The 44,594-nt window shown below is 72.0% G+C and carries 30 protein-coding genes and 7 pseudogenes (1 of these 37 running past the window's edge); 14 read left to right on the top strand and 23 right to left on the bottom strand.

Annotated elements, in window-relative coordinates; genetic code table 11:
• The 4 genes and pseudogenes from BM536_RS44175 to BM536_RS00415 all read right to left on the bottom strand — a co-directional run.
• Window positions 1-555 (bottom strand): annotated as a pseudogene (locus BM536_RS44175) (alpha-L-rhamnosidase N-terminal domain-containing protein) (its annotated part extends 294 nt beyond the left edge of the window); the annotation flags it as partial.
• A 79-nt stretch (window positions 556-634) separates the two neighbouring features.
• Entirely contained in the window at window positions 635-1,534 is a 900-nt protein-coding gene (locus BM536_RS00405) for a carbohydrate ABC transporter permease (protein WP_073491497.1), read from the bottom strand.
• 5 nt (window positions 1,535-1,539) lie between these two features.
• Window positions 1,540-2,424, bottom strand: coding sequence for a carbohydrate ABC transporter permease (locus BM536_RS00410; RefSeq protein WP_073491498.1), 885 nt, complete (start codon window positions 2,422-2,424; stop codon window positions 1,540-1,542).
• Between the two features lie 101 nt (window positions 2,425-2,525).
• Window positions 2,526-3,842 (bottom strand): ABC transporter substrate-binding protein, encoded by a 1,317-nt coding sequence (locus tag BM536_RS00415; protein ID WP_245873188.1) that lies wholly within the window; start codon window positions 3,840-3,842, stop codon window positions 2,526-2,528.
• Between the two features lie 257 nt (window positions 3,843-4,099).
• Here BM536_RS00415 and BM536_RS00420 point away from each other — a divergent pair, with 257 nt between their 5' ends.
• Window positions 4,100-5,167: a LacI family DNA-binding transcriptional regulator gene (locus tag BM536_RS00420; protein WP_245873189.1), complete on the top strand. Its 1,068-nt coding sequence runs from the start codon at window positions 4,100-4,102 to the stop codon at window positions 5,165-5,167.
• A gap of 285 nt (window positions 5,168-5,452) precedes the next feature.
• On the opposite strand, the gene BM536_RS44620 is transcribed toward BM536_RS00420, so the two are convergent.
• The 3 genes from BM536_RS44620 to BM536_RS00430 all read right to left on the bottom strand — a co-directional run bounded on the left by BM536_RS44620 (window position 5,453) and on the right by BM536_RS00430 (window position 7,849).
• On the bottom strand, window positions 5,453-6,193 hold the full coding sequence (locus tag BM536_RS44620; RefSeq protein ID WP_425444583.1) for an MFS transporter: 741 nt from the start codon (window positions 6,191-6,193) through the stop codon (window positions 5,453-5,455).
• Window positions 6,112-6,690 (bottom strand): MFS transporter, encoded by a 579-nt coding sequence (locus BM536_RS44625; protein ID WP_425444584.1) that lies wholly within the window; start codon window positions 6,688-6,690, stop codon window positions 6,112-6,114. Before BM536_RS44625 ends, BM536_RS44620 begins: the two co-directional genes overlap by 82 nt.
• Before the next feature lie 232 nt (window positions 6,691-6,922).
• On the bottom strand, window positions 6,923-7,849 hold the full coding sequence (locus BM536_RS00430; protein WP_094102342.1) for a LysR family transcriptional regulator: 927 nt from the start codon (window positions 7,847-7,849) through the stop codon (window positions 6,923-6,925).
• 127 nt (window positions 7,850-7,976) lie between these two features.
• Here BM536_RS00430 and BM536_RS00435 point away from each other — a divergent pair, with 127 nt between their 5' ends.
• From BM536_RS00435 to BM536_RS00465, 7 genes and pseudogenes are all read left to right on the top strand, one after another.
• Complete coding sequence (locus BM536_RS00435) at window positions 7,977-8,978, top strand: fumarylacetoacetate hydrolase family protein (RefSeq protein WP_073493918.1); 1,002 nt, start codon at window positions 7,977-7,979, stop codon at window positions 8,976-8,978.
• Window positions 8,975-9,936: pseudogene (locus BM536_RS00440) on the top strand (cyclase family protein). The gene BM536_RS00435 and the pseudogene BM536_RS00440 overlap by 4 nt, the downstream one beginning before the upstream one ends.
• 23 nt (window positions 9,937-9,959) lie before the next feature.
• Complete coding sequence (locus BM536_RS00445; protein ID WP_073493920.1) at window positions 9,960-11,090, top strand: FAD-dependent oxidoreductase; 1,131 nt, start codon at window positions 9,960-9,962, stop codon at window positions 11,088-11,090.
• A pseudogene (locus BM536_RS00450) lies at window positions 11,087-12,084 on the top strand (amidohydrolase family protein). The gene BM536_RS00445 and the pseudogene BM536_RS00450 overlap by 4 nt, the downstream one beginning before the upstream one ends.
• 5 nt (window positions 12,085-12,089) lie before the next feature.
• A complete protein-coding gene (locus BM536_RS00455) occupies window positions 12,090-13,025 on the top strand; it encodes a VOC family protein (RefSeq protein ID WP_073493922.1) in 936 nt (311 codons plus the stop codon).
• A gap of 352 nt (window positions 13,026-13,377) precedes the next feature.
• On the top strand, window positions 13,378-14,349 hold the full coding sequence (locus BM536_RS00460) for a fumarylacetoacetate hydrolase family protein (protein WP_073493924.1): 972 nt from the start codon (window positions 13,378-13,380) through the stop codon (window positions 14,347-14,349).
• Window positions 14,346-15,104: an SDR family NAD(P)-dependent oxidoreductase gene (locus BM536_RS00465; protein ID WP_094102343.1), complete on the top strand. Its 759-nt coding sequence runs from the start codon at window positions 14,346-14,348 to the stop codon at window positions 15,102-15,104. Before BM536_RS00460 ends, BM536_RS00465 begins: the two co-directional genes overlap by 4 nt.
• A gap of 417 nt (window positions 15,105-15,521) precedes the next feature.
• Here the strand turns inward: BM536_RS00465 and BM536_RS00470 are convergent, their stop codons facing one another.
• The 8 genes and pseudogenes from BM536_RS00470 to BM536_RS00500 all read right to left on the bottom strand — a co-directional run bounded on the left by BM536_RS00470 (window position 15,522) and on the right by BM536_RS00500 (window position 24,668).
• Window positions 15,522-17,588, bottom strand: a complete 2,067-nt coding sequence (locus BM536_RS00470; protein ID WP_094102344.1) for an iron ABC transporter permease — start codon at window positions 17,586-17,588, stop codon at window positions 15,522-15,524.
• A 7-nt stretch (window positions 17,589-17,595) separates the two neighbouring features.
• Window positions 17,596-18,575 (bottom strand): annotated as a pseudogene (locus BM536_RS00475) (ABC transporter substrate-binding protein).
• Window positions 18,572-19,441 (bottom strand): ABC transporter ATP-binding protein, encoded by an 870-nt coding sequence (locus tag BM536_RS00480; protein WP_073493927.1) that lies wholly within the window; start codon window positions 19,439-19,441, stop codon window positions 18,572-18,574. The pseudogene BM536_RS00475 and the gene BM536_RS00480 overlap by 4 nt, the downstream one beginning before the upstream one ends.
• A 56-nt stretch (window positions 19,442-19,497) precedes the next feature.
• Window positions 19,498-20,061 (bottom strand): MSMEG_1061 family FMN-dependent PPOX-type flavoprotein, encoded by a 564-nt coding sequence (locus BM536_RS00485; protein WP_425444585.1) that lies wholly within the window; start codon window positions 20,059-20,061, stop codon window positions 19,498-19,500.
• Window positions 20,062-20,210: 149 nt separating this feature from the next.
• Window positions 20,211-20,921, bottom strand: coding sequence for a family 1 glycosylhydrolase (locus tag BM536_RS41565; RefSeq protein WP_245873190.1), 711 nt, complete (start codon window positions 20,919-20,921; stop codon window positions 20,211-20,213).
• 32 nt (window positions 20,922-20,953) lie between these two features.
• Window positions 20,954-21,466, bottom strand: a pseudogene (locus tag BM536_RS44630) (family 1 glycosylhydrolase); the annotation flags it as partial.
• 67 nt (window positions 21,467-21,533) lie between these two features.
• Window positions 21,534-23,831 (bottom strand): glycoside hydrolase family 78 protein, encoded by a 2,298-nt coding sequence (locus tag BM536_RS00495; protein WP_094102345.1) that lies wholly within the window; start codon window positions 23,829-23,831, stop codon window positions 21,534-21,536.
• 213 nt (window positions 23,832-24,044) lie between these two features.
• A complete protein-coding gene (locus BM536_RS00500; protein WP_073493930.1) occupies window positions 24,045-24,668 on the bottom strand; it encodes a TetR/AcrR family transcriptional regulator in 624 nt (207 codons plus the stop codon).
• A gap of 247 nt (window positions 24,669-24,915) precedes the next feature.
• Here BM536_RS00500 and BM536_RS00505 point away from each other — a divergent pair, with 247 nt between their 5' ends.
• The gene (locus BM536_RS00505; RefSeq protein ID WP_073493932.1) at window positions 24,916-26,385 is read left to right on the top strand and encodes an MFS transporter; all 1,470 of its coding nucleotides are present in this window, start codon (window positions 24,916-24,918) and stop codon (window positions 26,383-26,385) included.
• A gap of 176 nt (window positions 26,386-26,561) precedes the next feature.
• Here the strand turns inward: BM536_RS00505 and BM536_RS00510 are convergent, their stop codons facing one another.
• On the bottom strand, window positions 26,562-28,124 hold the full coding sequence (locus BM536_RS00510; RefSeq protein WP_094102346.1) for a pectate lyase family protein: 1,563 nt from the start codon (window positions 28,122-28,124) through the stop codon (window positions 26,562-26,564).
• 817 nt (window positions 28,125-28,941) lie between these two features.
• On the opposite strand from BM536_RS00510, the gene BM536_RS00515 reads away from it, so the two are divergent.
• On the top strand, window positions 28,942-29,400 hold the full coding sequence (locus BM536_RS00515) for an SRPBCC family protein (RefSeq protein ID WP_073493936.1): 459 nt from the start codon (window positions 28,942-28,944) through the stop codon (window positions 29,398-29,400).
• Window positions 29,401-29,562: 162 nt separating this feature from the next.
• Here the strand turns inward: BM536_RS00515 and BM536_RS00520 are convergent.
• Both BM536_RS00520 and BM536_RS00525 read right to left on the bottom strand, forming a co-directional pair.
• Window positions 29,563-29,756, bottom strand: a pseudogene (locus BM536_RS00520) (MerR family transcriptional regulator); the annotation flags it as partial.
• A gap of 301 nt (window positions 29,757-30,057) precedes the next feature.
• Window positions 30,058-30,630 carry a DM13 domain-containing protein gene (locus tag BM536_RS00525; RefSeq protein WP_073493937.1) on the bottom strand — a complete coding sequence of 191 codons (573 nt, stop codon included), beginning with the start codon at window positions 30,628-30,630 and terminating at the stop codon, window positions 30,058-30,060.
• A gap of 255 nt (window positions 30,631-30,885) precedes the next feature.
• Here BM536_RS00525 and BM536_RS00530 point away from each other — a divergent pair, with 255 nt between their 5' ends.
• Window positions 30,886-31,620 carry a hypothetical protein gene (locus BM536_RS00530; RefSeq protein WP_073493939.1) on the top strand — a complete coding sequence of 245 codons (735 nt, stop codon included), beginning with the start codon at window positions 30,886-30,888 and terminating at the stop codon, window positions 31,618-31,620.
• Between the two features lie 234 nt (window positions 31,621-31,854).
• Entirely contained in the window at window positions 31,855-32,763 is a 909-nt protein-coding gene (gene argB / locus BM536_RS00535) for an acetylglutamate kinase (protein WP_079275032.1), read from the top strand.
• Window positions 32,764-32,969: 206 nt separating this feature from the next.
• Here the strand turns inward: argB and BM536_RS44180 are convergent, their stop codons facing one another.
• On the bottom strand, window positions 32,970-33,281 hold the full coding sequence (locus tag BM536_RS44180) for a hypothetical protein (protein ID WP_342748763.1): 312 nt from the start codon (window positions 33,279-33,281) through the stop codon (window positions 32,970-32,972).
• A gap of 61 nt (window positions 33,282-33,342) precedes the next feature.
• Window positions 33,343-33,555 (bottom strand): MbtH family protein, encoded by a 213-nt coding sequence (locus tag BM536_RS00545; RefSeq protein WP_073493940.1) that lies wholly within the window; start codon window positions 33,553-33,555, stop codon window positions 33,343-33,345.
• A 164-nt stretch (window positions 33,556-33,719) separates the two neighbouring features.
• Between BM536_RS00545 and BM536_RS00550 the strand changes: the two genes are divergently transcribed.
• Entirely contained in the window at window positions 33,720-34,823 is a 1,104-nt protein-coding gene (locus tag BM536_RS00550; protein WP_073493942.1) for an alpha/beta hydrolase-fold protein, read from the top strand.
• A 33-nt stretch (window positions 34,824-34,856) separates the two neighbouring features.
• Here the strand turns inward: BM536_RS00550 and BM536_RS00555 are convergent, their stop codons facing one another.
• From BM536_RS00555 to bdeA, 3 genes and pseudogenes are all read right to left on the bottom strand, one after another.
• Entirely contained in the window at window positions 34,857-36,557 is a 1,701-nt protein-coding gene (locus tag BM536_RS00555) for an ABC transporter ATP-binding protein (RefSeq protein WP_073493944.1), read from the bottom strand.
• Window positions 36,544-40,793: pseudogene (locus tag BM536_RS00560) on the bottom strand (amino acid adenylation domain-containing protein); the annotation flags it as partial. The pseudogene BM536_RS00560 and the gene BM536_RS00555, both read right to left, overlap by 14 nt.
• 2,192 nt (window positions 40,794-42,985) lie before the next feature.
• Window positions 42,986-43,918 (bottom strand): bis(hydroxyethyl) terephthalate hydrolase, encoded by a 933-nt coding sequence (bdeA, locus tag BM536_RS00565; RefSeq protein WP_073500024.1) that lies wholly within the window; start codon window positions 43,916-43,918, stop codon window positions 42,986-42,988.
• A gap of 354 nt (window positions 43,919-44,272) precedes the next feature.
• Between bdeA and BM536_RS00570 the strand changes: the two genes are divergently transcribed.
• On the top strand, window positions 44,273-44,536 hold the full coding sequence (locus tag BM536_RS00570) for a hypothetical protein (RefSeq protein ID WP_094102347.1): 264 nt from the start codon (window positions 44,273-44,275) through the stop codon (window positions 44,534-44,536).
• The last annotated feature ends 58 nt before the right edge of the window (window positions 44,537-44,594 follow it).

The following is a 44,594-nucleotide window of genomic DNA, read 5'->3' on the forward strand; positions in this document are numbered from 1 at the left end:
GCCGAGGTGGGCGGTGACGTCGTGGGTGCGGTAGCGCAGGCGGTGCGGGTAGACCGTCCAGCCGGGTGCGAGGGTCTCGTCGCCGACGCGGCGACCGTTGATCTCCACCTCGTACAGGCCGTGCGCCGTGACATAGAGGCGGGCGCGTTCGACGGGCCGGTCGAGGCGGAAGTCCTTGCGGACGCGGGCCGGTCGGCGGTCCGCCGACGGGTCCTCGTCCCAGGCGGCGCCCACCGGTACCGCCCGCCAGTCGCCGGGTTCCAGGAGTGCGGCCTCGACGGCGCGCGGCTCGCTCCACGCCGTCGGATCACCGGCGGCCGGTGTCCAGACGCGGACCCGTACCGTGGCGCGTTCGCGCGAGGACAGCGGCGGTCCGGGCCAGGCCACGAGCACCTGGTCGCGGCTCGCGACGCGGCCGGTGCGCTCGACGCGGCCTGCGCGGGCGACTTCCAGTTCGTACGCCTCCTGGGGACCGGCGCCCGATGGCAGGGTCCAGGTCAGGCGGGGGGCGGGGGCGCCGATGCCGAGGCCGTCCGTGAGGTGTTCGAAGGACACCGGGGAGGGCTGAGGGGGGAGCAAAGGGAACCTTTCTGCACGTGCGGGCGGTGCGGGCCGGTCGTGTGGTGGGCGGGGATCAGCCCTTGACCGCTCCCGAGGTGAGGCCCTTCATGACCTTCTGGTTGAGGAAGAGGTAGATCAGGAGGGTGCCGAAGATGTTGATGCAGATGGCGGCGAAGAGTGGGCCGTACTGGGTGGCGCCGAAGTCGCCGGTGAAGTTGAGCAGTCCGACCTGGACGGTGCGCAGGTCCTGGTTGTTGGTGAAGGTCAGCGCGATGAGCAGGTCGTTCCAGATGAAGAAGAACTGCACCAGCCCGACGGTGAGCAGGGCGTTGCGGACCAGCGGCACGCTGATGGTCCAGAACGCGCGCAGGATGCCGGCGCCGTCGATGGTGGCGGCCTCGAACAGTTCCCGGGGGACGCTCCGGTAGTAGGTGGCCATCATGAAGACGGTCAGCGGCAGGCCGGTTCCGGTGTAGGTGAGGATCAGCGGCCACAGGGTGCCGGACAGGCCGGTCCGGAAGTACACGGTGAACAGCGGCAGCAGGATCATCTGCGGCGGCACCATCATCCCGGCTAGGAAGACCAGCAGGGTGAGGCTGCGGCCCTTCCACACCATGATCTGCAGCGCGAACCCGGCGGCGGTGCCGAGGAGCAGCATCAGCGCGAGGGCCGGGACGACCGCGAGGAGGCTGTTCTGGACGTACAGGCCGATGTTGCCGGTGGTCCAGGCCTCGGTGTAGTTGGCCCACTGCCAGGTGGTGGGAAGGCTCCAGGTGGAGTTGTTCAGGTAGGCGTCGTTGGACTTCAGCGACGTCAGGAACATCCAGACCAGCGGGTAGATCTCGACGACCAGCAGCAGCGCGACGACGGCCTTCACCCACAGCCGGCGTCCGCGGCGGCGCGGGACGGCTCCGGACGGGCCCCGCCGTCGTCGAAGGTTCGCGGAGGTCTTCACAGGTGTGTCGACGGCCATGGTTCTCAGCCCTCCGTGAGGTCGCGCCGCGAGACGCGGTAGACGACCAGGCTCACCAGCAGGCACACCACGGTCAGCAGCAGGGCGATGGTGCTGCCGTAGCCGTACTCGCTGTAGGTGAACGACGTCTGGAACATGTACAGGGTCAGCGGTGTGGTGCCGTTGCCGGGGCCGCCGTTGGTGAGGGCGACGATGGAGTCGAAGACCTTCAGCGTGCCGTTGACGCTGAAGATCAGGGACGACATCAGCACGGGCAGGGACAGCGGCAGCACGATGTGGCGCACCAGCCTGAGTCCTGTCGCGCCGTCGAGGCGTGCCGACTCCAGGACCTCGTCGGGGATGTCGACGAGACCGGCGAAGAGCAGGACGGCGTAGAAGCCCATGGAGCGCCAGATGTCCATGCCCACGAGGACCCAGAAGGCGCTGCCGGCGCTGCCGAAGAAGTCGACCGAGTCGATGCCGACCGCGTTGAGCAGGGCGTTGACCGGGCCGGTCTGCGGGGCCACCTGGAAGAGCTTCTGGAACAGCAGGCCGACGGCGACGGTCGGCAGGACGACGGGGAAGAACACCAGCGTGCGGATCAGCGCGGAGGCGCGCCGGAGGAAGAAGACGTACAGCAGGGCCAGCAGGTAGCCGGCGACGACCTGGCCGACGGTGACGACGACGGCGTACTTGAGGGTGAACCAGAGGGAGTCGCGGACGGCGGGGTCGTCGAGGAGGCGGGTGAAGTTGGCGACGCCGTTTCCGGTGAAGCCGTCGATGGAGTTGCCCTCGGTGAAGGAGTACCCGAGTGACCACACCATCGGGATCAGCATGATCAGGGAGTAGACGAGGAGGGCGGGACCGAGCAGGATCGCGATCGCCCTGCGGTCACCGAGTACGCGGTGCATGGGTGGTGTCCACTTCGATTCCGTTGAAGAGACCTGCCGGACGGGGCCGGGGGCGGCTCACGCGGGGTGCGCGAGGAGGCCGGTGGGCCGCCCCGGGCGGATCACCGGGCGGCGAGCGCGTCCTGGACGGTCCGCATGAACTGCTGCGGGCTCATGCTTCCGGCGACCAGGCTCGCCGCGTTGGTCTGGCTGACGGTGGTGGCCTTGGTGCTGAACAGGGCCTCGAACCACAGCACGTTCTGCTTCGAGGTGCTGATGGTGTCGCGGACCTGGGTGGTGACCGCGTTGGCGTCCTTCACCTCGGTGTTGACCTTGAAGCCGGAGATGGAGCCGTGGTCCTTCAGCGCGGTGGTGCCGTAGTTCTTGGCGATGCAGGAGACCCAGTCGCCGGTCCTGTCGTCGAAGGAACCGGCGCCGAGGGTGATGCCGAGGCCGACGTTGGAGGGGTACTGGTCGATGGCGCCCTTGCCGCCGGAGACGGCCGGGAAGGGCATGAAGCCGACGTTCTCGGCGCCGACCTTGTTCTGCTTGTCGTCGGCGATGTTCGCCAGTGCCCAGCTGCCCATGTAGAACATGGCGGCCTTGCCGGTGAGGAACTGGTTCATGGCGGTGTCGTAGTCGATCGAGCCGACGCCCTTGCCGAAGTAGCCCTTCTCGCCGAGGGCGGCGATCTCCTCCGCGGCCTTGACGTACTCCGGGTCGGTCAGCTTCGCCTTGCCGTCGGCGACGTCCTGCAAGGCGTACGGCCCCAGGCTGCGATACAGGTAGCCGCTGATCATCCGGGTCAGTGGCCAGCCCTGCTGACCGGAGGCGGAGAACGGCTGAATGCCCTTCGCCTCCAGCTTCGCCGCGGCCGACTCCAGTTCCGCCCAGGTGCCGGGGACCGTCAGCCCGTTGTCCTGGAACAGCTTCTTGTTGTAGAAGATCCCCTCGATGTTGTACTCGTACGGCAGCACCTCCAGCTTGCCGCCGTACAGGGCCTTGATCGTGGAAACCGCGGCCGGCTCGAGCTGGAGGTAGACGCCGAGGTCCTTCAGCTCCTTCTCCAGATCGGCGACCTTGCCCGACTTCGCCAACTGCTGGGTCAGCGCGGGGGCGTTGCCCGCCGCGAACTGGACCGGCAGCGCGTTCTGGCCGGCCAGCAGCTGGAGCTTCTGGTCCAGGCTCGCCTGGGGAACGGTCTCCACCTTCAGCGGCAGGGCGTCGTTCGCGGCCTTGCAGGCGCCTTTGGACAGGGTGCCCAGCGCCGTCTTGACGGTGGTGTTCTCGGTGACGCTCAGGTAGCTGAAGTCCTTCGGAGCGGCCGAGGAGCCACCACCACTGCCGCCGCAGGCGGTGGCGAGCAGCGCCAGCGAGGCGGCGCCGGCGGTGAACAGGGGCAGACGCGCACGGCGGGCACGGGGCATGCGAGGGGACACGGAGGACTCCCGGAGGTCTTTGAGAGGAGAGCGAGGAGTTGGGGAGCGGCGCAGAGGGCGAGGAACGAGGCCCGGCACGCTACCTGGAGAGCGTTTTGTAAAACGTTCTCTACGGCGAGTGGGCAACACCCTGCACCGCTCCCCCGCTCCCGTCAAGACACGGCCCGGTAACACCACGGTCACCCGCCGGAAGACTTGACGGGCCCCAGGGAGTAACGTGTAGACCGTTATACCTACGGACACCTACGTCGACGCCTATGACAACCGGAGCGCTGCCGATGGACCGGGCCGGGACGCCGAAGAACAGACGCACGACCATCACCGATGTCGCCCGGCACGCCGGCGTGTCCACCGCCGCGGTCTCCAAGGTGATGCGCAACGCCTACGGCGTGAGTCCGGCCATGCAGGAGAAGGTCAGGGCCGCCATCGCCGAACTCGGCTACCGCCCGCACGCGGCGGCACGCGGCATGCGCGGGCGGACCTACACGATCGGCGTGCTGCTGGACAACGTCCGCAACGCCTTCTTCGCGGACATCCTCGACGGCATCCGGGACGAACTCCGCCAGACGGAGTACACCGTGCTGATCGGCGCGGCCGGGTTCGAGCCGGAGGAGCAGGCGAAGACCATCCGTGCCATGGAGGACCGCCAGATGGACGGGCTGATCCTCATCGCACCGGGAACCCCGCGGGACGAAGTGCTGACCACGGCCGCGTCGATCCCGACCGTCGTGATCGGTCACCACGACGCAGCCGACACCCACGACTCGGTCGTCGACGCCGACGACATCGGCGCCGGCCTGGTCGTCGACCACCTGGTCGCGCTCGGCCACCGTGACATCGCCCTGGTCTCGGCGCCGGGCACCAGGACCAACCGGTGGAAGCGCACCCCCGAGATCGTGCTGAGCGACGGCTACCTGCGGGCCATGGAGCGGCACGGTCTCGCGGAGCGGGCGCGCGTGCAGCACGCCGCGTACTCCGACGACGGCGGATTCGAGGCGGGCATGACCCTGCTGACCGCCGACCGCCCGCCGACCGCCGTGATGACCGGCGCCGACGTCGCCGCCCTGGGCATCTACCGCGCCGCCCACGAACTCGGCCTGCGCATCCCGGACGACCTCTCGCTCGTCGGCTACAACAACACCGCCCTCGCCGCCCTGGCCCCCGTCCAGCTGACCAGCGTCGACCAGGCCGGCCACACCATGGGCTCCTCCGCAGCCCGCATGCTCGTCGAACGCGTCGAAAGCCGACGCGACAGGGCCATGCGGACGACGATGACGCCCCGACTGGTGGTGCGCGGCAGCACCGCGGCGCCACGGGTGCGCTAGACGGTGGACCGGTGCCTGCCCAACCGTGGCCGGCGTGCGCCGGGTGCCAGGGGCCGGCGCCAGATGCCAGGTGTCACGCACCAGGGGCCAGGTGCCAGGTGCCAGGTGCCAGGTGCCATGGAACGGACGGCCACTCGCGCGGGTGACGGGCCTCCGCGGGAACGGCCGGGCCTGCGGACGGCGGACGCCCCTCGCGGGAACGGCCGGGCCTGCGGACGGCGGACGCCCCTCGCGGGAACGGCGGGCGCGCGCCGCGGGAACGGCGGGCGCCCGCCCCGCGGTCGGTCAAGGCTGCTCCGGAGCCCGCCGGGGCAGCGGGATCCGTGTGCGGCGGACGAGCGGCAGGAGCACGGCCGAGACCACCAGGGTGGCCAGGCCGAGCAGCCCGACGGCGGAGGCGAGGCTGCCGAGCACGTCCTTGCCGCCGAGGAGCACCAGTGGGCAGACGAACTCGCCGAGGAAGAACGCCGCCGTCCACAGTCCGATGCCGCGCCCCCGGTCGGCGTAGTCCAGCCGCGACATCGCCAGCGTCAGCAGCGACGGCAGGAGCAGACCCGTACCGACGCAGTTGAGCACGGCGCCCGCGATCAGCAGGGGCAGGTCGTCCGCCACCCCCATGACGAGGAAGCCGGCGCCGCACAGCAGGAGGAGAACGGGCAGCCGGCGGCGCGGATCACCGGTGAGGCGGGTGAAGACGACGGAGCCGAGGACGGTGGCGGCACTGGCCAGGGCCGTGACCGCGCCGATCGCTCCGGTGGAGCCCACGTCCAGGTCGTCGAGGAGGTAGGACATCTCGACGGGCACGGTGTAGAAGACGACGGCGCCGAAGACCGTGAGGAGGCAGAGCCCCGCCATGCGGCGCACCGGGAAGGGCCGGGGCCCGGCCACCGGTTCCGTGGTCGCCGGGAGCCGGGTCGGGGTCGGGGCCGGGAGCGCGCGGGCCATCACGGGGGCGAGGAGCAGGCCGACCGCGTAGAGCCAGAAGGGCGCCCGCCAGCCCGCCGTCCCCAGGGCGCCACCCAGCACGAAGAAGACGGTGGCGGACGCGGACGCGCACATGGTCTGCAGGGCGAGGTAGCGGTCGCGGACCGGCCGGAGTAGTAGTCGCCGATGAGCGTGGTGCAGGCGGTCATGATCACCGCCTCGGCGACGCCCACCAGGACGCGGCTGAGCAGGATGCCGTGCAGCGAGTCGAGCCAGAGCGGGAGCGTGCCGAACAGCGCGTACAGGACGGTGGCCGCCACGAGCAGCCGCTTGCGGCCCAGTCGGTCGACCACGACCCCCGCGAACGGCGCGAGCAGGGCCAGTGACAGGGCCGGGACGGTCAGCACGAGAGGCACCAGGGCCGCACTGCCGGTGACGCCCTCGAAGTGGTCCTGCATCCGGGGCAGCACCGGAGCGAGGAGCACCGCGCCGAGAACGGGCAGACAACTGCCGGTCATCAGCAGAACGGCGGGCAGTCTCCCCCGTACGGCCGGGAGTCCGGCGTGGTCGCGGGCGGGTGGGGCAGCGGGTGCGGGCATGGCGGCACTCCAGGGCGCGGGGCGGGAAGGGGGCGCCGCGTGACGGACGGTCCGGATGCGGGGTCCGGCCGAGCTGATGTCGGCGCACGGGCGCGGGATGTGCCACGACTATGCGTTCCGGGCGTCGGCCTGCCCACCCCCCGCGCGATCCAAGTTGCCGATGCCGTCGATCCACGGCGTGGATAGGCCATGGGGCGAACCAGGCCCGCGGCAGTCGCGGTGCCGCCGTGCGTCATCCCGCCCCGGGTGCCGGCGCGTCTCCGAGGCGTCTGCCGACGCGTGCGGCCGTCTCACGCAGCCAGATGTGGGCCGCGTCATGGGTGTGGACGGGGTGCCACCACAGGGCCTCGCGCAGCGGCACCGCCTCGTAGGGCGGCTCCACCACGCGTACGGCGGAGAGCGGCGCGAGGAGCCGGGCGAGGCGGGCCTGGACGAGGGCGATGCGGCGGGTGCCGGCCACCATGAGCGGCAGGAGCTGGAAGCTGTCCACGGACACCTCGACGCGTGGCTCGATGCCGAGCATGCCCAGCTGGCGTACGGCGGGGGCGTCGTAGGTGCGCTGGTAGGTGACCCAGGGCAGCCGGGCCAGGTCCTGGCGGGTGAGCCGGCCGTCGACACCGGGGTGGTCGTCGGCGACGACGAAGACCCAGCGGTCGTCGTAGAGGTCGGTGGCGGGGAAGTCGCTGATGACACCGTGCGGCATGAGCAGGCCGTCGGTGGCGCTCAGCAGGGTGGCCGTGTCGTCGACGACGGTGGTGGGGGTCTGCGCGAACCGCAGCCGGATGCCGGGGGCCTCCTCGTGCACCACGCGGGCCAGTTCGGCGCCGAAGACGCAGACGGCGTAGTCGGACGCGATCAGCTTGAACTCGCGGCTCTCCCGGGCCGGGTCGAAGTCGGCCTGGCTGGCGAAGAGGCGTTCCAGCACGTCGTAGGCGGTGGAGGTGCGGTCCAGGAGTACCTGGCCGAGGGCGGTCAGCTCGTAGTGGCCGCCGACCCGGGCCAGCAGGTCGTCGTCGAAGTGACGGCGCAGCCGGGACAGCGCAGCACTCATCGCGGGCTGGCTGAGCCCGACGCGCTGCCCGGCGCGGGTGACGTTGCGTTCCTCCAGCAGAGCACGCAGGGCGACGACGAGATTGAGGTCGAGACGGGCCAGATTCACGGGCTTTCCCTCTGCGGTGTGGCGCTGACCAGGGGGTAATTCACCGGGCGATGCCTGTCATCCACACAATCTATTTCCCTGATCACGGGTGGCGGGTCCAGATTAGTCGCACCGCAATCAGGAGGACATGTCCGTGAAACCTGAAGCCGCGTCCGCACTCTTCGCCGGACCCTTCGCCCTCGCCACCCTCTCCACCCCGGACGGGCCGGCCTTTCCCGCCCTCGTCACGGCGGACGCCCGGGTCCTCGATCTCCAGGTCGCCCTGGATGACGCCTGGTTGACGACCCGTCGCCTCCTGGAGGGCTGGGACTCGGCGGTGTCGCGACTGACCGCGCTGGCCGCCGACAGCGGCTGGGCGGGAAGGCCCCTGTCGGACTTCCGGGTGCACGCGCCGGTCGAACCGCGCCAGGTGTTCCAGTCCGGCGCCAACTACCGGCAGCACGTCATCGACCTCCATGTCGCACACCGGGACCCGGCCGACGACCGGCCGGAGGAGGAGCGCCGCGCCGAGGCCGCGGACATCATGGACCGGCGGGCCGCGGAGGACCTGCCGTACGTCTTCATCGGTCTGCCGAGCGCGATCACGGGCCCCTACGACGATGTGGTGCTGCCCTCCTGGGCGGACCGGCCGGACTGGGAGCTGGAGCTGGCGGCCGTGATCGGCCGGCCCGCCCACCGCGTCTCGGTCGAGGAGGCCCTGGAGCATGTCGCCGGTTACACGATCGCCAACGACCTGACGGACCGGGCCACCGTGTTCCGCCGGGACATGCCGCAGATCGGCACGGACTGGCTGCGCAGCAAGAACGCGCCCGGTTTCACACCGCTCGGCCCCTGGATCGTGCCCGCGGGATCGGTCGCGGACCCCGGTGACCTGCGGCTGACGCTGAAGCTCAACGGTGAGACCATGCAGGACGAGTCCACCAAGGACATGATCTTCGGTGTCGCCCGCATGGTGTCCTACGCCTCGCAGACCGTGCGGCTGCTGCCGGGCGACCTGGTGCTGACCGGCAGCCCGGCCGGCAACGGCATGCACTGGGGCCGGCTGCTGCGTGACGGCGACGTGATGGACGCCTCGATCACCGGGCTCGGCGCGCAGCGCACCCGTTGTCTGGCGGAGGCGGCGCGGTGAGCCTGGACCGCACCGATCCGGAGGGCTCGATCGCGCGGGCCGCGAAGGCGTACTCGAACTGGGGGCGCTGGGGCGAGGACGACGTGCTCGGCACGCTGAACTTCCTCGACGAGGCCAAGCGCCGGGAGGCCGCCGGGCTGGTCCGGCGGGGCGTCAGCTTCTCCCTCGCCCAGTCCTTCGACATGAACGGCCCGCAGAAGGGCTGGCGGCGCCGCACCAATCCGGTGCACACCATGCTCGACACCGGCAGCGACGCCGCCCTCGGCAACCAGGGCTTCCCGCACGGCATCGGCGGCGCCGACGACGTGATCACCATGCCCTTGCAGTGCTCCACGCAGTGGACGGCCTCGGGCACATCTTCGACCACGGCAGGGCCTGGAACGGCAGGCCCGCCGAGAAGGTCGTCACCTCCGACGGCGACCTGGTCACCGGCATCGAGCACATGGCCGCGCACGTGACCGGGCGCGGTGTCCTCCTGGACATCGGCCGCACGGTCGGCGACGCCGGGGAGCTGCCCGACGGCTTCGCGATCACCGAGGAGCACCTGACGGCGACCGCCGACGCCCAGGGGGTGACCGTCGGCCGCGGCGACATCGTGCTGGTGCGCACCGGGCAGCTGGCCCGGGTCCGCCGCGACGGCTGGGGCGACTACGCCGGCGGTCCCGCGCCCGGCCTGTCGTTCACCACGGCAGGCTGGCTGCACGGCAGCGAGATCTCCGCGATCGCCACCGACACCTGGGGCTTCGAGGTGCGGCCCAACGAGTTCGAGCACGCCTTCCAGCCGCTGCACCAGGTGGCCATCCCGCACATCGGCCTCCTCATCGGCGAGATGTGGGACCTGGACGCCCTGGCCGAGGACTGCGCCGCCGACGGCGTGTACGCGTTCTCGCTCACCGCCGCGCCCCTGCCCATCACCGGCGCGGTCGGCTCCCCCGTCAACCCCGTCGCCGTCAAGTAGCCCGAGGAACAAGGGAGTTCCCCATGAGCAAAGCCCGCACGATCCTGGTGATCGGCGGCGGCGCGGCAGGCAACGCCATGACGATCCTGCTGCGCCGCGCCGGTCTCGCCGTCGACCTGATCGAGGCCAGGGCCGACTGGAACGCCACCGCCGGATCCGGCATCACCCTCCAGGGCAACGCCCTGCGCGTGCTGCGCGAAATCGGCGTGTGGGACCGGGTCGAGGCGTCCGGCTTTGGATTCGGCTCCGTCGGCATCACCACACCCGACGGCACCGTCCTCCATGTGCACGACGATCTGCGCACCGGCGGCGACGACCTGCCCGCCACCGTCGGCATGCAGCGCCCGCAGCTCCAGCGGATCCTCATCGACACCGTGCGCGCCAGTGGCGCCACGGTGCGGCTCGGGACCACCGCGGAGATCCTGGACCAGGACGCCGACGGCGTCGCCGTCCGCCTCAGCGACGGCACCGAGGGCCGCTACGACCTCGTGATCGCCGCCGACGGCCTCGGTTCCACCACCCGCGCCGCGATCGGCATCACCGCCAAGCCCGAGCCCACCGGCATGGCCATCTGGCGCATCGCCGCCCCGCGCCCGGCCGGCGTGACCCGCACCGACCTCGCCTACGGCGGCCCCGCCTACATCGCCGGCTACTGCCCCACCAGCGACACGACGCTGTACGCCTACGTCGTCGAGGCCAACCGCGACCGCGCGTCGATCCCCGTCGCCTCGTACGCGGAGGAGATGCGCCGGCTCACCCGGCACTACGGCGGGTTCTGGCCGGAGATCACCGCGCACATCACCGACCCGGCGAAGGTCAACTACACCTGGTTCGACCGGATGCTGGTCGAGGGCTCCTGGCACCGCGGCCGGGTCGTCCTCGTCGGCGACGCCGCACACTGCTGCCCGCCCACCCTCGCGCAGGGCGCGGCGCTGTCGCTGGAGGACGCCTGGGTGCTCGCGCAGTTGCTGACCGGCTCCGACACCTGGGACGACGCGCTGTTCCAGGCGTACCACGAGCGCCGGATCCAGCGCGTACGCCCGGTCGTGGAGGCGTCCGTGCAGATCGGGCAGTGGCAGCTCGACGGGGTACGCGACGCCGATGTCCCCGGCCTGATGGGCCGCACCATGACCCTGCTCCGGGAGCTGCCGTGACCGCGCCGACCATCGACGTTCACGCCCACATCCTGCTGCCCGAGGTCGAGGCCCTGGTCGACGGGCGGCCGGGACACGCCGACGCGCGCGCCCTCGACGCCCGGCGCAACGGCCCCGCCGCGCTCGCGGTCAACGGCCCGATGGTGCGCGAGCGCATCCGTGTCATGACCGACGTGTCCGCCCGCCTCTCCGCGATGGACGCCCAGGGCGTGGACGTCCAGCTCGTCAGCCCGTCCCCCTCGCACTACCACTACTGGGCGGACGAGGAGACGGCCGAGAAGGTGTACCGGCTGACCAACGAGGCGACAGCCGCGCACTGTTCGGCGGCGCCCGACCGGCTCCGCGGCCTCGGCCTCGTACCGCTCCAGCACCCCGACGCCGCCGTAGGCGCGCTCGAACACGCTCTGGAACAGGGGCTGTCGGGGATCGAGATCTCCAGCCACGCGCCGGGCCGCGAGCTGTCCGACCCGGCGTACGAACCGCTGTGGACGCGGGCCGAGGAGACGGGCGCCCTCGTCTTCCTGCACCCCTTCGGCTGCACGCTCGACGAGCGGCTCGACCGGTGGTACCTGTCCAACAGTGTCGGACAGCCCACCGAGAACGCGGTCGCCCTCTCGCACCTGATCTTCTCCGGCGTCCTCGACCGCCATCCGGCGCTCAACCTGATCGCGGCGCACGGCGGCGGCTATCTGCCGACCCACATCGGCCGCTCCGACCACGCGTGGTCGGCCGCTCCGACGCGGGGGCCGGCTGCGCGCATCCGCCAAGCAGCTACCTCAAGCGGCTGTACTTCGACTCGCTGGTCCACGACCCGCAGGTGCTGCGGGAGTTGGTGCGGGTGGCGGGCGCCGACCGCGTCCTGCTCGGCTCCGACTTCCCCTTCGACATGGGCACCGACGACCCGGTCGGCGCCCTGCGCGCCGCCCGGCTCCCGGACGCCGACTTCCACGCCGTACGGGGCGGCAACGCGGCCGCCCTCCTGAGGAAGGACTGACCACCATGACGCGACTGCTCACCCACCTCCGGCACGTCGACCTCGCCGTGCCCGACTACGACAAGCAGCTCGACTTCTACTCCGGCGTCTGGGGCCTGACCAAGGTCGCCGAGGACTCCGGCATCTCCTTCCTTGCCGCCGAAGGCTCCCCCGAGCAGTACGTCGTCCGCCTGCGCCGGGCCGACGAGAAGCGCCTCGACCTCGTCTCGTACGGTGCGGCATCCCCGGCGGACGTGGACACCCTCGCCGAACAACTCCTGGCCGGTGGGGTGCAGTTGATTTCGCAACCGGGGAAGGTCGACACCCCCGGCGGCGGCTACGGCTTCCGCTTCTTCGACGTCGACGGGCGCACCATCGAGGTCTCCGCCGACGTCGAGGTGAGGCAGCACCGCAGGATCGAGGAGAAGGAGGCGATCCCGGTCAAGCTGTCCCACGTCGTCCTCAACTCCGCCGATCTCAACAGGACTCGCGCCTGGTACGAGCGCCACCTCGGCTTCCGCCTCTCCGACACGCTCAGCTCCCCGCACATGGGCGAGGTCATGCACTTCATGCGGATCAGCAACCAGCACCACTCGATGGCCATCGCCCAGGGTCCGCACACCGCCCTGCACCACATCTCCTTCGAGATGCGGGGCCTCGACGAGTACATGCGCGGTTCCGGCCGCGTGATCCGCGCCGGGTTCCGCAAGATCTGGGGTCCGGGACGGCACATGGCGGGCGACAACACCTTCACGTACTTCCTGGACCCGCACGGCAACACCGTCGAGTACACCACCGAGCTGGAGTGCCTCGACGAGGACACCTGGCACCCGCACGTCTACGACTTCTCCCGTCCCGAGGTCACCGACCAGTGGGGCACGGCCAACCCGATGAACGAACTCATCGCCAAGGAGTCCTTCAACGACCCCGACCGGGGCGTCTTCATCGCCCCACCGGTCTGACCGGTCCCCCGCACCGGGGACGCGCCGACACCGTCCACGCCCTGGCTCGCGTCGTCGCGTCCCCGGCCCTTTCCCGCCACCACCGCCCACGCCACCGAGCCGTTCGACACCGACCCCGGTCCCCGCGACGTGGCCGCGCTGTCGCGCGGCCCGGCACGGGGGAGGGCTGACCTCTCCGGAGACCGCCCCGGCCCGGGGAGCGATCTCTCCCGAGACCGCCGACGCCACACAGCTCGGAGGGGCAGGGCATGGCCGCCCGCCGCGCCGGGCGCATGCGCGAGGTCCGCACCGACACGGGGCCACGACCCGCCGCGCCTCCCTCGACCGATCCCCCTCCCCCAGGAGCCGCACCATGCGTTTCGCCGCGTACGAGCACCGTCAGCGCCACCGCGTGGCCGTCGTGGAGGACGACGGCACCCTCTACCCGCTGCCCGGCGTCACCTCCCTCACCGCGCTGCTCGCGGAGACCGGCGGCCTGCCCGGACTGCTCGCCGCGGGCGCCGCCGCCCTCGACGTGCCGCCCGGCCCGCAGGTCTCCGAGGTGCGGCTGCTGCCGCCGCTCCAGCCCGCGTCGGTACGGGACTTCGTCACCTTCGAGGAGCACGTCGAAGGCGTACGCCGCTCCGTCGACGGCGTGTCCGGGGTCCCCGAGCAGTGGTACGCGGCGCCGACCTTCTACTTCACCAACCCCCACGCGGTCCACGGCCCGCACGACGACGTCCCCGTGCCGCCCGGGTCGTCCGTCCTGGACTTCGAGCTGGAGGTCGGTGCGGTGATCGGCCGGGAGGGCCGCGACCTGACTCCCGAGCGGGCCCGCGACCACATCGTCGGCTACACCGTGTTCAACGACTGGTCCGCGCGCGATCTGCAGGGCGCCGAGATGAAAGTGGGACTCGGCCCCTGCAAGGGCAAGGACACCGCCACCACCCTCGGCCCGTACCTGGTCACCGCCGACGAGCTGGAACCGCACCGGGACGCCGACGGCTTCCTGCGCCTGGCCCTGCGGGCCGAGGTCAACGGTGAGACGGTCGGTGAGGACCTGCTGTCCAACATGAGCTGGACCTTCGAGGAGATGGCCGCCTACGCCTCCCGCGGCACCCGCGTGATGCCGGGTGACGTCCTCGGCTCGGGCACCTGCGGCAACGGGGGCTGCCTCGCCGAACTGTGGGGCCTGCGCGGCGAGCGGAACCCGCCGCCGCTGAAGCCGGGCGACACCGTCTCCCTGACCGTCGAGGGCCTCGGCACGCTCACGACCACCGTCGCACCCGGCGCGGAGCCCGTGCCCCTGCCGGCCGGCCGCCGCCGCACCAGGGAGCGGCCGTGAGCGGTCCGCACCCCGAGCGGCTCCTGGGCAAGGTCGTCGTCGTCACGGGCGCGGCCCGCGGCCAGGGCGCGGCGGAGGCGGAGGCCCTCGCCCGGGAGGGCGCCCGCGTCGTCGCCACCGACGTCGATCCCGCGCCCGGCTGCCGCCACCTGGACGTCACCAGCGAGAAGGAGTGGGCCGCACTCGCCGCCGAACTGCGCGAGGCGTACGGGCAGGTGCACGGTCTGGTGAACAACGCGGGCGTCACCTGGCGCGCCCGGATCGGCGAGGTCCGTCCCGAGGACATGGCACGCGTCCACGCGGTCAACGTCACCGGCCCGCTCCTCGGCATCCAGCACCTCGCGCCGCTGATGCCGGCCGGCTCGTCGGTCGTCAACGTCGGCTCCTCGGCCGCCCTGACCGCCCACTACCCGGTCGCCTACACGACCAGCAAGTGGGCGCTGCGCGGGTTGTCGAAGACGGCCGCCCTGGAGCTGGGCCCGCGCGGCATCCGCGTCAACACGATCCACCCGGGCTACATCGAGACGGAGATGACCGCGTGCGCCGCGCCGGCCTTCCGCGAGGCCAACATCCGGGAGACGCCGCTCGGCCGCACCGGGACCGTCGGCGAGGTGGCCCCGCTGGTCGTCTTCCTGCTGTCGGACGAGTCGTCGTTCATCACCGGCGCCGAGATTCCCGTGGACGGCGGTCTGACCGCGCACGGCGGCGTCAAGTCCGTCTCCGACGCCCTGCTCGGCCCGGAGGCCGGCGGTTGAACCGGCTTCGAGGGGAAGGTGGCCCTGATCCCCGGCACCGCCCGGGGTCAGGGCCGGGACCCTGACCGGCACGGCATACTTGCCCACTCCCTGGTCACCGCGGCCCCCGGCGTCCTGGTCGACGGCATCGGGTTGTGGCGGCTCGGCACTGGCCTGCCTCGGCCCTCTCGCCCCCCGGGACGCGGCGAACTGCCCGTCATGGCCCTCGTGTTCACCTCCGCGTCCTTCAGCGTGCCCGCGGTCATCGACGGAACGGCGGCCATCCACGGCGGTCTGCACGATGCGTTCGGCGCCCACTCCGAAACGGTCGCCTTCCTCCGCGCTCTCGCCCCGCTCGCCCGGTGGCTGCGCGCTCACCGCACCCCGCAAGGAAGGTCCACCAGCAGGCGTGACCTCCCTGACCACCCGGTCCGTCCACTAGCGACGGCTGCGCACGAGCAGATACAGGAAGTACGGCGTTCCGATCACCGCCGTCATGAGGCCGGCGCCGAGTTGGGCGGGGGCGATGACCGTGCGGCCGAGCAGGTCGGCCGTGCAGACGAGCGCTGCGCCGAGGAGAACGGCGACCGGCACCACGCGCACGTGCCGTCGGCCCACGAGGGCCCGTGCCGCGTGCGGCGCGACGAGGCCCACGAAGCCGATGGTGCCGGCCGAGGCGACGGCGGTCGCGCTGAGCAGGACGCTCACCACGAGGAAGCCGAGGCGGACCCGGGACAGCCGCAGGCCGAGCAGTCGCGGGGTGTCCCCGTCCAGGGAGACCAGGTCCAGCTCGGTGCGACGGGCCACGGCAAGGCCCAGGCCCAGGGCCAGCACCAGCGCGACGGGCAGGACGTCCGCCATGGTCCGCCCGTACGTCGAACCGGACAGCCAGGTCAGCGCCTTGGTGGCGTTGAAGGGGTCGGTCAGCACGATGAGCAGGCTGATCAGGGCCGTCGTGGCGGCGGCCACGCCGACGCCGACGAGGACCAGCCGGTTCTGCTGGTAGCCGCCGCGGGCGGCGAGTCCGAAGACGACGAAGGAGGCCGTCGCGGCCCCGGCGAACGCGGCTCCCGCCACCGCCCAGGTGCCGGCGACGGGCGCGGTGGTGACGAGGAGTACGGCGCCCAGGGCCGCTCCGCCGGAGACGCCCAGGACGCCGGGTTCGGCCAGCGGGTTGCGGGTCACGGCCTGTACCAGCGTGCCGGCCAGGGCGAGCGCGGCGCCCGCGCACAGGGCTGCGAGCACGCGCGGCACCCGGGTGTCGAGGACGAAGGAGACCGCGCGGCCGGCCCGTCCCTGGGCCCAGTTGACGACGTCGCCGAGCAGGAGTCCGGTGTCGCCCAGCAGCACGCCGGCGACGGTGACCCCGACGACCACGGCGACGAGGACGGCCGTCGTGACCAGGAACACCGTCCGGCTGGGGGTGCGCAGCCGGTCCGGCACACCGGATTCGGCGGTGTCCTTCAGCCGCAGGGCCATCACCACCAGGAACACGGCACCGACGAGGCTGGTGACGACACCGGTGGGGACGGCGACCGCGGTGTCCGCGGGCACGAGGGCCCGCAGCAGCACGTCCGACCCGAGGACCAGTCCGGCACCGGCCAGGCCGGCCGCGGGCCAGGTGGCACGGGCGCGGGCGAAGGCCGGGAACAGGCGGGCGAGGGGGCGTACCAGGGCGGGTGCGCACAGGCCGACGAAGCCGATGGGGCCCGCCAGGGTGACCGCCGTGGCGGACAGCAGTGCCGCCAGGACGACCACCGTGACGCGGGTGGCGCGGACCGGGACGCCGAGCCCGCGCGCTGCGTCGTCGCCGAGCGCGAGCGCGTCGACCCGGCGGGCGGTGAGCAGCAGTCCGACGACGCCGATCAGGGCCAGGGGCAGCATCTGCAGGACACCGTCGAAGCCGTTCTGGCCGATGCTCCCCTGGTTCCACTGGTACAGGCCCTCGGTCTGCTCGGGGAACAGCAGGAGCAGGCCCTCCGTCACGGAGTTGAGGCCGAGCGCCAGTGCGGTGCCGGCGAGGACCAGCCGTACGGTGCCCGTGCCGAGACCGGACAGGGCGAGGACGACACCCGCGGCCAGGAGCCCGCCGGCGAAGGCGACTCCGGAGGAGGCGAACAGGGGCAGCGAGACGCCGGTGGCACCGACCATGCCGAGCGCCAGGTAGGAACCGGCGTTCACGGCGAGCGTGTCGGGTGAGGCGAGCACGTTGCGGCTGACGGCCTGGAGCACGGCGCCGGCCACGCCGAGGACGGCCCCGACCAGGAGGCCCGCGGTCATGCGGGGCAGCCGGGAGGCGATCACGACGGACGCGTCCGCCGGATCGGCCCGCCCGGTCATCGCTTTGAAGACCTCCGCCGGTCCGACGGCGGCGGTGCCCTGGGTGATGTCGACGACGGCGAGGGCGGCGACCAGGAGCGCGAGCGCGGCCGTCACCGCGGCGGCACCCTTGCGGGTCCGGGCCGCCTGGGGGCGGGTGGCGGGGGCGGTCGCGGTGACGGTCATGGCTGCGCTACTTCGTCAGCGCGTCGACGACGGCGTCGATGTACGCCTCCATCGACGCGGGTCCGCCGAACATCCAGATGCCGTCGGGCAGCCGGTGCACGTCTCCGGCCTTCACGAACGGCAGGGAGGTCCAGACGGAGTTCTTCGCCAGGGCACCGGTGAAGGGGGTGCTGTTCTTGTCGTCGTCGCTGCCGATGTAGGCGAACCGGGTGTCCTTCGGCAGGGCGGTGAGGCCCTCCACATCGGTGGTGCCGAGGCCGTAGCTCGCGTCGCCCTTGACGGTCCAGGCGTTCTTCAGACCGATGGCTTCGTTGACGCTGCCGATCAGGGATCCGCTGGTGTACGGGCGCAGGGACACCTGGTTGGAGGTGACGTATCCGTCGGCGAAGGCGAACCGGGCGCCGTCGAGACCGGCGTCGGCGAGGGCCTTCTTGCCTTCGGCGACCTTGGCCTCCCAGCCGTCGCGGACCGACCTGGCCTTGTCGGTGGTGCCGGTGGCCCGCGCGATGAGGTCGATGTTGTCCAGCATCCGCCCGATCTGGTCGGCACCGTCGGCGGACTTGACCTCCAGTACGGGGGCGACCTTGCGCAGTTGCTTCACGGCGGCGGGCGGCAGGTCGGTGGTGGCCAGGACGAGGTCGGGCGCGAGGGCGGCGATGGTGTCCATGCTCGGCTCGCCCCGGGTGCTATGTCCTTGGGGTCGGTGGTCAGCGGGACGGCGGTGTCCCAGGTCTTGTAGCCCTTGACGTCGGCGACACCGATGGGGTCGACGCCTAGGGTGAGGAGGCTTTCGGTGACGTTCCACTCGGTGGTGACGACCTTGGTGGCCGGGCCGTCGAGCGTGACCTCGGCGCCGGTGGCGTCGGTGAGGGTGATGGCCTCGGAGGGCTTCTTCGTGCTGTCGGCGGCGGGCTCGGTGGTGCCGCACGCGGCAAGGGTGAGCGCCGCGGCGGTGGTGGTGGCCGCGGTGAACAGGAGGCGTCTCATGGAGCGGTGCCGAGCCTTTCGCTGGGGGTGTGCCGGGTGTGATGGCGGCCGATCGCGCGGGTGCGCAGCCGGCCGGTGAGGGGGTCGTTGTCGACCTCGATCCGGATGCCGTAGACGGCGGTGAGGCGTTCCGGTGTGAGGACGTCCTCGGGTGGGCCGTCGGCGACGATGCGGCCCGCTTCGAGCAGCGTGATCCGGTCGGCGACGGCCGCCGCCTGGTCGAGGTCGTGGAGGACGACGCCGACGGCGATGCCGTGCTCGTCGGCCAGGTCGCGGATGAGGTCGAGGAGTTCGACCTGGTAGCGGAGGTCGAGGTAGGTCGTGGGCTCGTCCAGGAGCAGTACGCCGGTCTCCTGTGCGAGGCAGCCGGCCAGCCACACCCGCTGCAACTGTCCGCCGGAGAGGTGGTCGGCGCCGCGTTCCGCGAGGTCGGTGACGCCGGTCAGGGCGAGTGCCCGGTCGACCGCGGCGGCCGCGTCAGGGTCCGCCCGGCCGAAGCGGCCGCGGTACGGGTAGCGGCCGAACTCGACGATGTCGCGCACGGTCAGTCCGCTGGGTGTCGGGCGGCTCTGGGTCAGCAGGGCGACGTGGCGCGAGAACTCACGGGGCGTCAGAGCGAGGCCGTCGGTGTCCTCGTCGATCCGGATGGTGGCGTGCCGGGCCCGTTGCAGCCGGGCGATCGTCCGCAGGAGCGTGGACTTCCCGCTTCCGTTGGGGCCGACCAGGACGGTCACCTCACCGGGCCGCAGCCCGACCGCGGCTCCGTGGACGACGTCCACGCCGTCGTACGACACGGTGACGTCCGTGGCCGCCAGTTCATGGCCGCGCAGGCGTGGGGTGCCGACTGTTTCTCCACCAGATCTCACGCGACTAAGGTTAGCCTACCCTAATCATCCCTGGTCAAGGGGGTCGTGCCGCCGCCTCAAAGAGCCGACCAGGACGCCGGGTTCCACAGGCCGGCGCGCCGCAGGGACTGCGGGCAGTGCAGGTAGATCTCGTCGATCTCGAGGACCAGGGCGAGTGCGGGGCGCCGGTCGCCCTGGGTCATGGCGTCGAAGAACGGGGCGTCGGTGAGGATGCGGGCCCGCCCGTTGACCCGCAGGACCTCCTTGCCGCCCGGGACCAGGTACAGCAGGCCGGCGTGCGGGTTGTCGAGGATGTTGTGGAAGCTGTCGCCGCGCCGGTTGCCCGGCCGGTCGGGCAGGGCGAGCGTGCGCTCGTCGATGACGTGCGTGAACCCCGGGCCGTCCCCGCGCGGGGAGACGTCGCAGTTGCCGCCCGCGTCGGAGGTGGCCAGCAGACAGAAAGGCGAGCGAGCCAGTATCCCCACATCCTGATCGGTGAGCCGGTCGTGGACCTTCTCGATCACCACGGGCCAGGGTTCGCCCAGCAGTTCGCGCAGCTCGGCCCGTGAACCCAGCTCGACCCAGCCCTCCTCGACGGCTCCGCTCATCCCGTCTGCGGCGGTGTCGGTCGCGTGCGGCAAGACGAACTCCCGTGGTGTGTGCGGCGAGCGGTGGCGCGTCGAACACTATCCGATCTTAGGGTCGCCTTACCTCTCCGGACTTCGGACCCGAGTGCCGCGGTGCGGGGAGGGGCCGGGTCCACGGGTCCACGCCCATGGCCGGCCCCGGCTCAGTCGCGGCTCGCGGTGGGCACGCCCCGGTGACTTCGCACCACGTCGGCGTAGGCCGCCGCGCTCGGCTTCGGACGGCGCTGGAACGTCTCGCGGTCGACCTCGTGGAGGCCGAGCTGGGCGCCGTACCCGAAGATCCACTCGAAGTTGTCCATGAGGGTCCAGTGGCAGTAGCCGAGGACGGGCGTGCCCGCGGCGATCTCGGCGGCGAGTCCCTCGACCGCGGCGGGGATGAACGCGGCGCGCTGGGTGTCGTCCCCGGTCTGGATGCCGTGCTCGGTGACGAGCACCGGCACCCCCGACATCTCGTGGGCGTACCGCACCGCACCGGCCAGGGAGCCGGGTTCGATGACGGTGCCCATGCCGTTCAGCTCTCCCTCGACCCTCACTTCGCCGTCGGGGCCGTGCACGATGCGCTCGTAGTTCTGTACGCCGATGAAGTCGTCGTCACGCGCCTCGCGCAGCCAGTGGTCGTACACGGCGGCGCGCTTGGCGTCCCGGCGCTCCTCTCCCCCGGGCACCGCGACCTCGTCGGCGATGGCGATGGACACGCCGACCGGCAGATCGCCGCGGCTCGCCCTGATCGCCTCGCGGGCGGCGCGGTGTGCGCGGGTGAACGCCTCCTGGAACTCCTCCTGCCGGTCGGCGGGGATGACGTTCGCGCTGGCATAGGTGTCGGTTCCGGCCGCGCGTGCGGCCGCCACCAGCATCCGCGCTTGACCGCCTCCGCCTCGGGCGGAAGCTTCGCGCCGGCCTGCAAGAGCTGTTCCAGGTTGGGTTCGTTGAGGGTGACGCCGTAGGCGATCCGGTCACCGAAGCGCGCCATGACCCGGGCGCACTGGTCGGCGAACCGGCCCGGGGCGTCGGCGGCGGTCCACGAGCCGGCCGCCGCGAACCAGTGCGGTGCGGTGAAGTGGCTGAACGTCACCAGGGGGGCCAGGCCGCGGGCGAGGCAGCCGTCGACCTTGCGCTCGTAGTGGTCGAGCGCCTCGGCGGAGACGACACCGCGCTCGGGTTCGACGCGTGCCCACTCGACGGAGAACCGGACGGCATTGAGTCCGAGCCCCGCGACGAGATCGAGGTCCGTCTCCCACTGCTGGTATCCGCGGCACGCCGGTCCGCTCGGTTCGCGGAACAGGGAGGGGGTGGTGTGTTCGAGGAACCAGGTGTCGCTCGCGAGGTTGTCGCCCTCGTTCTGGTGCCCCGCGGTGGCGACGCCCCACAGGAAACCGTCGGGCAGGCCGGTGTGAGTCATGGGTGCTCCTTGTACGAGCCGGTGAACAGGTGGGCGGGTGGATGCGAAGGGCCGGGCTGCCGGGGCGTCAGCGCGTGGCCGCGGCGAACGGGGTGTGGAAGGAGTGCCTGCCCGGGCCGACCTCGACGGGCTCGGCGCCCGGCAGATCGACCAGCGCGGTGACGCGGGGCGGCACGAGGAGTTCGACGAGCAGCGTGCCGCCCTCGATACGCCAGCCGGTCTCGGCCCGGCCGTACGGCGTCTCGTGCGCGGCCCGCGCCCAGGTGAGGCCGCCACCGGGGCGGGGCCGGACCAGGAGCCGGCGGTAGCCGGGCCCGGCCGGTGCCAGACCGGCGACGGTGCGGTGGATCCAGTCGGCGACGGCTCCGAACGCGTAGTGGTTGAAGGAGGTCATCTCGCCGGGGTTGACCCTGCCGTCGGGCAGCATGCTGTCCCAGCGCTCCCAGACGGTCGTGGCGCCCATGTCGACCTGGTACAGCCAGGAGGGGCGGGAGCGCTGGGTCAGCAGCCGGTAGGCGGTGTCCACGTGTCCGGTCTCGGTCAGCGCGTCGCAGACCAGCGGGGTGCCGAGGAACCCGGTGCCGATGCGGTGTCCGCCCTCGGCGACCAGGGCGGCCAGCCGGCGCCCGGCCTCGGCACGTTCGGCGTCGTGCTCGATCAGCCGGAACGAGAGGGCCAGGGCGTACGCGGTCTGGGTCTCCTCCGTCAGCCGTCCGCCTCCGCCGTGGAAGCGGCCGAGGAAGGCGTCACGGACCGACTCGGCCAGCGCGTGGTAGCGCTCGGCGTCGTCCTTCTCCTCCAGCAGGTGTGCCGTTCGGGCCAGCAGGCGGGCGGAGTGCGCGAAGTACGCCGTGGCGACCAGGCGGGAGGAGGTCATCGCCCGGCCCGGGTCGTCCGCGGGTGCGGCGGGGTCCAGCCAGTCGCCGAACTGGAAGCCCTCGCCCCAGATCCGGCCGGGTCCGGCGATGCGGTCGACGGCGTCGACCCAGTCCCGCATCGAGGGGTACTGGCTGCGGAGCACCTCGATGTCGCCGTAGCGCTCGTACAGCACCCAGGGGACGATGACGGCCGCGTCGCACCAGCCGGCCATCGGCGGATTGCCGGGCGGGATCGGCACCGGCGTGATCACCGGGATGTCGGGGCTGAACACGGGCGGTACGCCGCGCGCGTCGTCGCTCTGGTCGGCGGCCAGGTCGCGCAGCCAGGAGCGCAGGAAGGCGTGGACGTCGTAGAGGAAGGCGGCGGTGGGGGCGAAGACCTGGACGTCGCCGGTCCAGCCGAGCCGCTCGTCGCGCTGCGGGCAGTCCGTGGGCACGTCGACGAAGTTGCCGCGCATCCCCCACACCACGTTCTCGTGCAGCCGGTTCAGGGAGGCGTCCGAGCAGGAGAACCATCCCGTGCGGCGCAGGTCGCTGTGCAGGACCACGGCCGTGATGTCGGCCGGGTCCGGCTCGCCCGGCCAGCCGTCGATCTCGGCGTGGCGGAACCCGTGGAAGGTGAAACGGGGCTCCCACACCTCGCCCTCCGGGTCCCCGCACAGGGTGTAGCGGTCGGTGGCGGTGGCGTGGCGCAGCGGGCGGGTACACAGCTCGCCGTCCTCGAGGACCTCGGCGTGTCGGAGGGTGATCGTGCGGCCGGCCTCGCCGCGGACGCGGATGCGCAGCCGTCCGACGAGGTTCTGGCCGAAGTCCATGACGGTGCGGCCGCTGGGTGAGGTGGTGACGGCGACCGGGCTGAGGGTCTCGATCCGGCGCACCGGCGGGCTGTCGGCCGGGAACAGCACACCGGTGTCGAACTCCAGGAGCCGTACGGGTTCCCAAGCCGAGTCGTCGAAGCCGGTTTCGCTGAATCCGGCCTGTGCGCGGCGGGCGTCGTACTCCTCGCCCTCGTACAGACCGGCGGCGAGGACGGGCCCCGGGCTCCAGCGCCAGTCCGCGCCGGTGGAGACGGTGTCGGTGCTGCCGTCGGCGTACTCGATGCGCAGCTCGGCGAGCAGGCCCGTGTCGGCGCCGTAGATGTTCCGGGTGCCGCCGTTGAAGCCGAGCAGGCCCCGGTACCAGCCGTCGGCCAGGTGGGCACCCCAGGCGTTGGCGCCCTCGCGGACCAAGTGCGTCACGTCGAAGACCTGGTAGCGGTGGCGGTGGCGGTAGCTCGTCCAGCCAGGGGCCAGGACGTGGTCTCCCACCACGGTGCCGTTGAGTTCCAGCTCGTACACGCCGAGCGCGGTGACGGAGAGCCGGGCCGCCGTGACCGCCGCCCGGGCGATGAACTCGCCGCGCAGGAGAGCGGCCGGGCGGACCGCGGTGGCGGTGGGATCCGCCTGTCGGCAGGGGGCGATGACGCGGGCGGTCCGGAAGTGGGGCATGTCGAGTCCTCGGCGCGGGGCGCGGGTGGTGCCTGTGGCTGGTGGGTCGGGCGCGGTGGAGCAGGCTCGATCATGCGCGCCAAAACCTAGTGTTCGCTAGGTCTTGGGAGTCGTGATGTGGGTCACATGTCAGGGAAGGTGGATGGTGGCGCTGTTCTATACATGACAATCCGACGACGGAACGAGCGGACCTCCGCCGGAGCCCCGGATCGCCTACAACCCCTGCCCGTCGGCGGAGATGGACCGCATGAGGCGGTCGAGATGGGCGCGCATCACCGCGATGAGATCGAAGGACCGACCACTGGCGAGCCACTGCTGACGCAGGCCGGCGTCGAGGGCCGCACACTCGCGGGCTATGCCCGCGTGGTCCAGGTCCGGCAGGAGTTCACCGCTCTCACTCCCGGCGAACAGCCGCTCGGCAAGCTCCTTCACCCCCTTCTCCTGCCAGCGGGTGAAGAAGTCATGGGCGGGGTGGTCGGGTGCGGTCGCCTCGGCCGCGACCACGACGGCGAGTTCCACCATGCCCGGCATGGTGAGCCTCTCGCCGGTGTCGTCCAGGTGACAGCGGAAGGCATCGCGCACCGACCCCGAGACCCGCTGCCACTGGGTGTCCATACGGTCGTGCCAGTGCTCGATCACGGCCAGCAGGAGCTGCTGCTTGTCGCGGAAGTGGTGCAGCAGTCCGGCGTCGGTGATCTCGGCGTCCCGGGCGATACGGGCGAGGGAGGTCTTCCGGTAGCCGTCCTGCCCGAAGCGCAGCAGCGCCGCCTCGAGGATCTGCGTACGCCGGGCCCGGCCTGCCGTGTAGCCGCCGCGCGGCCCCCTGGGTGTCGCCATGCCAGAACGGTACCGGGGTGGGGCGCGGCGTCGACGGCGGGCCGTGGACCACCTCCCGTCTGTGACGTGGGTCACCTACCGGAAACCTAGCGAGCACTAGGCGTTCGGGTCATCATCGACGTCACGCGGCGACGGATTGCCACGCTGTCACCTCCCGGTTAGCAACGTGTAACGGCGGCCTCGTTCATCCGCGCACCCCACAACGCCTCTCACTCCCTTCGGCACCTCCGTGAAAGGAGGGCATGGCGTGACATCGACGTCACCAAGCCCCTCACTCGACAGCACGCCTTCTGCCGAGACGGGCGGACGATGGAATCTCCGCCTGGTCGCGGTCCTGATCGCCCTGGCCTGGCCCACGCAGTTGCTGGCCGCCGGCGGGATCCTCGGTGCCAACGCCACGGCGAGCGTCGCCCAGAGCTTTCACACCACGCATGTCGCATGGTTCGGCCTGACGCTCACCCTGGTGTCCACCCTGCTCACGCCGTTCGCCATGAAGCTGGGCGACCTGTACGGCAGGAAGCGCGTCATGCTCGCCATGATGGCGCTGGGCGCCGGCGGCGAGGCCCTGGCCGCCCTGGCCGGAGAGTTCTGGCTGGTGCTGGTCGGCCGGGCCATCGCCGGGTTCTACGGTCCGTTCGGTGCCCTGTCCTTCGCCGCGGTCCGGGACCTCTTCCCGCGCCGGCTGGTCAAGTCGGCCAGCGGCATCATGGGCAGCAGCGTCGGACTGGTGGCCCTCGGCACACCGTTCCTGGCGGGGTGGCTCGTCGACAACTGGGGTTACCGCGGCGCCCTCTGGTTCCTCGCCGCCGCCACCGCCATCGCCTTCGTGCTGGTCGCCCTCCTGGTGCCGGAGACGCCGCGGCACGCCTTCGACCGGGGCTTCGACTGGCTCGGCGGCCTGGTCCTCGGTGGCGGTCTGACCGCCGTGGTCTACGCAGTCGGCCAGGGTCAGAGCTGGGGCTGGGCGGACGTCAGGACACTCGGCTGGCTCGCGGCCGGGGCCGTGGCGCTGACCGCCTTCCTGTTCGTCGAGCGGGCCAGCCCGCACCCCATCCTGGACCTGGGGGTTCTCCGGCGCCGACCCGTGGCGCTCGCCCTCACGGCGGGCGGCCTCGCCCAGACCGTCGCGTTCACGATGCCCGGCTTCGCCATCCTGCTCGCGCTCTTCCCGCACATCCCCGGCGTCTCCGCCGGCCTGGGCTGGACGGCCCAGCACAACGCCGTGGTCAGCGTGAGCTGGAACCTGGTGATGTTCGGAACCGGCCTGTTCGTCAGCCGCTTCCTGCGCCGCCTCGATCCCCGCAGGGTCTGGATCGCCGGCCTGGTGGTCATGGCGGCGGGCTACACACTCGTCGGCTTCTTCCACGGCGGCGAGACCGAACTGATACTGACGTCGTGCGTCGCCAGCATCGGTGCCGGCATCGTGGTGGCGACCGCGCCGGTGCTCGTCGTCGGCGTCGTCTCGCGCGACGAACAGGGACTGGGCAGCGGCATGCTCAACATGCTCATCAGTCTGTTCGGCGCGATCGTCACCGCCGGGGCGTACGCCCTCCTCAACGCGCACAGCACCGTGGTCGACGGCACCGCCTTCTACCAGGACGCCGGTTACGCCTGGGTCTTCTGGCTGGGCGCCCTCGTCACCCTCCTGGCCCTGGCGCTGTCCCTGTTCATCCCGCGGCTACGGGATCCGGAGACCGACGATGTGACAACCGGCTGAGCGGAACGGAACGGGCCGGGCGGACACCCGGCACCGCCCCGATGTGGCGCCCGCCGAACGACGGCGGCGCCACGCGGTCCTTGGCGGCGGCCCGCCCCTCATCGCCTCCCGGCGCGGGGCCGCGCAACCGACCTCTGCCGTCGAGCCGCCTGATCGACCGAGGTCGGACAGCGCGCCTACTGCGCGTAGGTCTCGAACTCGGCGACCTTCGGTGTGCCGGTCGCACCGGTGATCTCGAAGGTGACCTTGCTCAGCGAGGTCCGCGGAAAGGTGATGACCCCCGCTCCGCTGCCCGAGGTGAGCACCGCGCCGGTGTCACCGTTGACCACCTTCCAGGCCCCGATGGCCCCCGCCGACCCCGCCGCCTCCCGGATGTTGACCTTGGAGACGGAGGTGGCCGAGCCCCACTTCACCGAGATGGCACCGGTCGGACCGGCCGGCGACCAGTACGTGCTCAGGTCACCGTCCCGTACGTTGCCGTAGCTGGTGCCACTCGCCTTGCTGGAGCCGTCCGCACCGGCCCCGAGGCTCAGGTTGGTCCCGCTCGGCTGGGTCGGTCCCGAGGTGGGGCTGGGCGTCGGGGTGGGCGTCGAGGACGTGGGCGGGGTGGTCGGGGTCGACGTGGGTGACTGCACCGAGCAGCTGCCGTTCGACACCTGGAGACCCTTGCCGGCCCCTGCCGTGCGGCTCACGACGTCCGGCACGCACGCGGCGGAGTCGAGTGTGTAGGCGTAGGGGATGCTGACCGTGGTGTTGGACTGCGGGTTGGGTCCGGCGGGCTTGTTGTCGGTGCCGGGGGTCGACCAGGTCACGTTGTCGAAGACGTTTCCGCTGACCTGCCAGTAGCCGGCCGCGTCCGTATAGAAGGTGCCCAGGACGTCCTTGGAGTCCTCGAAGTAGTTGTTGTCCACCTTGGCGCGCGCCCCGGCACGGGAGTTGATGCCGGACTCGTTCAGGCTCACGTAGTGGTTGTTGTAGATGTGGGCCGTTCCGCCGCGCAGCAGGGGCGCCCGGGAGTCGATGTTCTCGTAACGGTTGTGGTGGTAGCTGATGTATCCGTTCGAGAGGTCGCTCTCGCTGGAGCCGACCAGACCGCCGCGGCCGGAGTTGCGCAGGATGCTGTACGACAGCGTCACGTACTGGGTGTTGTCCTTCATGTCGAAGAGGCCGTCGTACCCTTCCGACTCCCCGCCCGACGCCTCCAGGGTCACGTGATCGACCCAGACGTTACGTACGCCGCTCTCCATGCCGATGGCGTCACCGCCGTTGGACGTGGGCGAGCCCGACTTCTTCACGTTCTTGACCGTCACGTTCTGGATGACGATGTTGCTGGCCTCACGGATGTGGATGCCCAGCTGGTCGAAGACGGCTCCGCTGCCGACCCCGACGATGGTGACGTTGCTGATCTGCTTCAGCTCGATCACCCCGGCGGCGGTGTTGCAGCTCGCGCCGGACACCTTGGCGGTGTTTGCGTGATTGATCGTCCCCTCGACCTCGATGGTGATCGGGGTGCTGCTGCTGGCCCGGCCGCACAGTGCCGCGTGGATCGCGGTACCGGTGGTGGCTCGCACCGTCTGGCCACCGGCCCCGCCGGTGGTTCCGCCGTTCTGGGTGGCGTAACCGGTCGCGGTGCCGGTCGCCGCGGATGCCTCCGGCATCGACAGCACGACGCCGACGCCGACCGCGACGACCATCGCGGCTGAGGCGGCGGAGAGCCGTAGGGCGACTTTTCTTTGCATGAAGGTCTCCTGATTCTCTGTTTCTTCCTGGCCCACGTTGCTGCCGCACACAGCACTTTCTTGTTGATGTACCGTCAATTCAGGCGGACGAGTCACCCGCCGCCCACGCCTCGCTCCGCGGTGACACCTCTCCGTCGACGCCGGGTCGCTGGAGCGCGCGCACTAACCGCCCCGGGTCGCGAGAAGCCGTCGCTCCGCCTCTCCCCGGAACGGCCCCTGGCTCCGGGGACACTCAGGGAAAGCGCTTTCGTTCGGCGACGATAGGGGCCTCATGGCGAGGTGGCAAGGGTCTGAACAGGCTGAGCCGCGGGTAAGGGAAACCGCTTGTGGACCCAGTCCGCCTTGAGGCGTACGGCGTCCGACCGACGCCCGTGCGCGTCCCGACCTTCGTCGGGGTGTTGCTGCTGCGAACGGTCGATCCGCACGTCGAGCCGATTCCGCCGTAACGCTGCTTTCCAGACAGCACTGGCCCCGACTTTCCACCAGGTTCCCATACGTGAACCTCGGTGATGTACGTGATCGCCGGGCGAGGCCCGACGGCACCGTCGTCGTGTCCTGACCGGCCGAGGGCGACCATGGTCCTGCCCGCGTGGACGGCGATCGGACTGCCGAGTGTGTCCCGTCGTAAAAGGCGGACGGGTCGGCCGTCGTAAGGCACAGGACGGAGATGACGGCCGGACGCCGGGACCCCGGCGTCGCGTTTCGCCGCTCGTCGCGCGCGATCACCGGTGGTCCCGTAGGGTCGCGATGCCGCCAGGGCACGACGGGCCGTGGGGGCGCGCTTCTTGGCGCGCGGATCGACCTATCGGGAGTGCCGATGTCAGGACAGTTCGAGGCGAACGTCGAGATCGACCGGCCCGTCGAGGAGGTGTTCGCCTACCTCGCCGACGGGCGCAACGATCCGCAGTTCAGTCCCCGCGTGCTGAAGATCGAACGGGTCCCCGACGCCCCGACCACCGTGGGCACCGTCTTCCGGAGCACCGTCAAGGACGCCGGGATGAAGTCCGCCAGGGAGTTCCGCATCACCGCCCTCGAGGCCCCGCACACGATCCGGTGGGCCGAGGTGTCGAAGAACACCGTCATGGCCCGCGAAGGCGGCTACGACCTGGAGCCCCTGCCGGACGGCGGCACCCGTGTCCGCCTCTTCAACGTGCTGGAGGGCCACGGCGTGGGCAAGCTCCTCGTGGGCCTGGCGCTCGCCGCCGCCCGCAAGGACGCCGACGGATTCGGTGCCCGGATCAAGGCGGCGGCGGAGGCGGCGATCGCTCCCCGTTGACGGTCGGAACGGCGCTCCCCGTCGACGGTCGGGGCGATCCGCGTCGACGCTCAAGGCATCGGCGTTCACGTCATCGGTTCAGGGCGTCGGCGCCCACGTCATCCGCGCAAGGCGTCGGCGTCCACGCCTTCGGTTCAAGGCGTCGACGTCCATGTCGTCCGCTCAGGACGTCGGCATCCGCGTAAGCCGCTCGGCGAGCGTGGCCGCGAACTCCTCCGCCCGTGCCAGCTGGACTCGGAGGTCCTCGACCCGCCGCTGCGCGGCATGTTCGAAACCGCGGATCCGCGTCAGCAGTCGTCACGCTCGGCGGGCGAAAGCTCCTCGCCCGAGTCCAGGCGGTCCGTCGCGTCGAGCAGGATGACGAGGCCTGTCTCCACCGTACTCGCCCCGTGCGGCAACATCGATGGGCCTGGTATCGATGGGCCAGGCATCGATGGGCCTGGTGACGATGGTCCCGCCCCCGGTCCGCCGCTCCGGACGACCATCTCCTGAGCGTCCGGGCACACGACGAAGCCGGAACAGTCGGCCGCTGGAACGGCCCTGCGACCGGGGCGGGTTCGCCGACGACCTCGTCCATCGGATGCCGGTGTTCCGACCCGGTCCCGCTGACCCCACCCTCACCGCCTGATCGTACGGCCGTCCACTGCTCGACAGCGGTCAGGCAGGGGCGAGTTCGGCCGCGCCGAACGACACGTCGAAACGGTCGCACCAGATGCTCACGCTGCTGTAGCCCGACGGATCCACGCCGTCGGGAAGGGTGTAGTTGTGGCTTCCCTTGTTGCCCTTGAGCTTGCCGAGGCTGACGTACTCGCCGTCGTCGAAGACGTGCCACCCGGCCTGCTCCCGCTTCACCGGCGCGTCGGTCAGCCAGACGCGCAGGTCCGGCCCGTTGCTGGTGTCCAGGTTCTCCAGCCGGACGACATGGGTGCCGTCGGCCAGCCGTACGAGCTGCACCGTGCCGGATGTCGCGTGCTCATGGCTGATCAGCTCACCGCTCGCCAGCATGTGCGGACCCGGGGTCGGGGCGGGCGGCCGGGAAGGCTCGTCCGAAGTCGCCGACACGGAAGGCGCGGAGCTGTTCACCACTCCCGGCAGAGCCTCCTGGACGGTCTCGTCCTGCCACAGCTTCCACGGCTGGAACCAGTACAGGCCGAAGCCGACGCCGCCCACCGCCACCACCAGGACCGCGATGACCCATGGCCCGGTCAGTACCCTTCGCACGCGCCCCATCTCCGCCTCGCCTCCCGAGAGTTCACCCTGTCGCGCTGCCATTCAACAGGCGAGGACGGACGTCACCCACCCCACGACCGGTGACGGAATCCTTACGTCGTGCCGGTCGCACTTGTTCGAACAGCGGCAACACAGTGAGGACCGAGGTCGACACCAGGCAGGTTTCGCTCCGTAGTATCACTACGACAAATCGCCGTACATGTCGTGGGGTGGGGGCCCGCGGCCTGTCTGGTCCTATCAAGGAGCGTGAGCGTCATGTCTGAGACCACCGCACAGACAAACGGGGTGACCAGCCAGTATGCGGCTCAGGTCGCCGGTGACCTGGAGCGCAACCTCAAGGAGTACGACCGCATCGCCGGTGAGGTCGCCGTCCTCCAGAAGCAGTTGGCCGCCCTGGAGAAGGACCGCACGGTACTGATGAACGTGCAGCAGGCCCTCGGCGTCGAGTCCGCTTCCGCGTCCGCCGCGCCCGCGACGGTCGAACACACCGCGGCGGTGCCCGCCCCCCGGAAGAAGACCTCGGCCGGCGCCTCCCGCCGGTCGAAGGCGAGGAAGTCCGAAGCGGCGACTCCGAAGGCGGCCGCCAGCAAGAAGGCGGCCTCCCCCAAGCCGTCCCCGAACGCGTCTCCGAAGACGTCCTCCAAGACCTCCCGGAACGCGTCCCCGAAGGCATCCCCCCAGCCGTCCCCGAAGGCGGCTGCGAAGACTGATCAGCCCTCGCTCGTCTCCCTGGTCCGCGAGCACCTCGCCGGCCAGAGCGAACCGCGCTCCGCGGCCGAGGTCGCCCAGTCGCTGGGTCAGCAGTTCCCCGAACGCGGCATCAAGTCAACGGTCGTGCGCACGACCCTCGAAGCGCTCGTGGCCAAGAACCACGCGCAGCGCACCAAGCAGGGCTCGTCCGTCTTCTACACCTCCCCCGAGGCACCCGCCCCGACCACGAGCGAGGAAGACACCACGGGAGAAACCGCACAGGAGGGTCAGTCCGCATAGAGCGGGACCCGGACGACTCTCGCGCCCACCGAGTCCACGAGGTCGCCGTGACATCGCGCGGCGACCTCGACTCCCGCTGCCGCAGAGGCAGTTGACTTTTCGGCAAGCCTCACGAAGTCGCCAGGTTCCACCCCCGGCCGCCTGTTAGTTAGGTTAGGCTTACTAAGAGGCTCTGCGAGGGTGCGGCCCATGCCATCGGGACGACCGGCTCGCTGCGCAGGACGGTGGTGGGGCATGGGTCCGCTCGTCGCGGAGAGCACGGACGGTGATCCGTCCGCCGGGTCACCGATCCGGCCGGAGGACCCGCGAGGCAGTGTGGTCGTGGTGAAGTTCGGCGGCAACGCCATGGTGGACGCGGATCTGCGACGGGCGTTCGCGCGGGACGTGGTGGAGCTGTGGCGCGCGGGACTGCGCCCGGTCGTCGTGCACGGCGGGCCGCAGATCACTGCGATGCTCGACCGCCTCGGTCTGGAGACCCGCTTCGAGGCAGGGCTGCGGGTCACCACGCCCGAGACCATGGACGTGGTGCGCATGGTGCTGACCGGCCGGGTCCAACGGGAGTTGGTCGGCCACATCAACGCGCACGGGCCCTTCGCCGTCGGGATGACCGGCGAGGACGCGCACACCATGACCGCCGTGCGGCGGGCGGCCCGGGTGGACGGCAGGACGGTGGACATCGGCCTCGTCGGCGACATCGCGGAGGTGAACCCCGCCGTGGTGAGCACGCTCCTGGAGCAGGGGCACATCCCCGTCGTCTCGCCCGTGGCCCGCGGTGCGGACGGGCAGGTGTACAACGTCAACGCCGATCTCGCTGCCTCGGCGCTGGCCGTGGCCCTCCGCGCGGAGCGGTTGGTGGTGCTCACGGACGTGGCGGGACTGTACGCGGACTGGCCGCACAGCACCGACGTGATCGAGCGCCTGACCGCCGACGCGCTGGAGAAGCTGTTACCGGGGTTGGCGAGCGGGATGCTGCCGAAGATGGAGGGCTGCCTGCGGGCCGTCCGCGGCGGTGTGCGCAGGGCACAGGTGCTCGACGGCCGGGTGTCGCACGCGGTGCTGCGCGGCGCCCTCGGCGAGACCGGCCCCGGCACCACCGTGGTTCCGGGAACCGGCCCGGACCAGGCTGCTCACGCCGACGGTTGAAGGGCCATTTTGAGGATCCGCGCGTCGCGCCGCGGGTCCAGGGACTCCACCCAGGACGTGGGTGCGGGGCGCGCGGTCGTGGGCACGAACCCGTACCGGAGGAACAGGCCGCCACCGCCGGTCGTCGCCGTGAACAGGGTGCGCCGGGGGACCGGGCGCGCCCTGGCCGGCACGGCGCGCAGGAATGCGGCTCCGACACCGCCTCCCTACCGCCGCCCGGCCACGCAGAAGTTGTACACGACGCCGGCGGAGTCCCGGCCCTCTCCCGGTGCGGCCGGGTGCACGCGCAGCCCCACGCAGCCGTCGAGGGTGCCGTCGGGAGCCTCTGTCAGGAGGAAGTCGGCCGCGTGGTCGGCGTGGAGCGAGACCGGACGTTCCCGCAGGGCACCCGAGCGCACGAAGGGCCGTGACAGGTCTGCCGGCGCGGCGGCGTCCTCCGGTCGGGCGGTGCGGACGGGGGGCGTCGGCGCGAGAACCGCGGGCGACCGCGGTGCGGGGCGCGGCGGTGCCGTGATCAAGGTCTTCCTTCCTCGGTTCGAGGCCGCCGGTGTCCCCGGCAGGGCGGTCCGCCGCGGCGGGTCAACTGTCCATGGTGGCCGCGAGGGAACGGGGGCGCAGATCCGTCCAGTGCGACTCGACGTATTCCAGGCAGGCCTCCCGGGTGTTCTCGGGAAAGGCGATCACCCATCCCCCGGGGACTTCGGCGAAGGACGGCCAGAGGGAGTACTGGCCTTCGTCGTTCACCAGGACCAGGAATCGGCCGTCGTTGTCGTCGAAGGGGTTGGTGCTCATGCTCGGTGCCTCCTCGGATGTGGCGCGAGGGCGAGGCTCGGGCGGCCGTGAACGCCCCTCCCAGGAGAGGGGACCGGGGATGGAAAGAGGAATCTAATTAGGTTAGCCTCGCCTAATCAGCGATCAGCTTAGCCTTCCAACTTCCCTCTCACAAGGAGACGTTGATGCACCTGGTGGGCGAACAGGAGAACGTCTTCACCCAGTTCGGCCTGCCCGGCAAGCCCGGCGGCGACCAGTTCTGGGCGGCGGTGGAGACACCCGCGACGGTGCCCGCCCGCGACGGCAGCGGTGGCTGGGAGACCTTGTTCCTGTGGCGCGGATCCCCGGCGAGCGTCGAGTTCGAGAGCTGGTCGGCGCCGGTGCCGCTGCGCCGGTGGAGCGACACGGACTGCTGGTTCGCCGAGGTGCGGATGCCGGCCCGGCTGCGGGTGACGTACCGGATCCTGGCGGACGACGTGGCGTACGCCGACCCCTTCAACCCCGTCGGTGCGGGCGGTGACCGGTCCATCGCCGCGACCCCGGACGCCCCGGCCCAGCCGCACTGGCCCGTCCTGGCCGCCACCGACGTCCTGCCCCTCCCCCGCGTCCGGATCCGCATGACCGGCGGACGGCTCGGCGGGCGGCGCACCGTACGCGTCCACCCGGTGGGCGGCGGCGGACCGGTGGTCCTGCTCCTCGACGGGGACGACTGGCTGCATCTGCACCCGGCGATGACCGCCTTCGACTCGGCCGTCGCCGGTGGCGACATGCCCCCGGTCACCCTCGTCTTCCTGCCGGCCAAGGACAGGGACGCCGAGTTCGGGTGCGGGCCCGAGCTGTGGGAGGCGGTCCGGGACGAACTGCTGCCGCTGGTCGCGGAGAGCGGCGTACCCGCCGACCCCGACCGGCTGGTGGTCGCCGGGCAGAGCCTCGGCGGGCTGAGCGCGCTGTACGCGGCCCTGGAGTTCCCGGACCTGGTGTCCCGGGTGGCCTGCCAGTCGGGGGCGTTCTGGTGGACGCCCGACGCCGTGGGGTCGGCGGACCCGTTGGGCGGTCCGGTCGGTGGCGTCATCGCCGCACGCCTGCGGGAGCGCCCCGACCTGTCCGGGCTGCGGGTCGCCTTCGACGTGGGGGAACACGAGACGCGGATGCTGCCCCACTGCGAACTGACCGAGACGCTCACAGAACAGGCCGGTGCGGCCGTTCGGGTTTCGCGGTCTCCGTCGGGCCACGACCGGGCGGGCTGGCGGCACGCCCTCCTCAGGGACGTCGCCTGGGCGCTGTCCTGACGGGCCACCGGGCCAGAGCCGGGCGGCGACGGGTCACCGTGCCACCGCCGCGCAGTAGGCCTCGTCCGTCGCCAGGAGACGGCGGTGGGTGTCCTCGACGGTGATCACGCCCTCGTCGAGGACGAGCACGCGGTCGGCGGCGTCCAGGAGGGCCGGGCTGCTGGTGATGACGACGGTGGTGCGGCCCCGGCGCAGCTTCGCGACGTTGCGCGCGATGAGCTGTTCGGTGACCGCGTCCACGGCCGTCGTCGGATCGTGCAGGACGAGGATGTCGGTGTCGGCGGCCAGCGCGCGGGCCAGGGAGAGCCGTTGGCGCTGCCCCCCCGACAGGTTCGCGCCGCGGTCGCGGACGGCGTAGTCGAGTCCCTCGCGGTGGAGGGCGACGACGTCGGTCAGCATGGAGGCCTCGACGGCCTCGGGAACCGACCGGCTGGTGCCCGAGGGGTCGATGTTCGTGCGCAGGGTGCCCGCGAAGATCTCGCCGTCGTAGGGGTTCACCAGCAGGTGCTCGCGGACCGCCTCGATCGAGAGGTCCGCCAGTTCCTGCCCGCCGACCCGCACCACTCCCTCGTACTCGTGCGGCGGGACGTTGACGGCGAGGATCGACGCGAGGTCGGCCGCCGCACGGGGCTGGTAGGCGGCGATCGCCACGAACTCGCCTGCGGACACGCGGAGTTCGATCCTGCGCAGGGATCCGTGCCGGACGCGGTCGATCTCGAGGTCCGCGCCCGCGGCGGGCCGCCGCGGTCCGGGTGTCGTGACCGGGGGCGCGGTCAGCACGAGCGCCATCCGCTCGGCCGACGCGCGCGCGATCATGACGTACTTGGGCATCTCCGAGAACAGTTTGAGCGGTTCCATGATGAACTGCGCGAGGCCCACGGCCATGACGAGTTCGCCGATGGTGATCCGGCCGCCGAAGGCCAGCCAGCCGGCCGTCAGGGTCACGGCGGCGGCGAGGACGGCGTTGAGGGCCAGCGCGGTGCCGGCGTACACGCCGTTCACCTTGGCGACGGTGATCGCCTGGTGCTTGGCCTCCGTGCTGACCTTCCGGTAGGAGCGGAACGCCGCCTGGTTGCCGCCGAAGCCGTGCAGCGGGCGCAGGCCGATGATGAGGTCGGCGACCTTGGCGCCCGCCCGCGCCACCCGGGCCTGCTGTTCCTGGGTGCCGGCGCCGATCCGCCCGGACAGGACGCTCAGGGTCGACAGGATCGCGACGGTTCCCACGATCACGAGCAGCCCCAGCCGTATGTCGGCCAGGCTCAGCGCGACCGCCGCGACCAGCACCGCGACCAGCGAGCTGATCAGCAGCGGCACCACCTCGATGATGTCGGCGGTCTGGTCGGCGTCCTCGGTGGCGATGGTCAGGATCTCGCCGGACTTGAGGTCGACGTCCCGGGCGACCGGCTGGAGGCCGCACTCCGCGACCCGCACCCGCCAGCGGTGCGCCTCCGTCGTGTTGGCCTTCTGCAGGACGCGCATCCCGAACCGCCAGGACAGCGACACGGTCGTGATGATCACGGCGAGCGAGGCGATCGACAGGGCGAGCGCGCCGGGGCTCCGTTCCCGCAGCGCGTGTTCGACGATCAGGCCGAGCGCGATGGGGAAGGCGGTCTCACCGGCCTGGTAGAGGCCCATGAGGAAGGTGCCCCAGGCCATGGCGCCGACGTTGCGGCGCAGGGCGGTCCGCAGGATGTCGGACCCCGGGCGGGGCCGCTGGGTGTCAGGAGTTGTCATCGAGGTGGCGTGCAATCGCTTCCGGGGTGCGCAGGGTGAACAGATCACGGATGGTGATCACAGGACCGTACTCGCGGCGGAGCAGCCCGATCAGCCGCACCGCCAGCATGGAGTGCCCTCCGAGGGACACGAAGTCGCTCACCGCGCTCACCTCGTCGTCGTCCAGGTCCAGTGCTTCGGCGAAGAACTCGCAGACCACGCTCTCGGTCCCGGTCTCCGGTCCGCGCTCCGCCGCGGTGGTCAGCGCGCCCAGCGGCTTGGCCTCGGGCAGTGCCTTGGTGTCGGCCTTCCCGTTGACCGTCAGCGGGATGCCGTCGACCTGGGCGTAGTGCGTCGGGCGCAGGAAGTCCGGGAGTGCGGCGCCCACCTGGGCGGCCACCTCGGCGAGGTCGGAGCCGTCGAGGACGAGGTAGGCGGCCAGCCGGTGGGCGCCGTCGACCTGTGGGTCCGGCTGGGCGACCGCGGCGGTGAACCGGACCGCGGGGTGGGCCGCGAACGCGGCCTCGACCTCGCCGAGTTCGACCCGGTGGCCGCGGATCTTGACCTGCTGGTCGGTGCGGCCCAGGTACATCAGGTTCCCGTCGGGCCGGCGGATCACCAGGTCCCCGGTGCGGTACATGCGCTCGCCGGGTGCGCCGAAGGGGTCGGCGACGAAGCGGTGCGCGGTCTGTGCGGGCTGCCCGAGATAGCCGCGCGCGATGCCGATGCCCGACACGTACAGTTCGCCGGGGACCCCGTCCGGCAGGGGCCGCAGCCACGGGTCGAGGACGTACACGTCGGTGTTGTCGATGGCCACCCCCACCACCGGGTCCGGGCACTCGAAGGTGCCGATGCCGAGGGTGTTGATGGTGTACTCGGTGGGTCCGTACAGGTTGTAGCCGGCCGTCCCCTCGGTCTCGGCGAGCCGCCGCCACAGCGTCGGTGTGACGGCCTCGCCGCCGAGCAGCACCAACGCGGGCCGCCGTGCCGGATCGTCCAGCAGGCCCTCGGCGACGAGCTGTTGCGCGTAGGTCGGGGTCACGTTGATGACGTCGATCCCGTGCTCCAGGCAGTACTCGACCAACCGGGGTGCGTCCCGGCGCAGTTCCTCGTCGCAGATGTGCACCTCGTGGCCGTCGGCGAGCCACAGCAGCTCCTCCCACGACATGTCGAAGGCGAACGACACGGTGTGGGCGATCCGGAAGACGCGGTGGCCGTGCTCGGCCAACACCGGTTCGAAGATCCGTCGCTGATGGTTGATCAGCATGTTGGTGAGTCCGGCGTACTCCGTCACCACGCCCTTGGGCCTCCCGGTCGATCCGGAGGTGTAGATGGTGTACGCGGGGTGCCGCAGGCGGTTCGGGTCGTCCGGCGCGAACGTCCGGTACGGCTCGGCCTCGGGCAGCGGGCGGTCCAGTTCGACGAGGTCGCCGGTCAGCCGGGGCGACACGGTGCTCACGGTGAGGATCACGTCCGGGCGGGCGTCCGCGACGATCGCGGCGATCCGCTCGTCCGGGTGGTCCAGCTCCAGCGGCACGTAGGCGGCGCCGACACGCAGTACGGCGAAGAGCGCCACGATGGAGTCGAGGGAGCGCGGGATCGCCAGGCCCACGGTCGTCTCGGGGCCGATGCCGCGCCGGGCGAGGACGCCCGCCACCGCGCGACTGCGGTCCCGCAGTCGGGCGAAGGTCATCGTCGAGCCGTCGGCGACGAGCGCGACTCGCTGGGGATCGCGGTCCGCCGCGCGGTCGAAGCGGTCGACGACGGTGTCCGTGCCGACGTCCGTGCGCGCGCCCCGCGGGGGCCGCGGCCCCGGCCCCCGCAGCGCGCCGACCGGCCCGGTCGACCGTGCCAGGTCCTCGAGCACGCGCACGTAGTCGTCGAGGAGACGGCGTGCGTTCGCGGTGTCGTCGTCGCGGTGCTCCAGCTTGACGGTGAGCCGGTCGCCGGGCGTGACGACCCAGGTGAACGGGTAGTGGGTGGAGTCGTCGGCCGTCACCGAGGTGATGCCGTGCCGGGTGTTCATCTCGGCGAACGCGTCCATGTCGAGGAAGTTCTGGAGCACGAACAGGTTGTCGAACAGGGTGTCGTGCCCACTGGCCCGCTGGATCTCGCCGAGTCCGAGGTGCTCGTGCTCCATCGCCGCGACCCTGGCCGCCTGCACGGCGGTCAGGTAGTCGCGGACGCTGTCGTCCGGCCGTGCCCGCGTCCACTGCGGGACGGTGTTGAGCAGCACGCCGACGATGTCGGACAGCCCTTCGCCCTCCCGGCCGGAGACGGTCACGCCGAACACGGCGTCGCCGCGGCCCGTGTGGGCGCCGAGGAGGAGGCCGAACGCTCCGGTCAGCACCGTGTTGAGGGTGACGCCGTGCACCTTGGCCGCTTCCCGCAGCAGGTCCGACTGTTCGGCGGACAGCGTGTGCACGAGTGCGCGCGGCAGATCGTCCGAGCGGGCGGGCTCAGGTCCGGCGAGCAGCGTAGGGCCGGGGAGTCCGGCGAGGTGCTCGGCCCAGAAGCGTTCCGATACGGCGGGGTTTTGGCGTCGAGGGTCCGGGCGTGGTCCTCGAAGCCGGGCGTGGCCGGGACCGCGGCCGGCGGGTCGCCCGTGACGGCCGCCTCGTAGACGTCGAACAGGTCCCGCAGCACGATCTGGCGCGACCAGCCGTCCCACAGCAGCAGGTGGTAGCTCAACAACAGCCCGTCACGGTCGTCGGGCAGCCGCACCACGGTCAGCCGGATCAGTGGCGGCTCCCCGGGGTCGAACCCGGTGTCCCGGTCCCGGACGCGCAGCTCCTCGGCCTCCGCCTCCGTCGACACCTCGACCGTACGTACGCCGACTTGGCGCCCCGCGCTGAGGACCTGGACCGGGTTTCCGTCCTCGTCGGTGGTGAAGCCGGCACCGACGACCGGATGCCGTGCGATCACGTACGCCATCGCGCGGGCCAGCGCGTCGGTGTCCAGGCGCCGGTCGAAGGTGAACCAGCTCTGAGCGACGTAGTGTCCGGCCGAACCGGCCATCTGGGCCTGGAAGAACAGGCCGCGCTGCAGCGGGGTGACCGGTGCGGTGCGCTCGGCCGTCGTGGCGGCGTCCGCGATGTGTGCCAGCGCGCCGCGCCAGTGCTCGGTGATCTCGTCGGGGACGCCCTCGGCGAGGGTGAAGGCCGCGCGCAGGCTTCCGGTTGACGCGTCGGTCCAGGCGTTGACCTCGACGGCGTACGGGCTGCCCTGGTCGCCGCCCGTGAGCCGCAGGGCCTGGGACTCGCCGCCCCGGCCGAGGTAGTTGAACAGGACCTGGGGGCGGGCGGTCAGGAGCGGGGCCGTCTGCGGGTTGAGGTGGCGGAGCAGGCCGTAGGTGACGTGCGCGCGCTCGTCCGGCTGGCGTTCGGCGACCTCGCGCGCCGCCGCGACCGGGTCGGTGTGTGCGGTGAGCCGTATGGGGGCGATGGAGGTGAACCAGCCGACCGTGCGGGTGTAGTCGTGGTGTTCCAGCGCCGGTACCCGGCCGTGCCGCTCCAGCTCGATCGCGAGGTCGGTGGGTGACGGCTGGACGTGCGTCAGCGCGGTGCGCAGCGCGCCGCAGAGCAGCTCGGTGAGTCCGACGCCGAGTGCGGCGGGCGCGGTACGCGTCAGGCGGTCGCTCACCTCGGGCGCGAGCGAGACCGTGGTCTCGCGTGGGCCGTCGACGGCGGGCAGCAGCGCGGGAGCCTGCAGTGTGGTGATCCAGTGCCCGAGGCTGTCGGTGTCCTGGGCGGACCGGGCCGCCAGGGCTTCGGCGTACTCGGCGTAGGACGTGGTCGGCGGCGCCAGGGGCTCTCCACGCAGGGCGGCGGCCAGGTCGTCCAGCAGGATCAGCCAGGACACCGCGTCGACGGCGAGGTGGTGCACGGTGACCACGAGCGTCCGGCTCGCCTCCAGCCACGAGAAGGCGACGACGTCCCCGGACTCGGGGTCGAGCCGTCCCGCGGCCTCGTCGGCCACGGCCGTCGGGTCGGTCGCGTCCGCCCGGACGACGGTGACCTCGCGGTCGGGTTCGGTGCGCAGCGCCCACACCCCGTGCTCGACGCGCAGCCGCAGCCGGAGGACGGGGTGCGCGGCCACGACGGTGTTCGCGGCGCGCTCCACGTCGGCGAGACCGGTGCCCTCGGGGGCCACCAGGGTCCTGGCCTGGGCGAACCGGATGAGCGATCCGCCGAGTTCCCGCTGACGCAGGATGATCGGCGTCGGTGTCAGAGGGCCGTCCGCGCGGCGGGCGGGTGCGGACGCCTGTGCGAGACCGTGCCGGCGCGCGGTGCCGAGGGCGGCGGCCACATGTGCGGCGACCAGCTCGGTCTCCCCCTCGATCGACGCGGCCAGGGCGAGTACGGCGTGCTGGTGGGCGGCGGTGTTGCGCTGCCCGGCCCGGTGCGCGGCGCGCAGTCCCTCCTCGGCGTGGGTACGGGCCAGCGCGTGCCGTCCGGCGCGCAGTTCGGCGTAGGCGAGGTATTCACGTGCGCGCGGGACCGCCGCGACGGTGTCCAGGGTGCGGGCGGCGGCGAGCGCCCGCGCGCCCGCCCGGCGGGCGCCGGCGAGGTCGCCGAGCATCAAAGCCGCCGCGGCGGCCCGCAGGAGGTCCTCCGGGTCGCCAAAGCCGTCGGAGCCCTCGGAGCCGTCGAGGTGCGCCACCCGTCGCAGCCGGACCGCCGCCTCCTCGAACCGGGCCTCCAGCAGGGCCCGGAGCCCGAGCCGGTAGTCGGTGCGGGGCCCGTCCTGTGCGTCGTGGCCCTCGATCTCACCGCAGCGTTCGAGTGCGGCGAGACATCCCGCCGGGTCGCCCGCCGCCCAGGCCGCGTCGCAGGCGGCCAGCGCGGCGGTCCCGGCGTCGGCCGGGGAGCGGGCGGCCAGCAGGGTGGTGGCGTGCAGAAGGGAGGCCTGGGCCTCGTCGACGGGTCCGTCGTGCAGCACCGTCGTGCCGCGCAGCAGGGCGGCACGGCCCCGTACGACGGCGGGGGCCGCGCCGGTCCCGGCCACGTCGAGGAGCCGCAGGGCCTGGTGGGAGCGTCCGCCGAGCAGGGCCTGTCCCGCGGCGGCCGTATACCGTTCGGCGCGCTGCGGACCGTCGTCGGACAGTTCGGCGGCACGGGCGTACGCGGCACAGCGCAGTCGGCGGGACGGCAGGTCCCCGGCGACCGCCTCCAGTTCGCGCCCCCGCACGGCTCCGGCCCAGGCCCGGTGCAGCAGCGCCCGCGGGTCCCCGTCCGCCAGCTCCCCGGCCAGGGCGAGGTGCACGGCCCGCCGCCGCTCCTCCGGCGCCCCCGCGTACACCGTCCTGCGCAGCAGCTCGCTGTGGAAGCGGACCTCGTCGTCGGCCGTCGCGAGCAGATCGGGCAGCGGTACGGCGCTCGCCTGCCCGAGGTGCTCCACCGCCCGCAGGACGAGGCCCCGGTCCACGGCGGCGTCCTCGTCGTCCCGTGCGGCGGCGGCCACGGTCAGCAGCAGGTCGAGGTGGCCGGGCGTGAGGCCGTCCAGACAGCCGCCGGCCACGTCCGTCAGCACCTCGGCGCCGGGCAGCGGGCGGGGCGGCGGACGGTCCCCGCGCACCTGGGCGGACGACAGCCCCCGTACGAGGGCGAGCAGGAGGGCCGGAACGCCCTCGGCCGCGTCCACGATCTCGTCCCGGACTCCCCCGTCGAGGACTCCGCCGGTCACCTCGTCGAGGAGCGCGGCCGCCTCGGGCGGGGTGAGCGGGTCCACCCTGGTCACCGGCAGTCCGGCGAACTCCGGGGCGGGTGGGCGGTGGCCGGGGACCGTGAGGAGCAGGCGTACCGCCGTCGTCGTACGGCACAGGTGTCGGGCGGCGTCGCCCAGGGCGGCGCGGGAGATCGGGTCCCACAGGTGGGCGTCGTCGACGCAGACGAGCAGCGGGTGGGAGCCGGCGGACAGCATGCCGAGCAGAGCCTGACCGGAGCCGCCCGCCGGGGCGCGGCCGGTGGCGTCGCCGAGGGCGCGCAGCAGCGTGCGCAGACCGCTGCCGGGGACGGCCGCGCACGCCGGGTCGGCCCGGACGCGCACGACGGGTCCGGCGGCGAAGGAGCGGGCGGCGCGTTCGAGGAACCAGGTGCGGCCGCAGCCGGGCTCGCCCGTGACGACGTGTACGGCGCCGTCGAGCCGGTCCGCCGGGGCCTTCGCCCGGCGCGGCGCCGGGCCGGGAGTCACGGTCGTCTGTCCGCTCATCCCCGTGAGGTTACGCACGCGTAACGTGAGGCGGAAGTCACGCGTCCACCCCTGCGGGACCCTGATTTCCGCCGGTGGCCTGGGCGTTCGCGGATGAGCGCGGTGTGTGGGCTTGTGCCGGTGCCCAACTCACCCGCGCCCGCGCCGTGACCGGGCACAACGGCGGCGGCGGTCGCGCGAGGTGCGCGACCGCCGCCGGTGTCGTGGGGCGTGGGGTGGGAGATGTGCCGTGTGAGGCGTCAGGAGGTGTGCGGGCAGTTGCCCCGGTACTCCTCGATGGTCGTGCTCGGGCGCGGCAGCGGGCACAGGAACTGCTCGTAGCGGGTGTCGTTGTCGATGAACCGCTTCAGCCAGGAAATGCTGTACTTCGCGATCGTCGTGTCCGACGAGATCGGGGTGAGGTGTGAGGCGCCGTTCAGCTCCAGGTAGGCGCGGTCCAGGGAGGACGGCAGGGAGGAGTAGAAGGGCTCGGCGTGGCTCGTGACGGAGGCGATGGTGTCGCCGTCGGCCCCGAAGATCAGGGTGGGTGTGCGGACCTCCGGCCAGGTCTTGTCGGTGTTCCACGGCGTCAGCGGGATCGCCGCCTGGAGGGAGGGACGGGACTTGGCGGCCTCGAGGCTGCCGCCGCCGCCCATCGAGTGGCCCATCACGCCGAGCCGGGTGCTGTCGACACGGCCCCGGACCGAGCTGCGCTCGGTGAGGTAGTCCAGCGCGGCGAGCAGCTGCCGTCCGCGCGAGTCCGGCTGGTCGAGCGTGGTGTTCGTGTCGATGGTGAAGACGACGAAGCCCTGCGAGGCCAGCCGGGGGCCCAGCCAGGCCATGGTGGACTGGGTGCCGGTGTAGCCGGGCGAGATGGCGACCGCTCCGAAGGTGCCGTCGGCGGTGCTGGTCGGGTAGTAGATCGTGCCCCCGCCGAAGCCGGTGACGGCGAGGGAGGAGACGGAGGTCTGCGAGACGGCGTACGGGCCCCTGGCCGCCTCGATGCTCGAGGTGGTGGGCGCCGGGCCGCGCTCGTAGGGGTTGTCCGCGGCCTGTGCCCCGGCCCCGTTGAGGGTGGTCAGGCCGACGACCGCGGCGATCGCCGTCGCCAGGCCTGCGAACCGGGCGAGTCTGCGGTGGGGGGAACCGGTGGGCACGCGGTGGGCGGCACCGGTACGCGCTTGCTGCTGCACGACGAGTCGTCCTCTCTGTCGTGACGGCCCGCCTGTCCGGGCGGGCCAGTGAACGGGCTGGCCGTGCCACTGTCGGGTCCCGGACACCGCCGGGGGACCGGCAATGTCACCGGTCTCGTGCGCGGCGGACTCGCGGCCGCGTCCAGGCACGGACTCGGCCGCACGAACAAAGGTGAGTGGAACAACCCGAGGCGAGGAACCCGGCGCACCCGACCACGGCGTGCGTGCCGAGGCTGGGCACCGCGTCCCTGTCGACGTCTCCACAGCGGCCGCACGGCGTCTCCACGGCGCTTCCCGGCATCAACGGCGCGATTCGGTGCACTCGGACCGGGTCGCCGGACGAGGAGAATCGCCGTGCTGTGGGTCGCCGTGCTGCTGCTGCCGATGTTGTCCGCCCTGCTGGTGGTCATGGACCGCGTGGAGGACCGTCTCCTCGCCCGCGACTCGCCCGCCCGGGCCAGGCGACGGCGGCATGCCGGGCGCAGGCGGCATCTGCGCCTGGTACGGGCACCGGCACTTCCGCGAGCCCGGCACCGGACGCCGACGGGACTGACGCCGAGCCCCGGGCCGCCTGACCCGACGCCGACGAGACCGGCGCCGACGCCCCGGGTCCCCTGACCGGACCCCGACGAGGCCGACGCCGAGCCCCGGCCCCCTGACCCGACGCCGACGAGGC

Origin of the sequence: Streptomyces phaeoluteigriseus (genome assembly GCF_001896135.2) — a bacterium.
Lineage (GTDB): Bacteria > Actinomycetota > Actinomycetes > Streptomycetales > Streptomycetaceae > Streptomyces > Streptomyces phaeoluteigriseus.

Bases quoted from the DNA above. Each gene is read 5' to 3' on its own strand.
- BM536_RS44625 (WP_425444584.1), bottom strand. From the start codon at position 6,690: ATGCCCGCACCCGCTGCCCCACCCGCCCGCGACCACGCCGGACTCCCG.
- BM536_RS00545 (WP_073493940.1), bottom strand. From the start codon at position 33,555: ATGAGCACCAACCCCTTCGACGACAACGACGGCCGATTCCTGGTCCTG.
- BM536_RS00495 (WP_094102345.1), bottom strand. From the start codon at position 23,831: ATGCCCCACTTCCGGACCGCCCGCGTCATCGCCCCCTGCCGACAGGCG.
- BM536_RS00420 (WP_245873189.1), top strand. From the start codon at position 4,100: ATGACAACCGGAGCGCTGCCGATGGACCGGGCCGGGACGCCGAAGAAC.
- BM536_RS00515 (WP_073493936.1), top strand. From the start codon at position 28,942: ATGTCAGGACAGTTCGAGGCGAACGTCGAGATCGACCGGCCCGTCGAG.
- BM536_RS00530 (WP_073493939.1), top strand. From the start codon at position 30,886: ATGTCTGAGACCACCGCACAGACAAACGGGGTGACCAGCCAGTATGCG.
- BM536_RS41565 (WP_245873190.1), bottom strand. From the start codon at position 20,921: ATGCTGGTGGCGGCCGCACGCGCGGCCGGAACCGACACCTATGCCAGC.
- BM536_RS00435 (WP_073493918.1), top strand. From the start codon at position 7,977: ATGTCCGTGAAACCTGAAGCCGCGTCCGCACTCTTCGCCGGACCCTTC.
- BM536_RS00470 (WP_094102344.1), bottom strand. From the start codon at position 17,588: ATGACCGTCACCGCGACCGCCCCCGCCACCCGCCCCCAGGCGGCCCGG.
- BM536_RS00410 (WP_073491498.1), bottom strand. From the start codon at position 2,424: ATGCACCGCGTACTCGGTGACCGCAGGGCGATCGCGATCCTGCTCGGT.
- BM536_RS00550 (WP_073493942.1), top strand. From the start codon at position 33,720: ATGCACCTGGTGGGCGAACAGGAGAACGTCTTCACCCAGTTCGGCCTG.
- BM536_RS00500 (WP_073493930.1), bottom strand. From the start codon at position 24,668: ATGGCGACACCCAGGGGGCCGCGCGGCGGCTACACGGCAGGCCGGGCC.
- BM536_RS00455 (WP_073493922.1), top strand. From the start codon at position 12,090: ATGACGCGACTGCTCACCCACCTCCGGCACGTCGACCTCGCCGTGCCC.
- BM536_RS00510 (WP_094102346.1), bottom strand. From the start codon at position 28,124: ATGCAAAGAAAAGTCGCCCTACGGCTCTCCGCCGCCTCAGCCGCGATG.
- BM536_RS00555 (WP_073493944.1), bottom strand. From the start codon at position 36,557: ATGACAACTCCTGACACCCAGCGGCCCCGCCCGGGGTCCGACATCCTG.
- BM536_RS00525 (WP_073493937.1), bottom strand. From the start codon at position 30,630: ATGGGGCGCGTGCGAAGGGTACTGACCGGGCCATGGGTCATCGCGGTC.
- BM536_RS00405 (WP_073491497.1), bottom strand. From the start codon at position 1,534: ATGGCCGTCGACACACCTGTGAAGACCTCCGCGAACCTTCGACGACGG.
- BM536_RS00445 (WP_073493920.1), top strand. From the start codon at position 9,960: ATGAGCAAAGCCCGCACGATCCTGGTGATCGGCGGCGGCGCGGCAGGC.
- argB (WP_079275032.1), top strand. From the start codon at position 31,855: ATGGGTCCGCTCGTCGCGGAGAGCACGGACGGTGATCCGTCCGCCGGG.
- BM536_RS00460 (WP_073493924.1), top strand. From the start codon at position 13,378: ATGCGTTTCGCCGCGTACGAGCACCGTCAGCGCCACCGCGTGGCCGTC.